Genomic DNA, 42,463 nt, shown 5'->3' with positions numbered 1-42,463 from the left:
CCATGAGACCGCCCCCGCACGATCGAAGTCCCGCTACACTCCCGCCACCCGGCGGAAAGACCTGGTCAGGCAGCGAAATCCTGCTGGAGTATTAGGGGCGCTTGGCGAGACCACCGGCACATCCCCTCTGACCTGGCGCTTCTCGGAGGAAGCGGGAGACTTCGGCGCCATCGACACGCATTCGACTGAGGAGGGGGCGACACGGGTCGGATGAAGCCGCACGCCCGGGGTATCCGCCTGGACATGCTTGCCCTAATCGCCTACCGCTCGTACCACGGCGCAACGACCGTGTGGGCCTTCGTCGTTGCCATTCTCATCGTGCTGGTGGCGGGTTGGTACATCCGGCATCGCAGGTAGGTGCGACACCCGCTTCAGGAGTTCGATCGCTCCCTGGCGCTGGTGGGGGGCCGGCCATGCTGGCCATGCCAGACCGCCTAGGGGTGCTGACGTCCGGAGCCGTGGATGTCAGACAACGGCGCGACCGCCTGCGCCCGCCGTTGGTCTGGTGGTTGCCTTGGCGATGGCTCTGGGGACCGTGTGCTCCGTGTCCACCCTCATAGGTTGAACAGGCTCTCCTGAAAGTTCTCGACAACGGGGCTTGACCCGGAATCTTGGACACGGGCTATGCGGCTTGGGCCAGGGTAGTTGATGTTGTGGCGAGTGCTGTTTCGTAGGCGATGGGACTGCGTTGTCCGAGGCTGGAGTGGCGGCGTCGGGTGTTGTAGCGGTGCAGCCAGCGGAACAGGTCGAGGCGGGCTTCGCGCTCGTCGGCCCAGGCACCGCGCCCCTGGAGGATCTCCCTCTTGCATGTGGCGTTGAAGGACTCGGCGAGCGCGTTGTCCGCCGAGCTGCCGACGGCGCTCATGCTCTGGATCACGCCCGCCTGGCGGCAGGCGTCGGCGAACGCCCCGCTCGTGTACTGGGCTCCGTGATCGGTGTGCATGACAGCGCCGGCGAGGCTGCCACGGCACCGCTCGGCGGCGGCCAGGGCGTCGATGACGAGGCCGGCACGCATGTGGTCAGCGATCGCCCACCCGGCCAGGCGCCGAGAGGCGAGATCGATCATCGTGGCCAGATACAGGAAGTTCCCGCCGGCCAGCGGGAGGTAGGTGATGTCGCCGACGTACTTCGTGTTCACCACCGCGGCAGTGAAGTCACGGCCGATGAGGTCGGCGGCCTTCACGGCGGCCGGGTCCGCGGTCGTGGTGCGGTGCCTCCTGCGCAGCCGCAGTCCGGCCAGGTTGGCCTGGCGCATGATGCGGGCGACCCTCTTGTGGTTGACCAACTCGCCTGCCTCACGCAGTTCGGCGGTGATCCTGGGGACGCCGTAGGTGCCGTCCGAGTCACGGTGAACCGTGCGTATTCGGGCGGCGAGCTGCGCGTCGGCTGCCTGGCGGGCTGTCCTCGCGGCCGCGGTCTTGCGCCAGTAATAGAAGCTGGAGCGGGCGATGTTGAGGATGGTGCACAGCCGCTTCACGCCGAAGCGGCGCTGGTGGTCTGCGACGAACTGGAAGCGGTTCACCAGCGCGTCTCCCCGGCGAAATACTTCGCTGCCTTGCGGAGGATCTCGCGCTCCTCCTCCAGCTCGCGGACCTTCTTGCGCAGGGCCGCGTTCTCCGCTTCCAACGCAGCCGGCGGCTCGGCGGGTATTTCCGCCCGGCGTCCCCGAGGCCGGCTTGCCCCGGCCGCCCGGACCCAGTTCCGCAGAGTCTCCGGATTGACACCCAGATCAGCGGCGACCGACCTGATCGTCGCTCCGGGCCGCGACTGATACAGCGCGACCGCGTCCGCCTTGAACTCGGCGGGGTAGTGCTTCATGACCACGAGATGTCCGTTCTCAGATCCTCAAGATCTAGTGTCTCGTGTGTCCAAGATCAGGGGTCAAGGCCCAACATCCCGTCGTGGGTAAAAGAGGCCCAGCAGAAAGGCCATGTTCGCGGCTGTGCGTTGGCGTTGTCACGCAGCTAGACACTCAGCGCTCCCCGAAGTCGGGTGTGAGCTTGTGACAAGATCGCGGGATGCTGCGACTCACCGATTTCATTGTCGACTGCCCGGACACGATGAAGCTGGCCGCTTTCTACTCCGAAGTGACGGGCCGTCCGATCAAGGAAGGCAGCTCCGAAGACTGGGCTGGCATCCAGTTCGGCGAGATCGAGCTGGCATTCATCCGGGTGGACGACTACCGCGCTCCGCAGTGGCCCGACAGCGAGCACCCCAAGCAGTTCCACCTCGACTTCGAAGTGGACGAGTTCGAGTCCGAGCATCGCCGCGTCCTCGACCTCGGCGCGACGCTGAGGCAGGACTTCGTCGGCCCCAACGGCTATGGCTGGCAGGTCTACACCGACCCGATCGGCCATCCCTTCTGCCTGTGCCGCAACAAGGGCGTCATCTGGACCGACCAGGGCCCGGTCTGGCCCAGGCGCGACTGATCGGCCACCCACTTCCTCACCCACCACTCTCCCCAGCTCCCATCCCATCCGCTGTGACCCGCACGCTTTCCAACTGTGGTGGTGGTCCTGGAGGGCGTTCATGAGAGATCAACTGGTGGGGCAAGCCCGATGAGCGGTCCCCGCTGAACGACCGTGAACGCGGCTGAACGAGACCGAAACTGAGACGTCTCGGTGGCCGTCGATACGGCTCCGGGCCTCGCTCTGGTGCTGCCGCCACGTGGGAGTATGGGCGTGGAGACCGTGGCGGACCTGCGAGTGGTGCTTGAGTCGTTGGCCAAGGAGGACGGTGTCTTCGGCCGAGCCGAGAGCGGGGATGCGGGCTCCGTCGAAGAGCACGTGTACCGCTTGGTCCTTGATGCCCAGAAAGCTTGGGCGCCCTATGCGATCGAGGGTTCTCGGGGGCCGACCCGCCCCGCTGACATCGCCGATGCCCTGACGGCCGTCGACGCGGCCTTCACGATGCGAACTACGGGCACGGTGGCCGGTGAGGTCGACCGGGTCAATAACCATGCACGAGGCGCTGCCGGACGTCTACCGGGAGATGGTGTCCCTCGGGGCGGGCTGCGGTCTCCGACAGGGTGAGATCTTCGGCCTGGCGGTCGAAGACGTCGACTTCCTCGGCGGCGTCGTCCGCGTCACTCGGCAGGTCAAGCTCATCCGTGGTGTTCAGGCGGTCTTCGGGCCACCCAAGGGCGGCAAGGGGCTGCTGACCTGGAGAGCGGTCAGAACAGCCACAACTGAGAGGGGGCGGCCGGGAGCTTCCGGCCGCCTCGGCGACCGAGGTCCTGTCGCCGAGCGCCCTTCCACAACCCTGGGACGGTCTGCAAGGGCGCTTGTGCTTGCCTACGGGTCAGCCCTTTTGAGGAAACGTTTCTCCTTCTGGAGTCGCGATCACGTCGCGTTCCCGCGTCGCGCTTCTCTCCGTTGCGTTCGGCGGCCCGACCAGGTACCGGGCACGCGCATCGACCCCGGACGGCACACCGCATGCCCTCAGGTGACGGACGACCCTCTGACGTGCACGAACGAGTTACTTCGCGTGACCATCGGCCCGGTCAGGCCGATGAACGGGTGGACGCAGGGTCCGATCAGACGTCGAACCTATGAGATGAGGGCCGAGGGTTGAGGAAGACGAGGGTGAGGCGCGGCGCGGTGGCGCGACTCGGGGCGGGGGCGCTGGTCGCGGGGGTCGCGTGCTGCGTGGCCGCCGGAAGCGCTCACGCCGACGAGACCAACACCGGGGCGCACAACGGGCCCAGGATCGGGCTGGTCAACACGGGACAGGTCGACGATCCGATGGAAGACGTGCTGGAGCACTTCCTGCTCGTCGGTGACGGGTACACCTGGGGCTGAGGAGCGGGGCGGCTGCGGGGGGCTCGCCAAGCCCCCCCCCGGCTACCCGAGGCATCCTCCGCATCCGGCGATTTCTCCGCGGTGGCATAGCGGCAGCGCCCCGCACGCGTCACAAGGTGCAGGAGAGGCGGGCGTCCGGTCCGTCCGACGGATGAGAAGGTGACGATGGATGCGGAAGCTCAGGCCGGCTTTCGGGGGTTCGTGGAGGGCAGGTCGTCCGCGCTGCTCAAGACCGCCGTGCTGCTGAGCGGCGGCGACCGGCACGCCGCCGAGGACCTGTTGCAGAACGCCCTGATCAAGGCCGCCGGCCGCTGGCAGCGGATCGACGAACCCGAGGCGTACGTACGGCAGATCCTGTACCGGCAGCAGATCAGCCGCTGGCGGCTGAAGTGGCGGCGGCGGGAGGTGAGCGTCCCCGAGCTCCCCGAGCCCGGCAGCGAGCCGGACGCCTCGGCCGCCGCCGAACTGCGGCTGCTCATGCGCGGCGCCCTCGCCCGGCTCACCCCGCGCCAGCGCACCGTGCTGGTGCTGCGCTACTTCGAGGACCTGCCCGAGGCCGACGTGGCCCGCATCCTCGGCTGTTCGGTCGGCACCGTACGGTCCACCACCCACCGCTCGCTGGCCCGCCTGCGCGCCCTCGCCCCCGAGCTGCGCGCCCTAGATTCCGGCGCGGCCACCGCCCGGCCGGCGCAGTCCCGCGACTTCTCCCCGATGGAGGTGCGTTAAGTGAACGTCGAGGAACTCGTGCGCCAGTCCCTTCGGGAGCAGGCCGGTCAACAGCCGCCCGTGGACGCCGGCTTCGCCGACCGGGTGCTCGCGGTCCGCCGGCGCCGCCGCACCCGGCGCATCGCCTCCGTCGCGGCGGCCACCGCGGCCGTCGTCGGCATCGCGGTCGCCGTGCCGCTGCTCGGCACCGGCAAGGACGACGCCCGTCCCGCGGTCGGCCTGCGGACCGACGGCGTCCAGGCCCATCCCGACCAGTCGCCGCCGCGCGACGTGGTCGGCGCCGGCGAGACCGTCCTGGCCGCCCACTACACGTCCGAACTGCGCGTCCGGTCCGAGAAGCGCGGCACCGTCGAGCGCACCTACTGGCTGCTCGACGCGAAGACCGGCACGTACAAGAGGGACACCCGCTGGTCGTTCGTCGCCGTCGCGCCCGGTCTGAAGACGGCCGCCGTGCTGGAGCGGGGACTGCCCGCCCACCGGATCGGCCTGCTCGACCTCGCGTCGGGCCGGGTCGAGCGCTGGATCCCGGTCCAGCACGGCGTCGGCGGCGTCGCGTTCGGCCACGACGGGGGCAAGCTCGTGGCGACCACGTACGGGCAGGACCCCGACCTGCGCACCAAGGAGAAGATGGACGGCCCCGACGGGCGGCCGGTGTGGCAGTGGAACTCCGCGTACGGCCGGTCGAGCCGGTCCGGCTTCTACGTCCTCGACGTGGCGCACGGCACGGGTCCCTGGAGCGCCGTCCCACCCGAGGCCGACATCAACGCCCGCCAGGACTTCGCGTTCAGCCGGGCCGGCGACCGCGTGTACGCGCAGTACATCGGGGGCCGTGACGGACTCCAGCGGTTCTACTCCCTCGACGGCGCCAGGACCGCCGCCCCGGCCGAGGAGAAGCACCTGCGCTCCGACGTCCCCGCGCGGCTCTCCCCGGACGGACGGCTCGCCGCCCTCGGGCTGTCCAAGGAGGTCGACGGCGACCCCGGCCGGAGCTACTCCTCGATCCTCGACCCCCGCACCGGCAAGGAGATCACCAAGGTGCGCGGCGCCGAACTGCTCGCCTGGGCCGACGGCAAGCGGCTCATCGCCTGGGAACGGGTGACCGGACTGGACGAGCCGTACCGGCCCCGGCTGGTCCTGGTCACCCTCGGCAGCGACAAGGTCGTCCCCCTCAGCGGGGTCCGCGAGCCGGACAAGGACATGCAGCGGCAGAACTGGGAACCGGTCTTCGCCCGCCGGTGAGCCCAGGCGCCCGGGCCCAGGGCTCAGCTCCCGCTCACGAGCTCCTCGTACGCCGCCAGCAGCCCTTCGGCCGCCTCCCGGCCGGCGGGGCGCAGCGGTGCGCGGACCGGGCCGCCGGGCAGACCGAGCGCGCCGAGCAGCGCCTTGGCGGTCACCGCTCCGGGCAGTCCGGCGCTCATCATCGACTCGATGAGCGGGATGGCGCGTTGCTGGAGGCGGGCGGACACGGGGGTGTCGCCCGCCTCGAACGCGTCCAGCACCGACCGGAGATGACGCGGGATCACATTGGCGACCGTACTGACGTAGCCGGCGCCGCCGACGGCCCGCAGCGCGAGGATGTGCTCGTCGCATCCCGCGTAGTACGCCAGGTCCGTGCGCGCGATGACCTTCTGGGCGGCCAGGAAGTCGTACGAGCAGTCCTTCACCGCCACGATCCGCGGGTGCCCGGCGAGCCGGAGCATCGTCTCCGGTTCGATACGGGTGCCGGTCCGGCCGGGGATGTCGTACAGGACGACCGGCAGTCCCGCCGCGTCGGCGACCTCCCGGAAGTGCGCCTCCACGGCGTCCTGCGGTGGCCTGCTGTAGTAGGGGGCGACCACCAGCAGGCCGTCGGCGCCCGCCTTCTCGGCGGCCAGGGCCAGTTCGACCGTGTGGCGGGTGTCGGCGGTCCCGACGCCCGCGACGATCGAGGCCCGGTCGCCCACGGCCTGCCGTACCGCCCGGACCAGAGCCGCCTTCTCCTCGTCGGACGTGGTCGGGGACTCCCCGGTCGTGCCGGACAGCACCAGGCCGTCACAGCCCTCGCCCACCAGCCGGTCGGCGAGACGCTGCGCGCCGTCGAGGTCGAGCGCGCCGTCCTGGGTGAACGGGGTGACCATGGCGCACAGCGCCCGGCCGAGGGGAGGGGCGGCGGCGGAAGTGTCGGGAGTCGTCATGGAGGTAGTCTCGGCACGCTCGATCGCGTAGCTCCACTTAAATTATCTACGAGGTATCGGTAAGCAGTACTGAGCGATGGTGGGGACCGGTCCGGCCGGCTCCGGCTGTTCCGGGTGCGCTTGACCTCAACTTCGCTTGAGGTCGAAAGGTGGGTCCTGCGGGTGACCACCCGCGATCACCACCGCCCCGGAGGCCGTCATGACCCACCGCACCGACACCCACCCCGATCTCGCCCGCCCCGATGCCGGCGCCGCCCTCTTCAGCACCTGGCGTGTGGGGACGCCCCTGCGGCAGAGGGAGGCCGTCGAGGCGATCGCCCGGACGTGGGAGCGGCGGCCCTGGCCCGCCGGAGGGCTGCTCGGCTACCACGTCTACACCGGGCACGACGCCTCCACCCTCCTGCACTACTCGCAGTGGCGGAGCCCGCGGGACTACGACGGTTTCGTCAAGGCCCACCGTCAGGAGCGGGTGGACGAGATCGACACCGCCGTTCCGGGCGTCGAGCGTCTCGGGCTCGGGCGGTTCCGGCGCTACCGCGGCCTCGCCCGGCCGGACGAGACACGGGTGCCCGGCTGTGTCGTGATCGTCGACATCGAGTTCGAGAGGCCGGACCCGGACCGGCAGCGCGCCTGGGTGGACGCCGTGGTCGACGCCCTGGAGAGCGAGCCGCGTCCGCATCCCGGTGGCATCTCCGCCCACTTCCACCTCTCCACCGACGGCACCAGGGTTCTCAACTACGCCGGATGGGAGAGCGCCCAGGCGCATCTCGACGCGCTCGCCGCCCCCGGCGACGGAATCGGCTCGGCGACGGACCAATGGAGGCGGGTGCAGACCTGGCCGGGGCTGAAGGGCACCACGGTCAGCCGGTACGACCACGCGATCGGGTTCGTTCCCGACCGAGGCTGACGGGGGAGCGTACGAGGGCACCCGGAACGGGGGCCACCGAAATGAGCCACGACCCACCGAAAACTTCATTCGCCTGGACAAGAAAAGTTTTCGGTGAGACGGTGGAAGCATGCTGGACGTCACCGTGATCGAGGACCCCCAGGCGGCAGCCGTGTCCCTGGACCCCGTCCGGGCCAGGCTGCTCGCCGAGCTGGCGGCCGGGCCGGCCTCGGCCGCCATGCTGGCCGGGAACGTCGGCCTGCCCCGGCAGAAGGTGAACTACCACCTCAAGACGCTGGAGCGGCACGGCCTGGTCGAACTGGCAGGAGAGCGCCGCAAGGGCAACGTCACCGAGCGGCTGATGCGCGCGACCGCCGCGTCGTACGTGATCTCCCCGCTCGCGCTGGCCTCCGTGCAGCCCGACCCGGACCGCTTCCGCGACCAGCTCTCCGCCCGCTGGCTGCTGGCGCTCGGCGCCCGGCTGGTCCGGGACGTCGGCTCGCTGATCACCGGGGCCGCCAAGGCCCGCAAGCGGCTGGCCACCTTCGCGCTGGACGGCGAGGTCCGCTTCGCCTCGGCGGCCGACCGGGCCGCGTTCATCGAGGAGCTGACCGCCGGGGTGAGCGCGCTGATCCGCAAGTACGACGCGCCCGGCGCCGAGGACGGCCGCGATCACCGGATCGTGGTGGCCGTCCATCCCACGCTCAAGCCCAAAGAGGCGGACGGGCCGACGCCCGCGCCCGCCCCGGAACCGAACCCGTAGGACCCAGGAGACCGTCATGGCCAAGGAATTCGAGATCGCCCGGGAGTTCGAGGTCGACGCCACGCCCGAGGAGGTGTGGGAGGCCGTGACCGCCGGCACCGGCGGCTGGCTCTGGCCGATGGAGGCGCCCGAGCCCCGTCAGGGCGGCAAGGGGCCCTTCGGCTCCGAGGTGACCGTCTGGGACCCGCCGCACCGCTACACCAGCCGCGTCGAGGACGTCGAAGGCATCTCCGAGCAGACCCTCAACCAGCTCGACTACACCGTCGAGCCGCGCGACGAGGGCCGCCGCGCCTGGGTGCGCTACGTGCACAGCGGGATCTTCGTCGACGACTGGGACAACCAGTACGACGGCGCGAGCCGCCACACCGACTTCTATCTGCACACCCTGCGCCAGTACCTCACGGTCTTCCGGGGCCGCCCGGTCACCGCCTTCGCCACGTTCGACGGGCCCGGGGCGGCCAAGGCGCCGGACGCCCTCGTCACCGTCGCCCGTGCGCTGGGCCTGGCCGACGACACGGCCGAGGGCGCCCCTGTGCGGGTCACCGGTCCCGGCGGGCGGGAGATCGAGGCCGTCGTCGACTACCGCAACCCCTACTTCCTCGGGCTGCGCACGGACGACGCGCTCCTGCGCTTCTTCGGCCGCAACCACTGGGGTCACGTCCTCGGCATGTCCGTGCACGACTTCGCGCCGGGCGCCGAAGCCGTCCAGGACGAGCAGACGTGGAAGGGCTGGCTGAACGGCGTGTTCAGCCAGCCCTGAGCCCATCGGAGGGTTACGGACGGAACCGCAGCACCTGCGGGTCGTGGTCGCTGATCTGGTCGTTGAACTCGGCGTTGATGTGCACGCTGTCGTACTCGAAGTCGCAGCCGCGCCGGATCGAGGGGCTGACCAGGATCTGGTCCAGCGTCTGGGCGTTGCCCTGGTAGACGTACGAGTAACGCTCGCTCCTGGGCAGCGACTTGATCGCCGACCACAGTTCGCCGTCACCCTCGAGGATCTTCGCGGTGCCGGAGAACTCGAAGTCGTTGATGTCGCCGAGGGCGATCACGTCCGCGTTGCCCTGCGTGTGCAGGACGTCCTCGACGAAGCCGTGGATCGCCGACGCCTGGGCGTGGCGCTGGACCTCGGAGCTGCGGGCCGGCGGCTGGTACTGCGAGGTCAGACCCTGGTCGCCGCCCTTGGAGTTGAGGTGGTTGGCGATCACGAAGACGGTCTTGCCCCGGAAGACGAACTCGCCGACCAGCGGCTTGCGGCTGTTGGCGAAGGCAGCGTTCGCCGGGTCGATCCGGCCGGGGGAGACCGTCAGGGCCGCCTTGCCGCGCACCTTCGTGACACCGACGGGCGTGGTCGCGTCGCCGCCCGCGCGGTCGGTGAAGGAGACCCGCTCCGGGTTGAACAGGAACGCCTGGCGGATGTTGCCGCCCGGCTCGCCGCCGTCGGCGCCGTTCACCGGGTCGATCGAACGCCAGTCGTAGCGGGGGCCGCCCGCGGCGACGATCGCGTCGGTCAGCTTCGCCAGCGTCTGCCCGGCGGAGACCGTCCCGTCGTTCGTCGCGCCGTTGTCGTCCTGGATCTCCTCCAGCGACACGATGTCGGGCGAGCGCAGGTTGTTCACGATCGCGGAGGCGTGCGCGGCGAACGTGGAGTCGGACGGGTCGAGGTTCTCCACGTTGTACGTGGCGACCGCGAGCTCGGTGCGCGCCTGCCGGCGCGTGGTCTCCCTGGCCGTGCCGGCGCTCTCGAGGGTGCCGAGCTGGTTGGCGACCAGGGTGTAGCCGCCGTACTGGTTGTAGTCCAGCGGGCCGGACGTCGTGCCCTTGAGGACGTCGCCGACGTTCGCGACGGGGAAGTCGGCGGTCGCGCCCAGGGACTGGATCTGCAGCCGGCCGCTGTTCTGGGCGTCGTAGGAGCCGTAGACGGTGGCGCCGCGGGAGGAGGCGTTCTCCTTCGGCTTCACCGTCACCCACAGCTCGGTGTACGGGTCGGTGGCGCCGACCACGCGGGTGTCGGCGACCTGGACGTTCTCGCCCTCCAGCGACTCGTAGAAGTCCAGGGCGTACTCGGCGGGCCTCAGGGGCAGGCCGTTGACCGAGCCGCTCGCGGCGGTGTCGCCGGCGGGGCTGTAGGCGGCCGGCACGGACGTCGCGTCGACGACCCGGGCGGCCGGGACCGCGTTGCCGCTGGAGACGACGGTCACCGTGGCACGGGTGATCTCGGTGACCGACTGGTTGCCGGAGGAGGCGCCGCCGGGGACGAACTCGGTGACCGTGCCCGCGACCAGGACCGCGTCGCCGACGGCGACCTTCGGGGTGGAGCTGGTGAAGACGAAGACGCCCTCACTGGTGGCCGGGTCGGCGTCCGGATTCGGGTCCTGCATCCAGAAACCCTTGGAGGAGCCGTAGCCGCGCACGCCGGTGACGATTCCGGCCACCTCGGTGACCTGCTTGCCGGCGTACGGCGATATGCGCGTGGAGCCCTGGATGTCATGGATGGCGGCGGTGTCCGCGTGCGCGGGCGACGGGAGGACGACTACCTGGGTGGCCGTCGTCACGGAACAGACGGCGGCGACGGTGAGCGCGGCGAGGCGCGCGGACTTCTTGCTCGGCAAGGGATCCCTCCGGGGACGTGCGTGGGCGCCGGGACGAGGGTGGTGCTGGCAACGCGGGAGGCGCGGTCGGTGGTGCGGCGACGCGCGTAGAAATCCAGTGAACAGATGTCCGCCAAGTTTCTACGCGCGTAATCTCGTTGCTGGTCATGCCACTTGTCAAGGTTTCGGCCATGTACGCCGCCCGGCGGTGAGATGAACCGGGCGGCATGGGTGGAAATCCGTCTAGGCTGAGCGGCTGAGCCGTGACGGGTACGGCCGCGCAAGCCCTAGGAGAACCAGCCGATGTCAGACAGCTCCTCCCTGCCGCCGGTACGGCTGCACCAAGAAGCGGAGCTGGCGCGGGACGCGCTGTCCACGCCGTTGCTCTCCCGCGCCGCCCGGCTGGCCCGCTGGGCCGGTCCTGACACCCGGGTCGACGCGGGCGGCGGACTCGTCGACGAGCAACTGCCCGCCGCCGCCGAGGTGCTCGGCCTCACCGGCGACGACGCGGCCGCCCACACGAGCGAGGCGTGGCGGGTGGCCGTCGACACCGGACTGGTCGACGTCGTCGACGAGGAGGCCGGCGCGGTCGCCGCCGGCGCCGACCTGGACCTGCTGACCCGCGGCACCCCGCAGGACGTCCTCGCGGTGTGGCTGGCCGCCCTGGAGACGGCGCTCGCCGACGCGAGCGTGCCCGACCTGGACGACCTGGTCGCGGCCATGGAGGCCGGGGGAGAGGTCGACCTGTCCTCCCTCGACTGGGACCCGGAGGCCGAGACGGAGTTCCTCGACGGGGTCCTCGGCAACCTGTACCTGCTCACGGTGAGCGAGAGCGGCCCGCGGGGCGGCTACGTGCCGCTGCCCGCCCTCGCCGCGTCCGTGATCGTCCCCAGCGACATGAGCGAACCCACCAACGACGTGCTGGAGCAGGTGTCCGACGCGATGATGCGCCTGGACGACCAATTCCGGCTGCTGGAACCGGCCGGACTGGTCACGTACCAGCCGGTCGACGAGGCCCTGCTCACGGACGCCGACGGCGCCGAGGAGCCGGCCGCCGGCGTCGACGACACCGACGTCTCGCGCTACGGCATGGTCCGGCTCACGCCGCTCGGGCTGTACGGCCTGCGCGCGCGGTTCCTGGAGGCCGGCTTCGACGCGCCCGCGGTCGGGGACCTCGCCGACAAGGGCGCCGAGGCGCTCCTCGACGGCACCGCCGGCTATCCGCAGACCGCCGCGCGCGCCGAGACCGAGCACTGGCTGGCCCGCCGTGAACCGCTGTCCGCGGCCCGGGAGTTGCTGTCCGCCGCCAAGGGCCTGGACGAGGGGGCGCCGCTGCGCCGGCTGCGCTGCCAGCAGGCGCTGTCGCTGGTGGGCGCCGAGGCGGAGCCCGCGCTGCGGGAGGTCCTCGACGACGCGGAACTGGGCGGGCTCGCCCGGGTGTGGCTGACCGAGGCGGGCTTCACCGACGTCCCGGCGCCCACCCAGGAGATGGTGTTCTGGCTGACCATCGACACCCTCGCCGCGCAACTGGCGGCCGAGGGCAACTCGGAGGAACTGCGGGCGCTGGTGGAGGGCCTGGCCGCCCAGCACAGCGGGTTCTTCGACAAGGTGTGGCGGGTCGGGCACCCGGCCGCGGCGGACGTGCTGGAGGCGATGGGCCGGCTGCACCCGGACAAGAAGGTGGCGAAGGAAGCCCGTAAAGCGGCGTTCAAGGCGCGCTCGCAGCACGGAGGCTGACGGGCCGTCATTCCCGCGCGAGCTCTTTCGCGGAGACCAAGGGGCCGGAAATAAATCGCTCGCCGCTTCCCGCGGTCACTCCCTACAGTGATGAACGTCCAGGTGCGAAGGCAGGACCTACTTCCACTGATAATGGGGCGGTCGCGGGTTCGAGTCCCGCCGCCGGCACAACGCGCCGGTGTAGCTCAGGGGTGAGAGCACCTTGTCGGTTCCGCCGACTTCGATCTCTGGACACCACAACTTCACGCATCTCCCGGTGCGCCGGCCGCGGTTACTTCTTCTCTCAAAAGAAATCACGACCGCGGCCACACTGATCTCGGGAGGCGCAGCTCATGGTGGGTGCCCGGTGCGCAGGCGGCGGATACTTCGGGGAACTGGTGGGGGACATCCCCCGTGCGGGTTCGAATCCCGTCATCGGCCCAGGGCCGGTGTGGCGGAACGGAAGACGCGCCAGTTGAAAAGGACCGCAGCCGAATTCGTCCTCGGGCACCCTCCTTCTGCCGCGCCTTCCTTTGCGAAGGCAGCAGAGAAAGAGGGGGAATTCCATCATGGCGCGATTCAACACCCGGGCCGCCAAGGCGCGGCCCACCTCGCGGGTGACGTCGACCGGCCGCGTCCTGCGCACCTACGAGGGCGGCCGCGGACACGAGCGTGACGCGCGCTCCGAGCTGTTCCTGCTCGCGGTCGGCAACTTCGTGTCGCAGCGCACCTTCTACGAGAGCGGCGCCGACCGCGACGACCGGTTCGCCGCGCTCGTGCGCGAGCTCGCCGTCGGCGACCCGGAGTGGACGGCCGGCCTGCTCGGCTGGCTGCGCACCGAGGGCAACCTCCGTACGGCCGCCCTCGTGGGCGCCGCCGAGTACGTGAAGGCGCGGCTCGACGCCGGCGCCAGCGAGGGCCCGGCGAACCGGCGGGTCGTCGACTCGGTGCTGCGACGCCCCGACGAGCCCGGCGAGCTGCTGGCCTACTGGACGGCGACATACGGCCGGAGCGTGCCCAAGCCCGTCAAGCGTGGCGTCGCCGACGCCGTACGGCGTCTGTACAGCGGGAAGTCGCTGCTGAAGTACGACACGGCGTCCAAGGGCTACCGCTTCGGCGACATCCTCAACCTGACCCACGCGGCGCCCGACCCGGCGAAGCCGTGGCAGGGCGAGCTGTTCCGGTACGCGCTCGACCGGCGGCACCACCCGGAGACGGCCGTGCCGCCGGTGTCGGCCGCCGTGCTCACCGCGCACCGCGCGCTCATGGCGGTGCCGGTCGAGGAGCGCCGCGCGGTCCTCACCTCCGAGGGCGGCGCCGAGCGGCTGGCGGCGGCCGGGATGACCTGGGAGGCCCTGGCGGGCTGGCTCCAGGGCCCCATGGACAAGGCGGCCTGGGAGGCCGTGATCCCGTCCATGGGCGTGATGGCGCTCGTGCGCAACCTGCGCAACTTCGACGAGGCCGGTGTCGGTGACGAGGTGGCGGCCCGGGTCGCCGCCCGGATCAGCGACCCGGCGGAGGTCGCGCGGTCGCGGCAGTTCCCGTTCCGCTACCTCGCCGCGTACCGGCACGCGCCCTCGCTGCGCTGGGCGTATCCGCTGGAGCAGGCGCTCGGTCACTCGCTGGCCAACGTGCCCGCCCTGCCGGGCCGGACGCTGATCCTCGTCGACCGCTCGGGCTCGATGTTCTGGTCGCGGCTGTCGGACCGCTCCGAGCTGAACCGGGCCGACGCGGCGGCGATCTTCGGCACCGCGCTGGCGCTGCGCGCCCGGAAGGCCGACCTGGTGGAGTTCGGCTCCACCAGCGCGCCGGTGCCCTTCCGCACGGGCGAGTCGGTGCTGAGGATCCTCGGCCGCTTCGGCGACCTGGGTGGCACCGACACCACCGCGGCCGTCCGCACCCACTACCGCGGGCACGACCGGGTGCTGATCGTCACCGACGAGCAGTACGCCCCCAGCCGCCACGGCGGACCGACCGAGCAGATCCCCGCCGAGGTGCCGGTCTACACCTGGAACCTCGCCGGCCACCGGGCGGGCCACGGCCCGTCGGGCACGGGGAACCGGCACACGTTCGGCGGTCTGTCGGACGCCGCGTTCCGGATGGTGCCGCTGCTGGAGAGCGCCCGGGACGCGGACTGGCCCTGGGCCGCCTGAGCCGGGCGCGAGGGGCAGGGCCACGGCCCGCACGTCCCGCAAGGGGGTGCGGGCCGCAACCCTTGTCCGGACGGGGAGCTGACATCTAACATTTCAGTTCATGGAGGCCATACGACCCGTCGGCCGGACCCTGCTGCGGGACCGGGCGTACGAGGCGATCCGGGACGCCATCGTGGCCGGGGAGATCGAGCCCGGCGCGGTGGTGCGCGACGCCGACCTCGCCGAGCGGCTCGGGCTGTCCCGGGCGCCGGTGCGCGAGGCGTTCTCCCGGCTCGTGGACGAGGGACTGCTGGAGAGCAAACCGCAGAGCTACACCCGGGTCACCCCGCTCGTGGCCTCCGACGTCCGCGACGCGGCCGCCGTCGTCGGCGCGATGCACGAACTGGTCACCCGGGTCGCCGTGCCCCGGCTGGCCGGCGCGGACGTGGACGCCATGCGCGCCGCCAACGAGCGGTTCGCCGCCGCCGTCGCGGACGGCGAGGTGGACCTCGCCCTGCGGGCCGACGACGTCCTGCACGACGTCCTGGTCCGGGTGAGCGGCAACCGCGCGGCCGCGGCGACCGTCGCCCGCTACACCCCGCTCCTCCGGCGCCTGGAGCGACGGCGGTTCGGGGAGGGCGGCACCTGCCGCTCGGCCGGGCTGCACGACCGGCTGATCGAGGCGTGCGCAGCCGGTGACGTGGACTCCGCGGTCCGCGTCACGGCGGAGATCTGGCGCACCCTCGCGGACCTGGCCGGCGGGGAGCCACCCGCCGGTTCCGGCTCCGGCTGACACCGAGGACGACCGACCCCCTTCCCCTGGAGGCGCCTCATGTCCCCGTCCCTCTCCTCCTACGAGCGGTACCCCCTCCTCTTCGGCCCGTCCCCCGTGCACCCGCTGGAGCGGCTGACCGCCCACCTCGGCGGCGCCTCGCTGTGGGCCAAGCGCGAGGACTGCAACTCCGGTATCGCCTACGGCGGCAACAAGACCCGCAAGCTGGAGTACCTGGTCGCCGACGCGCTCGCCCAGGGCTGCGACACGCTGGTCTCGATCGGCGGCGTGCAGTCCAACCACACCCGGCAGGTCGCGGCCGTGGCCGCCCGGGCCGGACTCACGTGCGTGCTGGTGCAGGAGAGCTGGGTCGACTGGCCCGACGCCGTCTACGACAAGGTCGGCAACATCCTCCTCAGCCGTCTCGCCGGTGCCGACGTACGCCTTGTGCGCGCCGGGTTCGGCATCGGCTTCAAGGAGAGCTGGGAGCAGGCCCTGCGGGAGGTGGAGGAGTCCGGCGGCAAGCCGTACGCCATCCCGGCCGGCGCCTCCGACCATCCACTGGGCGGGCTGGGTTTCGCCGGGTGGGCGTACGAGGTCGCCGAGCAGGAGCGGGAGTCGGGCGTCTTCTTCGATACGGTCGTCGTCTGCTCGGTGACCGGCTCCACGCAGGCCGGCATGGTCGCCGGGTTCGCGGCGCTGGAGGAGGCGGGCGGCCGTCCACGCCGGGTCATCGGTATCGACGCCTCCGCGAAGCCCGCCGAGACCCGTGAGCAGATCGCCCGGATCGCGGACCGCACCGGCCGGCTCATCGGCGTCGGACGGGAACTGACCCAGGCGGACGTCGAACTCGACGAGCGCTACCACGCGGGCACGTACGGCGTACCGGACGACGCCACCCTGGACGCCATGCGGCTGGCCGCGCGCACCGAGGGCATGGTCACCGACCCGGTCTACGAGGGGAAGTCGATGGCGGGCATGATCGACCTGGTCCGGCGCGGGGAGATCGGCCCGGACTCCACGGTTCTGTACGCCCACCTCGGCGGGCAGCCGGCGCTCAACGCGTACAGCGCGCTGTTCTAGACGGATCCGTCCCGGACGCCGTTCGCAACGGTGGGGCGCGGCCCCGGACGCGGGGGAGCGCCCCACCGCCGTATCTCCCGCTACAGCGCCTGGGCGGCGGGCTTCACCATGCCGCGGACGGTGCGGGACTTCACGAACTCGCCCAAGGCCGTCATCTCCCACTCGCCGGAGAACTGGCGGATGAGCTTCGCCATCATCACGCCGGTCTGCGGCGCGGCGTCGGTGAGGTCGAAACGGACCAGCTCCTCGCCGGTCAGGGCGTCGATCAGCCGGCAGTAGGCCTTGGCGACCTCGGTGAACTTCTGGCCGGAGAACGAGTTGACCGTGAAGACCAGACCGGTGACCTCCACGGGGAGGCGGCCGAGATCGACGGTGATGACCTCGTCGTCCCCCGCGCCCTCACCCGTGAGGTTGTCGCCGGAGTGGCGGATCGCGCCGTTCAGGATCTGGAGCTTGCCGAAGTAGCAGCTGTCGATGTGGTTGCGCTGGGGGCCGAAGGCGATGACGGAGGCGTCGAGGTCGATGTCCTTGCCGCGGTACGCCGGCTCCCAGCCGAGGCCCATCTTGACCTGCGTGAGGAGCGGCTGGCCGCCCTTCATCAGGGAGACGGTCTGGTTCTTCTGGAGGCTGACCCGGCCCTTGTCGAGGTTGATCTTCCCGCTGCCGGGCGCGGGCGGCGCGGGCGGCGTCGGAGGGGCCGGGGGAGCGGCCGGAGCGGTCACGGGCGGGGCCGGCGGGGTGACGGGCGGCTGGGTGGCGGCCGGCTGCGGCGGGGCGGCGGGGGCGGCCGGGGCCGGTTCCTCCACGGTGACGCCGAAGTCGGTGGCGATGCCTGCCAGGCCGTTCGCGTAGCCCTGGCCGACCGCGCGCGCCTTCCACTGCCCGTTGCGCAGGTAGATCTCCATGACCACCAGCGCGGTCTCGTCGCCGAGCTGCGGGGGAGTGAAGGTGGCCAGGACGCCTTGGTCGTCCGCGCCGCGGAGGGTGGCCGTGGGCTCGACGCCCCGGAAGGTCTGGCCGGCCGCGTCCGGGCTGGCCGTGACGACGATCTTCTCGATGCCGGGGGGCACGGCCGAGGTGTCGACCGTGATCGAGTCCGGGGAGGTGCCGCCACCGGAGCGGTAGGTCACGCCCGGGCCGGCCGGCTGGTTGTAGAAGATGAAGTCGTCGTCGGAGCGCACCTTGCCGTCGGCGGTGAGCAGCAGGCCCGATACGTCGAGCCGCACCGGGGCGGCGACGTCCACCGTCACGCGCGCGGTGGGGAGAGGGATGTTCGAGCCGGGGGTCATAGCTGTCATGCCGGGTCAACGAGCGAGGCTGTTTTACCGTTCCCTTACCCAGGGCCAATCGGTACTTCTTCTCGCCCCGCCGCCCTCGCCCGGCCCGGTCCCCCCTGGTTGCCGCCCCCGGATCCCCGCTTCGGCCTGGGACGGGCCTCGTCCTGGAGCGCCCGCCGGGCTGAGCCGGTCAGCCCTGGTTGCGGGGGTGGGCGCGCGCGGTGCGTTCGTTGCCGCGGCGGTAGTTGCCGGTCCAGCGGGCCATGACGAGCTGCGGGTCGGCGGCGGTGACCTCGCCGAGGAAGCGGGCGGCCCGGTCGCCGCGCAGGGTGGTGGCGCGGCGGGCGTGGTGGGTGATGTGGACGGTTCCGTCGGAGTGGGCCTCGTACGCGAAGCCGCTCGGTCTGGCCATGCCGGGGATGGTACGGGCGCGGGGGCCCGGACGCCCAAAGGGTTTCACCCCGGGAGCCCGCCCCCGCCGCACCCACCCGTCCGTTCGAGGAGCGGGACCCTACGGCACCACCACGATCTTCCGGCCCACGCCCGACGCGAACTGGTCCAGTGCCTGGGGGTACTGGTCCAGCGGGAGGCGGTCGCTGATGAAGACGTCCGGGTCGAGGACGCCGTTGGCGAAGAGTTCCGCCGCGCGTTCGTAGCTGTGCAGGACCGCCATGGAGCCCGTGATGGTGATCTCCTGGTTGTAGATCCGGTACGGGTCGATCTCCACCCGGGTCGCGTAGTCGGCGACCCCGAACTGCAGGAACGTCCCCGCCTTGGCGACCCGCCCGAGGCCGTCCTGGATCGCCGCCGCGTTGCCGGTCGCGTCGATGACCAGGTCCCAGCCCTGCGGGCGGTCCAGTTCGTCGGGGGTGGCCGCGGACGCCGAGACGCCGAGGCGGCGGGCGGTCTCCAGGCGCGTCGGGTTGAGGTCCACCATGTCGACGCTCGCCGCGCCGGTCCGCTTGGCCAGCTCCAGCATCATCAGGCCCATCGTCCCGGAGCCGTAGATCAGCACATGGGCGCCGAGGCGGGACTGGAGCACGTCGTAGCCGCGCACCGCGCAGGACAGCGGTTCGATGAGGGCCGCGTCCTGCGTGCGCACGTGCTCGGGCAGCCTCACGCAGTTCGCCACCGGCGCCACCGCGAACTGCGCGGCCCCGCCGGCCGTGGTGACGCCGATCGCCGCCCACCGCTCGCACAGGTTGTTGTGGCCGGTACGGCAGTAACGGCACTCGTAGCAGTACAGGGACGGGTCGACGGCGACCCGGTCGCCCACGGACACCTCGGTGACCTGGGAGCCGACCCCGACGACCTCGCCCGCGAACTCGTGCCCGGGCACGATCGGCAGCTTGGGCGCGAACTCGCCCTGGAGGATGTGCAGGTCGGTGCCGCACAGGCCGCACGCGGCGACCTCGACGACGACCTCGCGCGGGCCGGGCGTCGGGTCGGGGACCTCGGCGACGACGGCCTTGCCCACGGACTCGATGACGGCGGCCTTCATTTCACGGCTCCCAACGACAGGCCCTGGACCAGCTTGTCCTGGGCGGCGAACCCCGCGGCGAGCACCGGCAGGGAGATGACGAGCGACGCGGCGCACACCTTGGCCAGGAACAGGCCCTGGCTGGTGATGAAGCCGGTCAGGAAGACGGGCGCGGTCTCGGCGACGACGCCGGTCAGCACCCGGGCGAAGAGCAGTTCGTTCCAGCTGAAGATGAAGCAGATCAGGGCGGTCGCGGCGATGCCCGGCAGGGCGATGGGGGCCACCACCCGGGTGAGGATCGTCGGCAGCTTCGCCCCGTCCACCCGGGCCGCCTCGATCACCGCGACGGGGATCTCGGCGAGGAAGGACTGCATCATCCACACCGCGATCGGCAGGTTCATGGAGGTGTAGAGGATGACCAGCAGCCAGATGTTGTCGAGCATGCCGGTGTTCTTCGCGAACAGGTACAGCGGCAGCAGGCCCGCCACGGCCGGCAGCATCTTCGTCGACAGGAAGAAGAACAGGACGTCCGTCCACTTCCGCACCCGCCGGATCGACAGCGCGTAGGCCGCCGGAAGGGCGAGCGCCAGGACGAACAGCGTCGAGACGAGCGACGCCACCGCCGAGTTGATCAGCGCCGGCCAGGGGCTGGCGCCGCCGCCCGCGCCGAAGAACTCCCGGTAGCCGTCCAGGGTCAGGGACGCCGCGAAGGACGGCGGATTGGTCGCCGCGTCCTGCTCGGAGTGGAAGGACGTCAGCGCCATCCAGGCGATCGGCAGGAAGAACGCGATCCCGAGCAGCCAGGCCACCAGGCCGAGGCCCGTTCCCTTGCGGCGGCTGCGAAGTCGTACGGCCACGGCGCTCATGCGCGCGACACCTCCTCGCGGAACAGGGACGACACCACGCGCAGCGCGAAGGTGGCGATGATGATCGAGCCGATGACCACCAGGACGCCGGCGGCCGAGGCGAGGCCGTTCTCATGGGCCTGGTAGAAGCTCTGGTAGACGGTGTAGGGGAGGTTGGCGGTGCCCAGGCCGCCGGACGTGATCGTGAAGACCGCGTCGAAGTTCTGGACGATGTAGATCGAGCCGAGCAGGGCGCCGAGTTCGAGGTAGCGGCGCAGATGCGGCAGCGTGAGGTGGCGGAAGATCTGCCAGTCGCTCGCGCCGTCGACGCGGGCCGCCTCGATCTGCTCGTGGTCGCGGCTCTGCAGGCCGGCCAGCAGGATCAGCATCATGAACGGCGTCCACTGCCAGACCAGCGAGGCCTCCACCGCGAGCAGCGGGGTGCTGGAGATCCAGTCCGGCTGTGGGCCGCCCACATAGTGCAACAGCCCATTGAACAGACCGTATTCGGGGTTGTAGAGCACATGCTTCCAGAGCAGTGCGGCGGCGACGGGCACGACCAGGAACGGGGCGATCAGCAGGGTGCGGACCACGCCGCGGCCCTTGAACCTGCGGTCGAGCAGCAGGGCGAGCACCAGGCCGAGGACGAGGCTGGCCAGCACCACCGCGACGGTGAGGAGCACGGTCGTCCACACCGAGTGGCGCAGGTCGGCGTCGGTGAGGACCTCCTGGTAGTTCTCCAGGCCGGCGAAGTGCCGGGCGTCCGGGTAGAGGGAGTTCCAGTCGAAGAACGAGATGACCAGCGTCGCCACGAACGGCAGCTGGGTCACCACGATCATGAAGACCAGCGCGGGCAGCAACGGGGCCCTGGTCGCCCAGTTGCGCAGCCGGGCGGAGGGCGGACGGGTGGTGCGTACGGATGGCGTGGCCACGGGGGCCGTGGTGGTGGCTGTCATCGCCCCTCGTACTCCTCGGAGATCTTCTCGGCGAGCTGCTGGGACTTCCTCAGGGCCGACTCGACGGACTGGCGTCCGGCGATGGCCGCGCTGATCTCCTGGGAGACCTTGGTGCCGAGGTCGGTGAATTCGGGGATGCCGACGAACTGGATGCCGGGCGCGGGCCGCGGCTGCACACCGGGGTCCTTCGGACGGGCGCCCTCGATGGACTCCTTCGTCATCTCCTGGAAGGCGGCCGCCTCCGCGCGGTAGTCCGGGTTGGCGTAGGTGGAGGCACGCTTGCCCGCCGGGACGTTGGACCAGCCGAACTCGTCGCCCACCAGCTGCTCGTACCGCTTGCCCGAAGCCCAGGAGACGAACTTCCACGCCTTGTCGGGGTTGCGGGAGGCGTCCTGGATGCCCCACGCCCAGGTGTAGAGCCAGCCGGCGGACTCGGTCTTCTCCACGGGGGCCGGGGCGTAGCCGACCTTGCCCTTGACCGGGGACTTCGCCGCCTCCAGGGAGCCGGCCGCCGAGGTGGCGTCGTACCACATGGCGACCTTGCCCTGGGTCATGTTGTTCAGGCACTCGGCGAAGCCGGACTGGGCCGCGCCTGACTCGCCGTGCTCACGCACCAGGTCGACATAGAACTTCGTCGCCTTCTTCCACTCGGGGGAGTCCAGCCGCGCGTTCCAGTCCTTGTCGAACCAGGTGCCGCCGAAGGTGTTCACGACCGTCGTCAGCGGGGCCATGACCTCGCCCCAGCCCGGCAGCCCGCGCAGGCAGATGCCCTTCATGCCCGGTTCGGCGCCGTCCGTCTTCGCCGCGAACTCCGCCACCTGCTGCCAGGTGGGGTGCGCGGGCATCGTCAGGCCCGCCTTCTCGAAGACGTCCTTGCGGTACATCAGGAAGGACGACTCGCCGTAGAAGGGCTGGCCGTACAGCTTCCCGTCGTCGCCGGTGAGGGACTCGCGCATCGGTGCGAGGACGTCCTGCTCGTCGTAGCCGGGGTCCTGGGCGACGAAGGAGTCCATCTCCTTCAGCCAGCCGTTGCGGGCGTAGATGGGTATCTCGTAGTTGGAGAGCGTGGCCACGTCGTACTGGCCGGCCTGGTTGGCGAAGTCCTGGCTGATCTTGTCGCGGACGTCGTTCTCGGGGAGCACGGTGAAGTTGACCTTGATGCCGGTCTCCTGGGTGAAGCGCGGCGCGAGCTTCTGCAGCTCGGTCATCTGGGGGTTGTTGACCATCAGGACGTTGATGGCGTCGCCCCCGGAGCCGGCCCCGCCCGCTCCGGTCCAGCAGCCGGAGAGCAGCGGGGCGAGCAGCGTCCCTGCGGCGGCCGCGGCGAGCGTGGCTCGCGGTGGCCGTCGTCGGCTCTGGGTTCGCATGGATCGCTCCTGGACGTGAGGGACTTATGGGGAGATAAGGGGCGGCCGACGGTGTGGCGGCACCCCGTGGGGAGTGGGGGCCGCGTCAGACGCGGATGACCTGCGGCCCCATGAGCGCGTAGCGGTGGGCCTCGGTGGACGGGAGCAGGGTGCTCGTGACGATCGTCTCCAGTGCGCCGATGTCCGCGAACCGGCAGAAGCTGACCGCCCCGAACTTGGTGTGCACGCCCGCGAACACGGTGCGGCGCGCGGCGCGGATGGCCTGTGCCTTGACCTCGCTGACCGCCGGGTCCGGCGTGGTGAGGCCGTGTTCGCGGGAGATGCCGTTGGCGCCGATGTACGCCAGGTCGATGACGAAGCCGGCCAGCATCTTGGTGGTCCAGTGGTCGACCGTGGCGAGGGTGCCGGACCGGACCCGCCCGCCGAGCAGGAGCACGGAGGCGTGCTCGGACCCGGCGAGGGCGCCGGCGACCGGCAGGGACGCGGTGACCACGGTGAGCGGCCGGTCGGTGGGCAGGGCCTCGGCGATGAGCTGCGGGGTGAAGCCCTCGTCGACGAAGACCGTCTCGGCGTCCCCGAGCTGGTCGGCCGCGGCGGCCGCGATCCGGCGCTTCTCGGGCACGTGGCTGGTGGCGCGGAAGGCGAGCGTCGTCTCGAAGCCGGCGCTCTCCACGGGGTAGGCGCCGCCATGGGTGCGGCGGAGCAGCCCGTGGTCCTCCAGGACCCGCAGGTCCCGGCGTACGGTCTCCTTGGCCACGCCCAGCTCGACGGCGAGCGCGGTGACGTCCACGGAGCCGTCGCGCCGTGCGGCCAGCACGATCTCGCGCTGGCGGTCCTCGGCCGTTCTCGTGCTCATGCCGCTACGTGCCCTTCGCCGCTGATGGTCTGGCCCGTTCGCCACCGGAGGGGTCCGGCCGGTGCCCGTTCGGGCCCGGAGGCGTCCTTGGGGGAAAGTTCTACAGCGGGTGTGCGGGCCTGACCAGCTCTGTTGCGCGCCCGATGCTGCCCGTATGCGCCCGTTCACGGTGCGGGGTGCCCGTCTCGGACCTGCGAGGTTGTGCGCGGCGGCGTGGGATCGGGCGCGGCCGGTGCCCGAAAGCGGCGGCGGGCGGGCCCGTTCGGTGCCCGCCCGCCGTTTTCCGGCCACGCGTTCCGGTCAGTGCGGCCAGATCGGCGGGTCGCTGACGAAGTGGCCGCCCAGGTGGGCGTGCGCGATGTTCTCCGGGTCGAGCTCGCCCTGCTCGGTGATCAGTTTCTGCGCGTACGGCTCGGAGTCGTCCTGCGGCTCGTAGCCGAGGGCGCGGGCGCTGCCGAGGTCCCACCACAGGCGGGTGTTGGCGGAGGAGCCGTGGACGACGGTGTGTCCGACGTCCGGCGCGGTCAGGGCCGCGTGGAAGAGGCGCGCGCCGTCGGCGGGGCTCATCCACACCGACAGCATGCGCACGCTGGTGGGCTCGGGGAAGCAGGAGCCGATGCGCACGGACACCGTCTCCAGGCCGTGCTTGTCCCAGTAGAGCTGGGCCAGGTCCTCGCCGAAGCACTTGGACAGGCCGTAGAAGGTGTCCGGGCGGCGCGGGGTGTCGACGGGGATCAGGGGGTCGTCGCCCTGAGGGCGGGGGGTAAAGCCGACGGCGTGGTTGGAGGAGGCGAAGACGATCCGTCCGACGCCCTCCTCGCGGGCGGCCTCGTAGAGGTGGTAGGTGCCCTGGATGTTCGCCCGGAGGATCTTCTCGAAGGGGGCTTCCAGGGAGATGCCGGCGAGGTGGATCACCGCGTCGACGCCCCGCACGGCCTCGCGCAGCGCCTCCCGGTCGGCGAGGTCGGCGACGATCGCGTCGGGCTCGTCCTCGATGGGGCGCATGTCGAGCAGCCGCAGGTCGTAGCCGTACGCCGGGAGCAGGCCGCGCATCAGGGTGCCGAGGCCGCCGGCGGCGCCGGTGAGCAGAACGGTGCGGGGTGCGGGCATCCTCGGGGCTCCTGGGCTCGGCTCTGCGCGGTCGGGATCGGGCAGGGATGAGAGGCCGCATGCTTGGACCGTATTCACATGCATGGACAAGCTAAGGAGCGGTCAGCGATGGCGTCAAGTCTCCCGCGAGGTGGGCCGATTCGCCGCCGTTCCGCCCCGATGCGCGCTTGACCGGCCTCGATGGCGCTCCTTAGGCTGACGTCGTTCAAGAATATGGACGTGGATCAGAAACGTGAGCGCCTGTTCTAGGGAGAGCCCGTGACGTCAGCCCCTCTCGCCGTACGCCTGAGCCTTCCCGGCGGGCCGCTGTTCTTCCCCGTCACCGCCTACGGCCCCGACGGATCGCTCGACCTCGACACCTACCGCACGCATGTCCGGCGCGGCGTCGACGCCGGGGCCGCCGCCGTCTTCGCCTGCTGCGGGACCGGGGAGTTCCACGCGCTCACCCCCGAGGAGTTCCAGGCGTGCGTCCGGGCCGCCGTCGAGGCCACCGAGGGCCGGGTGCCGGTCGTCGCCGGAACCGGCTACGGCACCGCCCTCGCCGCGCGCTACGCGGGGCTCGCCGAGGACGCGGGCGCCGACGGGCTGCTCGCCATGCCGCCGTATCTCGTCGTCGCCGGGCAGGAGGGGCTGCTGCGGCACTATCGCGCGCTCGCCGCCGCGACCGCGCTCCCCGTCGTCGTCTACCAGCGCGACAACGCCGTGTTCACCCCGGACACGGTCGTCGAACTGGCCCGTACGGACGGGATCATCGGCCTCAAGGACGGCCTCGGCGACCTCGACCTCATGCAGCGGACCGTCAGCGCCGTCCGCTCCGAGGCGCCCGGTGACTTCCTCTACTTCAACGGCCTGCCGACCGCCGAGCAGACCCAGCTCGCCTACCGCGCGCTCGGCGTCACCCTCTACTCCTCCGCCGTGTTCTGCTTCGCCCCCGAGATCGCCCTCGCCTTCTACCGGGCCCTGCACGACGGCGACGAGGACACCGTGGGCCGCCTCCTGGACGGCTTCTACCGTCCGTTCGTGGAGCTGCGCGCCCAGGGGCCGGGATACGCCGTCGCCCTCGTCAAGGCCGGTGTACGGCTGCGGGGCCTGGACGTGGGGGAGGTGCGGCCCCCGCTGCACGAACCCGCCGAGGACCACGTCAAACAGCTCGCGCAGCTGATCGAGCGCGGCCACACCCTGCTGGACCCGGACGCGGAGGAGGCCCGGTGAGGGCGTCGGCGTTCGTCTACCCCTGGGACGTCAACGGGGACCCGGAGGCTGCAGGGCGGATCGCCGGGCTCGGCGTGCGGCAGGCGACCCTCGCCTCGGCCTACCACTCCACCCGTGCCCTCACCCCGCGCCACCCCCGCCACCGCGTCGTGACGGCGGACCACGCGGCCGTGCTCTACCCGGCCGCCGCCCGCTGGGAGGGCCGTGAGCTGCGCCCGTACCCGGCGGGCGACTGGGCGCCCGGCGACGCCTTCGGCGAGGCGGCCGCCGCGCTCGCGGACGCCGGTCTGGAGGTGCACACCTGGGTGGTGCTCGCGCACAACTCCCGGCTGGGCGCCGAGCATCCGGCCACCTCGGTCGTCAACGCCTACGGCGACCGCTACCCGTGGGCCCTATGCATCGCGCAGCCCGCCACACGCGCGTACCTCGTCGACCTCGCCGCCGAGGCCGCCGTACGGCCCGGGGCACGGGGCACCGAGCTGGAGTCGCTCGGCTGGTACGGGCTCCAGCATCTGCACGCCCACGACAAGACCGCCGGGGTCGCGCTCGGGGACGCCGGGCAGTACCTGATGTCCCTCTGCTTCTGCCCGGACTGCGCACAGGGTTACGAGGCACAGGGCGCCGACGCGGGCGCGCTGGCCGCCGCCGTGCGCGCCGCCCTCGAACCGCTGTGGCGCGGCACCGCCGCCGACGAGGGCTGGGCCGGCGTCGAGAAGACGCTCGGCGAGGAGTACGCGGCGGCCACGCGCGCGTGGCGGGACGCGACCGCCCGCACCCTCCAGGAGGCCGCGGTCGAGGCGGTCCGGCGAGCCGCCCCCACCGGCTTCCAGGTGCTGCTGCACGCCGACCCGGTCACCTACCACTGCGGCGCCAACGCCGGTGTCGACCCCGCGCACATCCTCTCCGTCGCGGACGGCGTCGTCGTGCCCTGCGCGGGCGGCCCGCGGCCGCTCACCCCGTTCGCGGAACAGGGCCGCGCCGGGGCGGTCCTCGCCGCCAACCTCCAGGTGGTCTCCGGGATGGGCGGCAGCCCCGGCACGCTCGCCGCGGACGCGGCCCGCGCGCGGGACCGGGGCGCCACCGAACTGCGGCTCTATCACGCCGGGTTGGCGTCGGACGACGACCTGTCGACGGTACGGGAGGGGCTCGCCGCGCTCTGACGCGGCAGGGCCGCCAGGAGCAGGTCCAGGCCGACCGGCAGCGGCTTGCGGCGGACCGTGTCGGTCAGGGCGCCGAGGACGGGGCCGGCGGCGGTGGGCGCCCACAGGGCGAGCAGGCGCAGGGTCGCGAGCCTGTCGGAGTCGGTGAGGTCTCCTACGCCGGCCACCAGCCACAGCGCCGACGTGCCGAAGCCGCGGACCACGACGGCGGACAGGTGGAGGCGGGCGTCGCGGTGACGCAGGACGCGGGGCGGGTGCCGTGGCCGGGGAACGGTGCGCTTCATGCCCGCCCCCTGTGCGGCTGAGGCGGGGCGGGGGCGGGGGCATCGGGCCACCGCCTTGGAGTGCGCCCCGGGTCAGCTCCCGTCGTCCCCCGCCGCGGCCGCGTCAGGTTTCGTATGGAGGACCTCGCGGGCCTGCTCGGCGGCGCGGACGAGGCTCTCGGCCACGAACTGCAGGAAGCGGCCGACGTTCTCCAGCCGGACGGCCGCCGGGGTGCCGGGACCGAGCACGTCCATCCCCTCACGGGCCAGCTCCACCTGCTCCTCCAGGGAGCGGGCACTGGCGATCATCGACTGGTACCAGAGGTCGTCGTCGATGACGTACCGCTCGCGCCGGCGTTCGTCGCGCTCCCGGCGCACCAGGGACTGGCTCTCCAGGAAGCTGATCGACTTCGAGACGGTCGCCGGGCTGATCTGCAGGCGCCCGGCGAGTTCGGCCGCCGTCATGCTGCCGGTGTCGCTGGTGAGGAGACAGACCATCACCCGCGACATCGACTTGGCCAGGCCCGACCCCATCATCACGGTGGTGAACCGCTCCTCGTACTCGGCGACGGCGTCCGCGTCCCGCCCGTACGGCAGCGGCCCGGACGCCGCGCCCGGCGACGAGGCCGACCTGCGCCGGTGCGCCCGGCGCTCCGCCGCGCGGTGGGCGAGGTCCGCGCGGTACTCGGTGGGGCCGCCGTTGCGCATGACCTCACGGGTGATCGTCGACGTCGGCCGGTCGAGGCTCCTCGCGATCTCCGCGTAGGCCAGCCCGTCCGCCAGCCCCATGGCGATCCGCTGACGTTCCTCCTGGGTGAGCCTGCCTCCCGGCATCGCGTCCTCCTCCTTCGTGCGCGCAGGACGTCAGCGTAGCGTTCAGGTCCATTTCATTGCAACGAACGGAACTTCTTCCGTTGCATTGCAGTCAGGGTCGTTGCAACGAAATCGGGTAACTGACCTGGGATTACTGAACTCTGACGCAACAAGCATGTTGCTCAGTCTGTGAATGCAACGTAGCGTTTCGAGAGTTAGAAACAGCAAGACACAACCTGAGGAGAACGCCATGCACACGTTCGACGCCCCCGCCCCGATCGCCCTCGTCGTCGACGTCCCCGCCGGCCGTCTCCAGCTCATCGCCGGTGACCGCGACGACGTCACCGTCGAGGTGCGGCCCGCCGACGCGGCCCGCGGCCGTGACGTCCAGGCCGCCGAGCGGATCGACGTCACCTGCGCCGACGGCGTCCTCAACGTCACCGCCGCCCCGCTGACCGGCGCCCGTGCCCTGCGCGACTCCGGCTCCGTCGAGGTGACCGTCCGGCTCCCCGCCGGCTCCCGCGTCGACGCCAAGGCCGCCCTCGCCGAACTCCGCGGCGTCGGACGTCTCGGCGACCTCGCCTTCGAGGGCGCCCAGGCCACCGTCACGGTCGACGAGGCCGACAGCGCCCGTCTCAGCGTCCAGGCCGGCGACATCACGGTCGGCCGGCTGCGCGGCGGCGCCGAGATCAGCACCCAGAAGGGCGACATCGACGTCACCGAGGCCGTCGGCGGCCAGGTCACCCTGCGCACCGGGCACGGCGCCGTCACCGTCGGCGCCGCCCGCGACGTCTCCGCCTCGCTCGACGCCGGCACCGCCTACGGCCGCGTCCACAACAGCCTGAGGAACACCGAGGGCGCCGGCGCCGCCCTCCAGATCCACGCCACCACCGGCTACGGCGACATCACCGCCCGCAGCCTCTGACGCCACACCCGGACCACACAGGGGGAACCCACTCATGACCGACGCGGCCATCACCGCGCACGACCTGCGCAAGTCCTACGGCGACACGACCGTCCTCGACGGCGTCGACCTGACCGTCCCCCAGGGATCGATCTTCTCCCTGCTCGGACCCAACGGTGCCGGGAAGACCACCGCCGTCAAGATCCTGTCCACCCTCATCCCGCCCGGACCCGGCAGCGGCCCGATCCGGGTCGGCGGCCACGACCTCGCCGCCGACCCCCAGGCCGTACGCGCCGCCATAGGCGTCACCGGGCAGTTCTCCGCCGTCGACGGCCTGATCACCGGCGAGGAGAACATGCTCCTCATGGCCGACCTGCACCACCTCTCCAAGGGGGAGGGCCGGCGGGCCGCCGCCGAACTGCTGGAGCGCTTCGACCTCACCGAGGCGGCCCGGAAGCCCGCGTCCACCTACTCCGGCGGCATGAAGCGGCGCCTGGACATCGCCATGACGCTGGTCGGCGACCCGAGGATCATCTTCCTCGACGAGCCGACCACCGGTCTCGACCCGCGCTCGCGGCACTCCATGTGGCAGATCATCCGCGAACTGGTCGCCGACGGTGTCACCGTCTTCCTCACCACCCAGTACCTGGAGGAGGCCGACGAACTCGCCGACCGCATCGCCGTGCTGAACGACGGCACGATCGCGGCCGAGGGGACCGCCGAGGAACTCAAGCGGCTGGTCCCCGGCGGACACGTCAGGCTCCGCTTCACCGACCCGGCCGCCTACCGGGGCGCCTGCGCCGCGCTGCGCGAGGTCCACCGGGACGACGAGGCCCTCGCGCTGCAGATCCCGAGCGGCGGCAGCCAGCGCGAACTGCACGCGCTCCTCGGCCGGCTCGACTCCCTCGGCATCGAGGCCGACGAGCTGACCGTGCACACCCCCGACCTCGACGACGTCTTCTTCGCCCTGACCGGCGACGCCGTCATCCCCGGACAACCCAAGGAGAACGCCCGATGAGCACCCTCTCCCTCGCCGTACGCGACTCCTCGACCATGCTGCGCCGCAACCTGCTGCACGCCCGGCGCTACCCGTCCCTCACGCTGAACCTGCTGCTCACGCCGGTCATGCTGTTGCTGCTCTTCGTCTACGTCTTCGGCGACACGATGAGCGCCGGCATCGGCGGCGGTGCCGCCGACCGCTCCGCGTACGTCGCGTACATCGTGCCCGGCATCCTGCTCATGACCATCGGCAGCACCACGGTCGGCACCGCGGTCTCCGTCTCCAACGACATGACCGAGGGCATCATCGCCCGCTTCCGCACCATGGCGATCCACCGCGGCTCCGTGATCGTCGGGCACGTCGTCGGCAGTGTGATCCAGTCGGTGGCCAGTGTGGTCGTCGTCGGCGCGGTGGGCGTGGCCATCGGCTTCCGCTCCACCGACGCCACCGTCCTGGAGTGGGTCGCCGCGTTCGGACTGCTCGTGCTCTTCGCCACCGCGCTGACCTGGATCGCGGTCGGCATGGGCCTGATCAGCCCGAACGCCGAGGCCGCCGGCAACAACGCGCTGCCGCTGATCCTGCTGCCGCTGCTGTCCAGCGCGTTCGTCCCCCTCGACGCGATGCCGGGCTGGTTCCGGCCGATCGCCGAGTACCAGCCGTTCACCCCGGCCATCGAGACCCTGCGGGGGCTGCTCCTCGGCACCGGCATCGGTCACCACGGCTGGCTGGCCGTGGCCTGGTGCCTGGGCCTCGCGGTCCTCGGCCACCGCTGGTCGACGGCCCGGTTCGACGCCGAACCGAAGTGACCACCGGGGCGGGCCGGAGCCCGGCGGGAATCCGCCGGAACCTGTCGGTTCTCCCCCTGGGGCGGGCCGGCACCCGGACCTAGCGTGGTGGCCTGTCCACGTGGTCCATGGGAAAAGGCACTTCGCATGCAGTACGTCGCACCGATCGGCGTCGGTCTCGTCTACGTCCTCCTGATGTCCCTCATCCGGGAGCCGCACCGGCGCCGCTTCAACGCCGTCATGGTGGCCGGCGCGGGAGCCGCCTATCTGAGCGGCGGCGGGCTGGGCGGCTGGGAGTTCGCGTTCACGGCGGTGGCCACCTGGGTCGCGTACCGGGGACTGGACTCCTGGACGTTCGTGGGCGTCGCCTGGCTGCTCCACACCGCGTGGGACGCCGTCCACCACCTCAAGGGCAACCCGATCATCCCCTTCGCCCACACCTCCTCGCTGGGCTGCGCGATCTGCGACCCGGTGATCGCCCTGTGGTGCTTCGCGGGCGGCAGGACCCCGCGCGAGCTGTGGGCGGGGCTGCGGGGAACGGGGGAGCGGGCCGGGGACCCGGCGCGGGCGGCCGCCCTCACGACGCGCTGACCCGGCGGGGCGGGCACCGATGAGTTCCGGCCCCGCGGCCGGTCCACCCTTCACACGATCGATCCGTGAGGAGCCGGCTCATGACGGACACCACTCTCGACCTCGGACCTCAGGCGCGCGCCGTCGCCCGTCTCGCCCTGGCCGTCCGGGACGACCAGCTCGCGGCACCGACGCCCTGCCCGGACCTCGCCGTCCGTCATCTGCTGGGCCACCTGCTCGGCCTGTCCGTCGCCTTCCGCGACGCCGGCCGCAAGGACCTGGGCGCCACGACGGACACCAGCCCGGAGTCCGCCGTGCCGGACATCGGGCCCGGCTGGCGCGAGGAACTGCCCAAGGTCCTCGACGAGCTCGCCGAGGTGTGGCGGGCCCCCGGCCCGTGGACCGGGACGACCCGCGCGGGAGGCATCGACATGCCCGGCGCCGTCGCGGGCGCGGTCGCCGTGGACGAACTGGTGATCCACGGCTGGGACCTGGCCCGCGCCACCGGGCAGCCGTACGACCCCGACCCCGCCGCGGTGCGGGCCTCCTACGAGTTCCTGCGGGCCGCCGCCGACGAGAACGGCCAGGGCGGGGACGGCATCTTCGGTCCCGTCGTCCCGGTGCCGGACGAGGCGCCCCTGCTGGACCGGGCGGTGGGCCTGAGCGGGCGGAACCCCGGCTGGAGCCCGGCCCCGTAGGGGAACGGGGGGCCCGCCCCCGGTCCGGCCCGCCGAGGTGCGGGCCGACCGCCGCGCGTTCCACCACTGCCGCTTCCTCGGCCACCAGAACACCCTGCACGCCGGCTTCCGCGCCCTCGACGCCCTCGCCGTCGGTACTTCGCGCACGGCCACGCCGAGGGCAAGGTCGACTTCGTCCTCGGGCGGGCCACCGCCGTCTTCGGGAACGGCCCCTCCCGCACCCTGACCAGGACGGACCTCGCGGGCGTCCCGTGCGGTTTCGTGTTCGTCCCGTCGACGGCCCGCGCCACCCCGTACGACTTCCCCGTGACCCGCGGCCGGATCAGCGGGGAGGCGCCGCGCGGCTTCTACAGGGTCGCCCCACCCTGGGCGCCCGGGCTCCGACCCGACCGCTCGGCGCCCCGACGAAGAGCGAACGCCCCGCCGGTCGTCACCGGCGGGGCGTTCGGCGCTGCCGGCCGAGGGGGGCTCAGGCCGGCAGGTCCCGGGGCGTGTGGGGGGCGCTCCATGAAGTCAGATGACGGGAACCGGAGTTCGGTTGCCTCGACGGCCGCGGACGCGCGGGAGGTCTTCCGCCGATGCCCTTCCGTAACACGGCGAAAACCTGAAACCCCCACGGCGGGGGAACAATCCAGCCAGCATTCGCACAGTGATCCTTCGGGCGACGAGGAGTGACGCCATGTCAGAAGCGCAGAAGGTGGACGACCGGGCCAGAGCCCCCGAACCGGGCGTGAGCAGCCTCGACCGTTTCTTCCGGATATCCGAGCGCGGGTCCACCCTGCCCCGGGAGATACGCGGCGGCTTCGCCACCTTCTTCACGATGGCCTACATCCTTGTCCTGAACCCCATCATCCTGGGCAGTGCCAAGGACAAGTTCGGCCACCAGCTCGACCCCGTCCAGCTCACCACCGCCACCGCCCTGGTCGCCGCGGTCATGACCGTCATCATGGGCGTCGGCGGCAACCTGCCCCTCGCGCTCGCCGCCGGTCTCGGCCTCAACGCCGTCGTCGCCTTCCAGATCGCACCGCTCATGTCGTGGGACGACGCGATGGGGCTGATCGTGCTGGAGGGCCTGCTGATCTGCGGGCTCGTCGTCACCGGGCTGCGCGAGGCCGTCATGCACGCCATCCCGCAGCCGCTCAAGCAGGCGATCAGCGTCGGGATCGGCCTGTTCATCGCGTTCATCGGCTTCGTCGACGCCGGCTTCGTCAGCCGTATCCCGGACGCCGCGAACACCACCGTGCCGGTCCAGCTCGGTGGCACCGGCTCCCTCGGGGGCTGGCCGATCCTGGTGTTCTGCGTCGGCGTCCTGCTGACGATCGCCCTGCTCGCCCGCAAGGTGAAGGGCGCCATCCTGATCAGCATCGTCACCATGACGGTCGTCGCGATGATCATCGACTCCCTGGCCGACGTCAAGAGCTGGGGCCTGACCACCCCCGCGTGGCCCGACCAGGTGGTGGACACCCCCGACTTCGGCCTCCTCGGCCACTTCAGCCTGTTCGGCGCCTTCGGGGAGACCACCGCCCTCACCGTGGTCCTGCTGATCTTCACGCTGATCCTGTCGGACTTCTTCGACACCATGGGCACGGTCGTCGGCGTCAGCGCGGAGGCCGGCCTCCTCGACGAGCAGGGCAAGGTGCCGAACCTCGGGCGGGTGCTGCTCATCGACGGTGCCGCGGCGGCCGCGGGCGGCGCGGCGTCGGCCTCCTCCGCCACCTCCTACATCGAGTCGGCGGCCGGCGTGGGGGAGGGGGCCCGCACGGGCTTCGCCAACCTGGTCACCGGCGGCCTCTTCGCGCTCGCGCTGTTCCTCACCCCGCTGCTCACCATCGTCCCGCTCCAGGCCGCCGCCCCCGCCCTGGTCGCCGTGGGCTTCCTGATGATGACGCAGGTCAAGAACATCGAGTGGGACACGTACGAGATCGCCATCCCGGCGTTCCTGACCATCGCTGTCATGCCCTTCACGTACTCGATCACCAACGGCATCGGCGCGGGGTTCGTCGCCTACGTCCTGATCAAGATCGTGCTCGGCCGGGCCAAGGAGGTGCACTGGCTGCTGTGGGGCACCTCGGCGCTGTTCCTGGTGTACTTCGCCATCGACCCGATCGAGCAGCTCCTCGGCGTACGGTGACGGCGCCCAACACGCCCTAGCCGCGCAGGGCCGCCTCCATCACCTTCCGGGCCACGGGGGCGGCCAGGCCGTTGCCGCTGACCTCGGAGCGGGCCGCGTCCGACTGCTCCACCAGCACCGCCACGGCGACCTCCTTGCCGTCGGCCTTCGCGTAGGACGTGAACCAGGCGTACGGCGTCTTGCTGTTCTTCTCGCCGTGCTGGGCGGTGCCCGTCTTGCCGCCGACGGTCGCGCCCGCGATGCGCGCGTTGGTGCCGGTGCCGTCCTCGACGACCGTGCGCATCGCCGACTGCAGCTGTTCGGCGGTGCGGGAGCTGACGATCTCCTCGCTCCCCGCGCGGTCGTCGTAGTCCTCCAGGACGTCGCCGCCACCGTCGGTGATCTGCGCCACCATGTGCGGTGAGACCAGCGTGCCGCCGTTGGCGATGGCGGCCGACACCATGGCCATCTGCAGCGGCGTCGCGGTGACGTCGAACTGCCCGATGCCGGACAGCGCGGTCTGTGCCTCGTCCATGTCCGTCGGGTACACGCTCTCGTACGCCCGCACGGGCACGTCCCGCTCGTCGTCGTTGAAGCCGAACTTCTCGGCCATCGCGCGGACCTTGTCCTGGCCCAGATCGACGGCGAGGCTCGCGAAGACGTTGTTGCACGAGTACTGCAGGGCGACGCGGATGGAGGCGTCCTCGCAGGGCGCCGAGGGGTTCTCGTTCGTCAGCTTGCTGTTCGACTGCGCCAGCGGGTACGGGTCCGGGCTGTCCGTCGGGTCGTCCACCGACTTGTACAGGCCGTCCTCCAGTGCCGCCGCGGCGACGACCAGCTTGAACGTCGAGCCGGGCGGCAGCGGCTGGCGCAGCGCGCGGTTCGTCATGGGCTTGTCCGGGTCGCCGGTCAACCGCTTCCAGGCGTCCGCGTCACCGGTGGTGATCTTCGACGGGTCGTACGACGGGGTGGAGGCGACCGCCAGGATCCGGCCCGAGGACGGGTCGATCGCGACGGCCGCACCCTTCTTGTCGCCGAGCGCGTCGTAGGCGGCCTTCTGCACGGCGGGGTCGATCGTGGTGACGACGTTGCCCGGGTCGGACCGCTTGTTGGTCACCGTGTCCAGCACGCCCTTGAGACGGCTGTCGGTGCCGTCGAGCAGGTCGCGGTAGACGCCCTCCAGCTGGGTGGCCCCGAACGCCTGCGAGCTGTAGCCGGTCACGGCCGCGTACAGCGCGCCGTCCCGGTACGTCCGCTTGTACGCCAGGTCACCGCCCGTCGTCGGGGCCGAGCCGGTGACCGGCTTGCCGCCCACGATGATGTCGCCGAGCGGCGCGCTGTACAGCGCGATCGTGTTCCGCCGGTTGTCCTTGTCGTCCGCGAGGGCACGGCCGTCGTAGAACTGCACCCAGGTCGCCCTGACCAGCAGGGCGAGCACCAGGAGCAGTGTGAAGACGGAGGCCCGCCTGATCGTCTTGTTCATCCCACTTCCAGAGACGAACGAATCGGGCGCGATCGTTCCATGCGTCCCGTTTTCTCATCGGACGTTCATGGAGCGGGCTCCGGCGGGCGGGTGCGTCAGTCCTCCAGGTGCAGGACGAGCTCGTCGATCTCCGTGCCCCGCGCGGGCGCGAAGCCGCGCGCCTTCGCCGTCACCCGGAAACCGCACTTGAGCAGCACCCGCAGCGAGCCCTCGTTGTCCGCGGCCGCGCGTGCGAACAGCGGGCGCTCGGGCACCTCCTCGAGCAGCCGGCGCAAGGCCGCCGTCGCGATGCCCCGGCCCCAGTACGCGCGGTCGACCCAGTACGTCACCTCCCGCTCACCGGGCTCCCCGTACACGGCGGCGCTGCCCACCACGTCCCCGTCGGCCAGGATCGTGCGCGGGACGTCGGAGGAGGCCAGGACGCGCCGCCAGTGGGCGTCGAACGCGGCCCGGTCGGCCGGGTCCTCGGGGGTGAAGGCCGCCATGTGCAGGGCCTCCGGATCGTTCAGCTGGCGGTAGAAGACCGGCAGGTCGCTGTGGTGCACCGTGCGCAGTTCGACGTCCATGACGTCAGAGCCTACGGGTGGCCAGGGTCAGTCTGTCCCGCGCGTCGAACAGCGCGTCCTTCACCATCTGCTCGTGCGCGGGCGTCAGCCGCGCCACCGGGACCGAGCAGCTGATCGCGTCCCGGGCCGGTGTGCGGTAGGGGATGGCGACGCCGAAGCAGCGCAGCCCCAGCGTGTTCTCCTCGCGGTCGACGGCGAAGCCCTGCTCGCGGACCTGGTGCAGCTCCTCGATGAGCTTCTCCCGGTCGGTGATGGTGTTCTCCGTCAGCGCGGGCAGCGTCTCCGGGAGCATCTTGCGGACCTGCTCGTCGGAGTACGTGCTCAGCAGCGCCTTGCCGAGCGAGGTCGAGTGCGCGGGCAGACGGCGCCCGACCCGAGTGAAGGGCCGCAGGTAGTGCTGGGACTGGCGGGTGGCCAGGTACACCACGTTGGTGCCGTCGAGGCGGGCCAGGTGGATGGTCTCCGTCGTGTCGTCGGAGAGCCGGTCCAGGGTGGGCCGGGCCGCCGCGACCACCTCGTCGCCGTCGATGTAGGAGGTGCCGACGAGCAGGGCGCGGACGCCGATGCCGTACCGGGTGCCCGTCGCGTCGGTCTCCACCCAGCCCAGCTCGACCAGGGTGCGCAGCAGCATGTAGAGGCTGGACTTGGGATAGCCGACGGCCTCCTGGACCGCCGCGAGGGAGTGCATGCCGGGGCGCCCGGCGAAGTACTCCAGCAGTTCGACCGTCCGTACCGCGGACTTGACCTGTGCCCCGCCGCCCGTCTCGCCAGCCGTCATCGCCCTTGACCCCTTTGTTCGACGAGGATCTGCGGATAGGGTCTCCGCAGCACATTCATCATCAGAGACAACGTTCAGTATATCGAACGAGCCTGGTGGATGGCCGTGCAGTTTCCGAAGTGCGGCAATACAGGTGGAGGGACCCGCGGTGGCAGCAGCACCAGTCTGGAGTGTCGACCCCCGAACCGGGAAGCAGCGTGAACAGGTCGCGGTCGAGGCCACGGCCGAGGAGGTGGACACCGCGGTCCGCGCCGCGCACGAGGCGCGCGCCTCCCTCGCCGACCGCACCGTCCGCGCCGCCTTCCTGCGCACCGCCGCCGACCGGCTCCAGGCCGCCGGGGACCAGCTCGTCGAGGCCGCCGACGCCGAGACCGCGCTCGGCCCCGTCCGGCTCACCGGCGAACTCACCCGCACCTGCTACCAGCTGAGGGCCTTCGCCGACATCGTCGACGAGGGCGCCTTCCTCGGCGTCGTCATCGACCACCCCGACGACACCGCCACCCCGCCCGTGCCGGACCTGCGCCGCTACAAGGTCCCGCTCGGCGTCGTCGCCGTCTACTCGGCGTCCAACTTCCCCTTCGCCTTCTCCGTCGCGGGCGGCGACACCGCGAGCGCCCTCGCCGCGGGCTGCCCGGTCGTCGTCAAGGCCCACCCCGACCACCCCGCGCTCTCCGAGCTGGTCGCCCATGTGCTGCGCACGGCCGCCGCCGAGCACGGCGTCCCGGCCGGCGCCGTCGGCCTGGTGCACGGCTTCGAGGCCGGTCTCGAACTCATCCGGCACCCGCTGGTCGCCGCGGCCGGCTTCACCGGGTCGGTGCGCGGCGGCCGGGCGCTGTTCGACGCGGCGGCCGCCCGCCCGGTCCCGATCCCCTTCCACGGCGAACTGGGCTCGCTGAACCCGGTGCTCGTCACCGAGGCGGCCGCGGCCGAGCGCGGCGAGGCCATCGGCACCGGGCTCGCGGGCTCGATGACGCTGGGCGTCGGGCAGTTCTGCGTGAAGCCGGGCCTCGTCCTGGTGCCGTCCGGCGCGGCCGGCGACGGCCTGGTCAAGTCGCTGACCGACGCCGTCAGCGACTCCGAGGCGGGCGTCCTGCTCGACCACCGGATGCGTGACAACTTCCTCGCCGGCGTGGCCGAGCGCAAGGGACTGCCCGAGGTGGACTCGCCGGTGACCCCGGGCGCGGGCGGCGAGCACACCGTCAGCGCCGGGTTCCTCACGGTCTCCGCGAGCGCGCTGGCCGAGGAGGGCGCCCACGACGTGCTCCTGGAGGAGTGCTTCGGGCCGGTGACGGTGGTCGTCCGCTACGACGACGAGGCCGAGGCCACCCGGGTGCTGTCCCGGCTGCCGGGCAACCTGACGGCGACCGTCCACCTGTCCGCCGAGGAGGCCGCGGGTCAGGGACGCGGGGCCGGCATCCTGGCGGAGCTGACGCCGCTGGCCGGACGCGTCCTCGTCAACGGATGGCCGACGGGTGTGGCCGTCGCCCCGGCCCAGCACCACGGCGGGCCCTACCCGGCGACGACCTCGACCTCCACCTCGGTCGGCGGCACGGCCATCGAGCGCTGGCTGCGGCCCGTCGTGTACCAGGGGGCGCCCGAGGCGCTGCTGCCCCCGGAGCTGCGGGACGACAACCCGCTCGGGCTGCCCCGCCGCCTCAACGGCGCCCTGGAGGTCTGACGGCGCCGGGGCGGGCGTTCCGCCACCGCGCCTGGAAGAATCCGGTCATGGACCTGGAGATACCCGAACTGCCGTTCCCGCTGCGCACCTACGGCCCGGACGGCCACTGGGCCTACGAGGACGGCATCCTCTCCGGCTGGGCCGGCCCGCGGCAGGACCGCTTCGTGCCGCCCACCGGGGAAGCCCTGGACGCCGCCTCCGACGCACCGCGGCTGCTGGGCGCGCCCGAGGGCGACTTCCAGCTGATCGCCCGGGTCACCGTCGGGTTCGCCGGCGCCTTCGACGCCGGGGTGCTCTACGTCCACGTGGGCGAGCGGGCCTGGGCCAAGCTGTGCCTGGAGTACTCCCCGGACGTCCCGACCGTCTGCACGGTCGTCACCCGCGGCCACTCCGACGACGCCAACTCCTTCACCGTGGACGGGAGTTCGGTGTGGCTGCGGGTGAGCCGCACCGGCCGTGCCTTCGCCTTCCACGCCTCCCGCGACGGCGAACGCTGGACCTTCGTCCGCCTCTTCACGCTCGGCGACGAGAAGGGGACCGGAGCCGCCCTGGTCGGGTTCATGGCCCAGTCGCCGCTGGGGGAGGGCTGCGTGGTGACCTACGACCACCTCGCCTTCCGGCCCGACTGGCCCAAGGACCTGCGCGACGGGAGCTGACCGGCGCGCCGGCCGCCCGGAACCGGGGGGCGCGCGGCCACGTCCTCCGAGGCATGATCCATGACCGAGTCCCGGCGGGCCGCGTGATCCGCCCCGCCCTGCCCGCCGAGCTGGCCGACGTCGTCGCGCTGCACGCCCGCGCCCGCGCGACCTACTACCCGGACGGGCTCCCGCAGGACGGCACCGACTGGTCCGCGTCCTGGCGCACCGCCGTCGAGCGGCCCGACGGGCGGGTGCTGTGCGTCGTCGAGCGGGGCCGCCTCATCGGCCTGGCCTCGTTCCGCACCCCCGAGGGCGCACCCGCCGACCTGGTCAAGCTGTACCAGTTCCACGTCGACCCCGATCACTGGCGCCGGGGCGTCGGCACCGCCCTGCACCGGGCCTGCGTCGAGGAGTGGACGGCCGACCGCCGGCGCACGGCCGTCCTCGACGTGCACATGGACAACCGGCGCGCCCAGGACTTCTACGCCCGCCAGGGCTGGCAGCCCGACCCGGACAACCCGCCCGCCGACGGCGACCACCACCGGTACCTGCGCTTCGCCGTCCCCGGCGCCTGACCCGCACGGGGGAATGAAACCGGCTGCTTGAACGTTCATCGACCCGGCGGAGGGAGTCTCCGCACCCGAACGAGCCGAAGAGAGCCACACACCATGCGCGTCGAGATCTGGAGCGACATCGCCTGTCCGTGGTGCTACGTGGGCAAGGCCCGCTTCGAGAAGGCGCTCGCCGCCTTCCCGCACCGCGACCAGGTCGAGGTCGTCCACCGTTCCTTCGAACTGGACCCCGGGCGCGCCAAGGGCGACATCCAGTCCGTGATCACCATGCTGACCAAGAAGTACGGCATGAGCGCCGCCCAGGCACGGGCCGGCGAGGAGAACCTGGGCGCGCAGGCCGCCGCGGAGGGGCTCGCCTACCGCACCGAGGGCCGTGACCACGGCGGCACCTTCGACATGCACCGCCTGCTGCACCTCGCCAAGCGGCACGGCCGCCAGGACGAGCTCGTCCAGATCCTGTACCGGGCGAACTTCGCCGAGGAGCGGTCCGTCTTCGCCGAGGGCGACGAGCGCCTGGTGGAGCTGGCCGTCGAGGCCGGACTCGACGCCGACGAGGTACGCCGGGTCCTCGCCGACCCGGCCGCCTACGCCGACGACGTCCGCGCCGACGAGCGCGAGGCCGCCCAGCTCGGCGCCACCGGTGTCCCGTTCTTCGTGCTCGACCGCACCTACGGCGTCTCGGGCGCCCAGCCCGCCGAGGTCTTCACGCAGGCGCTGACCCAGGCGTGGGGCGACCGTTCGCCGCTGACGCTCCTCGACACGGGTGACGCGGACGCGTGCGGCCCCGACGGGTGCGCGGTCCCGCAGGGCTGACGAAACCGCAGGTCAGCCGCGATACATAAGCGTTGCTTAGACGAATGACGTAAGAAATCGCAATGGACCCGCACGGTTCAGAGGGCTCAGAGTTGGGTCATGGAGACCTTCGAGAGCCTCGTCCGCGCAGAGTTCGCCCCGAAGAACGTCTATCTGAACACCGCCAGCAACGGCCTGCTCCCGGCCCGCACCGTCGCCGCCCTCGACCGGGCCGCGCGGATGCGGGCCGACGGCGTCGCGCTGGGCTCGCTGTACGAGGACGTCGAGGCGGTCCGGGCCTCCTTCGCCCGGCTGGCCGGGGTCCCCGTCGAGCGGGTCGCGCTCGGCGGGTCCGTGGCCGAGTACGGTGCGCTGATCGCCGCCTCCCTGCCCGAGGGCGCCGAAGTCCTCACCGCGGAGGGCGACTTCGCCTCCCTGGTGAACCCCTTCCACATGCGCGGCGACCTCAAGGTGCGCTCCGTCCCGCTGGAGCGCCTCGCCGAGTCCGTCCGTCCGGACACCGCGCTCGTCGCGGTCAGCTCCGCGCAGTCCGCCGACGGGCGGCTCGCCGACCTGTCCGCGGTGCGCCGCGCCGCCCGGGCCCATGGGGCCCGCACCTATGTCGACGCCTCCCAGTCGGTGGGCTGGCTGCCCCTGGAGGCCGCCGAGGACGACTTCACGGCCGCCGTCGCCTTCAAGTGGGTGCTCGGCCCGCACGGCATCGCGTTCTTCGTCGCCCCCGAGGACTTCGGCGGGCTGACGCCGCTGCTCGCCGGCTGGATCGCCGGGGAGGTGCCGTGGGAGAGCTGCTACGGCCCGGTGCGGGAACTCGCCGGGTCCGCACGGCGGTTCGACATCAGCCCGGCCCTGTTCGGCTTCGCCGGGCTGCGCGCCTCCCTGGAACTGGTCGAGCGGCTGGGCGTGCCCGCCATCCAGGCCCACGACCTCGCGCTGGCCGACCGCTTCCGCGCGGGCCTGGCCCGCCTCGGGCACAGCCCGGTGCCCGCCCCGGGCTCCGCCATCGTGTCCGTGCCCGGACTCGGCTCCCGGCAGGCCGAGTTGAGCCGCGCGGGCATCGAGGTCTCCGACCGCGCGGGCAACCTGCGGGCCGCCTTCCACCTCTACAACACCGCCGCCGACGTCGACCGGCTGCTGGACGCCCTGTCCGGCTGAGCCCCGCGCACACGGCGACGCGGCCCGCCCCCGTACGAGAAGTACGGGCGGGCCGCGTCGCCGTGCGCGCGAGAGGTCACCTCACCGGGGTGAAGTCCCTCGCGCCGACGAACTCCGGCCGCCGGACCGGAGCCGCGAAGGGGTCCACGGCGGCGTTCTCGACGCTGTTGAACACGATGAACACGTTGCTGCGCGGGAACGGCGTGATGTTGTCGCCGGAGCCGTGCATGCAGTTGCAGTCGAACCAGGTCGCCGAACCGGCCTTGCCCGTGAAGAGCTTGATGCCGTACTCCGACGCCATCGTCGTCAGCGCCTCGTCGGACGGCGTGCCCGCGTCCTGCATCTGGAGCGACTTCTTGTAGTTGTCCTTCGGCGTCTCTCCCGCACACCCGAGGAAGGTCTTGTGGGAGCCGGGCATGATCATCAGCCCGCCGTTGGTGTCGTGGTTCTCCGTCAGCGCGATCGAGACCGAGATGGTGCGCATGTTCGGCAGGCCGTCCTCGGCGTGCCAGGTCTCGAAGTCCGAGTGCCAGTAGAAGCCGCTGGCGCCGAAGCCGGGCTTGACGTTGATCCGCGACTGGTGGACGTAGACGTCCGAGCCGAGGATCTGCCGGGCCCGGCCGACGACCCGCTCGTCGCGCACGAGGTTCGCGAACACCTCGCTGATCTTGTGCACCTCGAAGACGGACCGGATCTCCTTGGACTTCGGCTCCACGATGGAGCGCTCGTCCGCGCGG

Annotated in this window: 41 protein-coding genes and 1 pseudogene (1 of these 42 cut by a window edge); 25 read left to right on the top strand and 17 right to left on the bottom strand. The window is 71.8% G+C overall.

The window, feature by feature from the left end; all coding sequences use genetic code 11:
• Positions 1-622: 622 nt before the first annotated feature.
• A protein-coding gene (locus ACFRAC_RS28050) for an IS3 family transposase (RefSeq protein ID WP_382932595.1) occupies positions 623-1,824 on the bottom strand; the annotation gives its coding sequence in 2 pieces (ribosomal slippage) (positions 623-1,539 and positions 1,539-1,824; 1,203 coding nt in all).
• A 194-nt stretch (positions 1,825-2,018) separates the two neighbouring features.
• Between ACFRAC_RS28050 and ACFRAC_RS28045 the strand changes: the two genes are divergently transcribed.
• From ACFRAC_RS28045 to ACFRAC_RS28025, 5 genes are all read left to right on the top strand, one after another.
• Positions 2,019-2,429, top strand: coding sequence for a VOC family protein (locus ACFRAC_RS28045; protein ID WP_382932587.1), 411 nt, complete (start codon positions 2,019-2,021; stop codon positions 2,427-2,429).
• Positions 2,430-2,958: 529 nt separating this feature from the next.
• A complete protein-coding gene (locus ACFRAC_RS28040; RefSeq protein WP_382932583.1) occupies positions 2,959-3,573 on the top strand; it encodes a hypothetical protein in 615 nt (204 codons plus the stop codon).
• Positions 3,570-3,800 carry a hypothetical protein gene (locus ACFRAC_RS28035; protein ID WP_382932579.1) on the top strand — a complete coding sequence of 77 codons (231 nt, stop codon included), beginning with the start codon at positions 3,570-3,572 and terminating at the stop codon, positions 3,798-3,800. Before ACFRAC_RS28040 ends, ACFRAC_RS28035 begins: the two co-directional genes overlap by 4 nt.
• Positions 3,801-3,965: 165 nt before the next feature.
• Complete coding sequence (locus ACFRAC_RS28030) at positions 3,966-4,526, top strand: SigE family RNA polymerase sigma factor (protein ID WP_382932576.1); 561 nt, start codon at positions 3,966-3,968, stop codon at positions 4,524-4,526.
• On the top strand, positions 4,527-5,765 hold the full coding sequence (locus ACFRAC_RS28025) for a WD40 repeat domain-containing protein (protein WP_382932570.1): 1,239 nt from the start codon (positions 4,527-4,529) through the stop codon (positions 5,763-5,765).
• A gap of 23 nt (positions 5,766-5,788) precedes the next feature.
• On the opposite strand, the gene dapA is transcribed toward ACFRAC_RS28025, so the two are convergent.
• The gene (gene dapA / locus ACFRAC_RS28020; RefSeq protein WP_382932566.1) at positions 5,789-6,700 is read right to left on the bottom strand and encodes a 4-hydroxy-tetrahydrodipicolinate synthase; all 912 of its coding nucleotides are present in this window, start codon (positions 6,698-6,700) and stop codon (positions 5,789-5,791) included.
• A gap of 199 nt (positions 6,701-6,899) precedes the next feature.
• Between dapA and ACFRAC_RS28015 the strand changes: the two genes are divergently transcribed.
• The 3 genes from ACFRAC_RS28015 (at position 6,900) to ACFRAC_RS28005 (ending at position 9,109) form a co-directional block, all read left to right on the top strand.
• Positions 6,900-7,607 (top strand): antibiotic biosynthesis monooxygenase, encoded by a 708-nt coding sequence (locus ACFRAC_RS28015; RefSeq protein ID WP_382932561.1) that lies wholly within the window; start codon positions 6,900-6,902, stop codon positions 7,605-7,607.
• Between the two features lie 109 nt (positions 7,608-7,716).
• Positions 7,717-8,349 carry an ArsR/SmtB family transcription factor gene (locus ACFRAC_RS28010; protein WP_382932555.1) on the top strand — a complete coding sequence of 211 codons (633 nt, stop codon included), beginning with the start codon at positions 7,717-7,719 and terminating at the stop codon, positions 8,347-8,349.
• Between the two features lie 16 nt (positions 8,350-8,365).
• Positions 8,366-9,109: an SRPBCC domain-containing protein gene (locus tag ACFRAC_RS28005; protein WP_382932551.1), complete on the top strand. Its 744-nt coding sequence runs from the start codon at positions 8,366-8,368 to the stop codon at positions 9,107-9,109.
• A 13-nt stretch (positions 9,110-9,122) separates the two neighbouring features.
• Here the strand turns inward: ACFRAC_RS28005 and ACFRAC_RS28000 are convergent, their stop codons facing one another.
• Positions 9,123-10,958 (bottom strand): endonuclease/exonuclease/phosphatase family protein, encoded by a 1,836-nt coding sequence (locus ACFRAC_RS28000; RefSeq protein ID WP_382932547.1) that lies wholly within the window; start codon positions 10,956-10,958, stop codon positions 9,123-9,125.
• A 282-nt stretch (positions 10,959-11,240) separates the two neighbouring features.
• On the opposite strand from ACFRAC_RS28000, the gene ACFRAC_RS27995 reads away from it, so the two are divergent.
• From ACFRAC_RS27995 to ACFRAC_RS27980, 4 genes are all read left to right on the top strand, one after another.
• Positions 11,241-12,674 carry a hypothetical protein gene (locus tag ACFRAC_RS27995; RefSeq protein WP_382932539.1) on the top strand — a complete coding sequence of 478 codons (1,434 nt, stop codon included), beginning with the start codon at positions 11,241-11,243 and terminating at the stop codon, positions 12,672-12,674.
• A gap of 548 nt (positions 12,675-13,222) precedes the next feature.
• Positions 13,223-14,806 carry a TROVE domain-containing protein gene (locus tag ACFRAC_RS27990; protein WP_382932534.1) on the top strand — a complete coding sequence of 528 codons (1,584 nt, stop codon included), beginning with the start codon at positions 13,223-13,225 and terminating at the stop codon, positions 14,804-14,806.
• A 100-nt stretch (positions 14,807-14,906) separates the two neighbouring features.
• Complete coding sequence (locus ACFRAC_RS27985; protein WP_382932530.1) at positions 14,907-15,578, top strand: GntR family transcriptional regulator; 672 nt, start codon at positions 14,907-14,909, stop codon at positions 15,576-15,578.
• A 39-nt stretch (positions 15,579-15,617) separates the two neighbouring features.
• A complete protein-coding gene (locus ACFRAC_RS27980) occupies positions 15,618-16,640 on the top strand; it encodes a 1-aminocyclopropane-1-carboxylate deaminase (protein ID WP_382932517.1) in 1,023 nt (340 codons plus the stop codon).
• Positions 16,641-16,720: 80 nt separating this feature from the next.
• On the opposite strand, the gene ACFRAC_RS27975 is transcribed toward ACFRAC_RS27980, so the two are convergent.
• The 8 genes from ACFRAC_RS27975 to ACFRAC_RS27940 form a co-directional block, all read right to left on the bottom strand.
• Complete coding sequence (locus tag ACFRAC_RS27975; RefSeq protein ID WP_382932605.1) at positions 16,721-17,929, bottom strand: TerD family protein; 1,209 nt, start codon at positions 17,927-17,929, stop codon at positions 16,721-16,723.
• A gap of 178 nt (positions 17,930-18,107) precedes the next feature.
• A complete protein-coding gene (locus ACFRAC_RS27970; RefSeq protein WP_382932509.1) occupies positions 18,108-18,329 on the bottom strand; it encodes a hypothetical protein in 222 nt (73 codons plus the stop codon).
• Positions 18,330-18,428: 99 nt separating this feature from the next.
• Positions 18,429-19,418, bottom strand: coding sequence for a zinc-dependent alcohol dehydrogenase family protein (locus ACFRAC_RS27965; protein ID WP_382932507.1), 990 nt, complete (start codon positions 19,416-19,418; stop codon positions 18,429-18,431).
• Positions 19,415-20,263 (bottom strand): carbohydrate ABC transporter permease, encoded by an 849-nt coding sequence (locus ACFRAC_RS27960; RefSeq protein WP_361343267.1) that lies wholly within the window; start codon positions 20,261-20,263, stop codon positions 19,415-19,417. The genes ACFRAC_RS27965 and ACFRAC_RS27960 overlap by 4 nt, the downstream gene beginning before the upstream one ends.
• The gene (locus ACFRAC_RS27955; RefSeq protein ID WP_382932499.1) at positions 20,260-21,198 is read right to left on the bottom strand and encodes a carbohydrate ABC transporter permease; all 939 of its coding nucleotides are present in this window, start codon (positions 21,196-21,198) and stop codon (positions 20,260-20,262) included. The genes ACFRAC_RS27960 and ACFRAC_RS27955 overlap by 4 nt, the downstream gene beginning before the upstream one ends.
• Positions 21,195-22,565: an ABC transporter substrate-binding protein gene (locus ACFRAC_RS27950; RefSeq protein WP_382932488.1), complete on the bottom strand. Its 1,371-nt coding sequence runs from the start codon at positions 22,563-22,565 to the stop codon at positions 21,195-21,197. Before ACFRAC_RS27950 ends, ACFRAC_RS27955 begins: the two co-directional genes overlap by 4 nt.
• A gap of 85 nt (positions 22,566-22,650) precedes the next feature.
• Positions 22,651-23,421 carry a DeoR/GlpR family DNA-binding transcription regulator gene (locus ACFRAC_RS27945; protein ID WP_382932477.1) on the bottom strand — a complete coding sequence of 257 codons (771 nt, stop codon included), beginning with the start codon at positions 23,419-23,421 and terminating at the stop codon, positions 22,651-22,653.
• A 300-nt stretch (positions 23,422-23,721) separates the two neighbouring features.
• On the bottom strand, positions 23,722-24,531 hold the full coding sequence (locus tag ACFRAC_RS27940) for an NAD-dependent epimerase/dehydratase family protein (RefSeq protein WP_382932472.1): 810 nt from the start codon (positions 24,529-24,531) through the stop codon (positions 23,722-23,724).
• 258 nt (positions 24,532-24,789) lie between these two features.
• Between ACFRAC_RS27940 and ACFRAC_RS27935 the strand changes: the two genes are divergently transcribed.
• The gene (locus ACFRAC_RS27935) at positions 24,790-25,743 is read left to right on the top strand and encodes a 5-dehydro-4-deoxyglucarate dehydratase (protein ID WP_382932460.1); all 954 of its coding nucleotides are present in this window, start codon (positions 24,790-24,792) and stop codon (positions 25,741-25,743) included.
• Complete coding sequence (locus ACFRAC_RS27930) at positions 25,740-26,903, top strand: hypothetical protein (RefSeq protein ID WP_382932456.1); 1,164 nt, start codon at positions 25,740-25,742, stop codon at positions 26,901-26,903. Before ACFRAC_RS27935 ends, ACFRAC_RS27930 begins: the two co-directional genes overlap by 4 nt.
• Before the next feature lie 5 nt (positions 26,904-26,908).
• On the opposite strand, the pseudogene ACFRAC_RS27925 reads toward ACFRAC_RS27930, so the two are convergent.
• Together ACFRAC_RS27925 and ACFRAC_RS27920 are read right to left on the bottom strand one after the other, a co-directional pair.
• Positions 26,909-27,187 (bottom strand): annotated as a pseudogene (locus ACFRAC_RS27925) (MFS transporter); the annotation flags it as partial.
• A 72-nt stretch (positions 27,188-27,259) separates the two neighbouring features.
• Positions 27,260-28,000, bottom strand: a complete 741-nt coding sequence (locus tag ACFRAC_RS27920; RefSeq protein ID WP_382932451.1) for a helix-turn-helix domain-containing protein — start codon at positions 27,998-28,000, stop codon at positions 27,260-27,262.
• Between the two features lie 229 nt (positions 28,001-28,229).
• On the opposite strand from ACFRAC_RS27920, the gene ACFRAC_RS27915 reads away from it, so the two are divergent.
• From ACFRAC_RS27915 to ACFRAC_RS27890, 6 genes are all read left to right on the top strand, one after another.
• Positions 28,230-28,904, top strand: coding sequence for a DUF4097 family beta strand repeat-containing protein (locus tag ACFRAC_RS27915; RefSeq protein ID WP_382932448.1), 675 nt, complete (start codon positions 28,230-28,232; stop codon positions 28,902-28,904).
• Positions 28,905-28,938: 34 nt separating this feature from the next.
• Positions 28,939-29,901 (top strand): ATP-binding cassette domain-containing protein, encoded by a 963-nt coding sequence (locus ACFRAC_RS27910; protein WP_382932443.1) that lies wholly within the window; start codon positions 28,939-28,941, stop codon positions 29,899-29,901.
• Positions 29,898-30,689, top strand: coding sequence for an ABC transporter permease (locus ACFRAC_RS27905; protein ID WP_382932428.1), 792 nt, complete (start codon positions 29,898-29,900; stop codon positions 30,687-30,689). The genes ACFRAC_RS27910 and ACFRAC_RS27905 overlap by 4 nt, the downstream gene beginning before the upstream one ends.
• Before the next feature lie 126 nt (positions 30,690-30,815).
• Entirely contained in the window at positions 30,816-31,259 is a 444-nt protein-coding gene (locus ACFRAC_RS27900; RefSeq protein WP_382932414.1) for a DUF6010 family protein, read from the top strand.
• An 80-nt stretch (positions 31,260-31,339) separates the two neighbouring features.
• Positions 31,340-31,936, top strand: a complete 597-nt coding sequence (locus ACFRAC_RS27895; RefSeq protein ID WP_382932406.1) for a TIGR03086 family metal-binding protein — start codon at positions 31,340-31,342, stop codon at positions 31,934-31,936.
• A 679-nt stretch (positions 31,937-32,615) separates the two neighbouring features.
• A complete protein-coding gene (locus tag ACFRAC_RS27890; protein ID WP_382932401.1) occupies positions 32,616-34,067 on the top strand; it encodes an NCS2 family permease in 1,452 nt (483 codons plus the stop codon).
• Positions 34,068-34,083: 16 nt separating this feature from the next.
• Here the strand turns inward: ACFRAC_RS27890 and ACFRAC_RS27885 are convergent, their stop codons facing one another.
• The 3 genes from ACFRAC_RS27885 to ACFRAC_RS27875 all read right to left on the bottom strand — a co-directional run bounded on the left by ACFRAC_RS27885 (position 34,084) and on the right by ACFRAC_RS27875 (position 36,873).
• Positions 34,084-35,529, bottom strand: coding sequence for a peptidoglycan D,D-transpeptidase FtsI family protein (locus ACFRAC_RS27885; RefSeq protein WP_382932396.1), 1,446 nt, complete (start codon positions 35,527-35,529; stop codon positions 34,084-34,086).
• A 95-nt stretch (positions 35,530-35,624) separates the two neighbouring features.
• Complete coding sequence (locus tag ACFRAC_RS27880) at positions 35,625-36,095, bottom strand: GNAT family N-acetyltransferase (protein WP_382932387.1); 471 nt, start codon at positions 36,093-36,095, stop codon at positions 35,625-35,627.
• A gap of 4 nt (positions 36,096-36,099) precedes the next feature.
• Positions 36,100-36,873: an IclR family transcriptional regulator gene (locus ACFRAC_RS27875; protein ID WP_382932376.1), complete on the bottom strand. Its 774-nt coding sequence runs from the start codon at positions 36,871-36,873 to the stop codon at positions 36,100-36,102.
• 148 nt (positions 36,874-37,021) lie between these two features.
• Here ACFRAC_RS27875 and ACFRAC_RS27870 point away from each other — a divergent pair, with 148 nt between their 5' ends.
• The 5 genes from ACFRAC_RS27870 (at position 37,022) to ACFRAC_RS27850 (ending at position 41,726) form a co-directional block, all read left to right on the top strand.
• Positions 37,022-38,551, top strand: coding sequence for an aldehyde dehydrogenase (NADP(+)) (locus ACFRAC_RS27870; protein ID WP_382932368.1), 1,530 nt, complete (start codon positions 37,022-37,024; stop codon positions 38,549-38,551).
• Between the two features lie 47 nt (positions 38,552-38,598).
• The gene (locus ACFRAC_RS27865) at positions 38,599-39,207 is read left to right on the top strand and encodes a DUF1349 domain-containing protein (RefSeq protein WP_382932362.1); all 609 of its coding nucleotides are present in this window, start codon (positions 38,599-38,601) and stop codon (positions 39,205-39,207) included.
• A 53-nt stretch (positions 39,208-39,260) separates the two neighbouring features.
• A complete protein-coding gene (locus ACFRAC_RS27860; protein ID WP_382932356.1) occupies positions 39,261-39,764 on the top strand; it encodes a GNAT family N-acetyltransferase in 504 nt (167 codons plus the stop codon).
• 93 nt (positions 39,765-39,857) lie between these two features.
• A complete protein-coding gene (locus ACFRAC_RS27855; RefSeq protein ID WP_382932346.1) occupies positions 39,858-40,574 on the top strand; it encodes a DsbA family oxidoreductase in 717 nt (238 codons plus the stop codon).
• A 99-nt stretch (positions 40,575-40,673) separates the two neighbouring features.
• Complete coding sequence (locus ACFRAC_RS27850) at positions 40,674-41,726, top strand: aminotransferase class V-fold PLP-dependent enzyme (protein ID WP_382932343.1); 1,053 nt, start codon at positions 40,674-40,676, stop codon at positions 41,724-41,726.
• A 76-nt stretch (positions 41,727-41,802) separates the two neighbouring features.
• On the opposite strand, the gene thpD is transcribed toward ACFRAC_RS27850, so the two are convergent.
• Positions 41,803-42,463, bottom strand: partial view of an ectoine hydroxylase gene (gene thpD / locus ACFRAC_RS27845; protein WP_382932337.1) — the 3' portion only. It continues 236 nt past the right edge of the window; only the last 661 of its 897 coding nucleotides appear in the window; the start codon falls outside the window, past its right edge; the stop codon is at positions 41,803-41,805.

It is taken from the genome of Streptomyces sp. NPDC056628, assembly GCF_042792555.1.
Taxonomy (GTDB): Bacteria; Actinomycetota; Actinomycetes; order Streptomycetales; family Streptomycetaceae; genus Streptomyces.
Note: the sequence above shows the minus strand (reverse complement) of the source record. Positions and strands in the feature narration are given on the sequence as shown.

Bases quoted from the DNA above. Each gene is read 5' to 3' on its own strand.
- ACFRAC_RS27910 (WP_382932443.1), top strand. From the start codon at position 28,939: ATGACCGACGCGGCCATCACCGCGCACGACCTGCGCAAGTCCTACGGC.
- ACFRAC_RS27860 (WP_382932356.1), top strand. From the start codon at position 39,261: ATGATCCATGACCGAGTCCCGGCGGGCCGCGTGATCCGCCCCGCCCTG.
- ACFRAC_RS27895 (WP_382932406.1), top strand. From the start codon at position 31,340: ATGACGGACACCACTCTCGACCTCGGACCTCAGGCGCGCGCCGTCGCC.
- ACFRAC_RS27875 (WP_382932376.1), bottom strand. From the start codon at position 36,873: ATGACGGCTGGCGAGACGGGCGGCGGGGCACAGGTCAAGTCCGCGGTA.
- ACFRAC_RS28010 (WP_382932555.1), top strand. From the start codon at position 7,717: ATGCTGGACGTCACCGTGATCGAGGACCCCCAGGCGGCAGCCGTGTCC.
- ACFRAC_RS27920 (WP_382932451.1), bottom strand. From the start codon at position 28,000: ATGCCGGGAGGCAGGCTCACCCAGGAGGAACGTCAGCGGATCGCCATG.
- ACFRAC_RS27950 (WP_382932488.1), bottom strand. From the start codon at position 22,565: ATGCGAACCCAGAGCCGACGACGGCCACCGCGAGCCACGCTCGCCGCG.
- ACFRAC_RS27900 (WP_382932414.1), top strand. From the start codon at position 30,816: ATGCAGTACGTCGCACCGATCGGCGTCGGTCTCGTCTACGTCCTCCTG.
- ACFRAC_RS28015 (WP_382932561.1), top strand. From the start codon at position 6,900: ATGACCCACCGCACCGACACCCACCCCGATCTCGCCCGCCCCGATGCC.
- ACFRAC_RS27975 (WP_382932605.1), bottom strand. From the start codon at position 17,929: ATGACCCCCGGCTCGAACATCCCTCTCCCCACCGCGCGCGTGACGGTG.
- ACFRAC_RS27915 (WP_382932448.1), top strand. From the start codon at position 28,230: ATGCACACGTTCGACGCCCCCGCCCCGATCGCCCTCGTCGTCGACGTC.
- ACFRAC_RS27885 (WP_382932396.1), bottom strand. From the start codon at position 35,529: ATGAACAAGACGATCAGGCGGGCCTCCGTCTTCACACTGCTCCTGGTG.
- ACFRAC_RS27880 (WP_382932387.1), bottom strand. From the start codon at position 36,095: ATGGACGTCGAACTGCGCACGGTGCACCACAGCGACCTGCCGGTCTTC.
- ACFRAC_RS27980 (WP_382932517.1), top strand. From the start codon at position 15,618: ATGTCCCCGTCCCTCTCCTCCTACGAGCGGTACCCCCTCCTCTTCGGC.
- ACFRAC_RS27970 (WP_382932509.1), bottom strand. From the start codon at position 18,329: ATGGCCAGACCGAGCGGCTTCGCGTACGAGGCCCACTCCGACGGAACC.
- ACFRAC_RS27955 (WP_382932499.1), bottom strand. From the start codon at position 21,198: ATGACAGCCACCACCACGGCCCCCGTGGCCACGCCATCCGTACGCACC.
- ACFRAC_RS27990 (WP_382932534.1), top strand. From the start codon at position 13,223: ATGGCGCGATTCAACACCCGGGCCGCCAAGGCGCGGCCCACCTCGCGG.
- ACFRAC_RS27850 (WP_382932343.1), top strand. From the start codon at position 40,674: ATGGAGACCTTCGAGAGCCTCGTCCGCGCAGAGTTCGCCCCGAAGAAC.
- ACFRAC_RS28045 (WP_382932587.1), top strand. From the start codon at position 2,019: ATGCTGCGACTCACCGATTTCATTGTCGACTGCCCGGACACGATGAAG.
- ACFRAC_RS27940 (WP_382932472.1), bottom strand. From the start codon at position 24,531: ATGCCCGCACCCCGCACCGTTCTGCTCACCGGCGCCGCCGGCGGCCTC.
- ACFRAC_RS27890 (WP_382932401.1), top strand. From the start codon at position 32,616: ATGTCAGAAGCGCAGAAGGTGGACGACCGGGCCAGAGCCCCCGAACCG.
- ACFRAC_RS27995 (WP_382932539.1), top strand. From the start codon at position 11,241: ATGTCAGACAGCTCCTCCCTGCCGCCGGTACGGCTGCACCAAGAAGCG.
- ACFRAC_RS27985 (WP_382932530.1), top strand. From the start codon at position 14,907: ATGGAGGCCATACGACCCGTCGGCCGGACCCTGCTGCGGGACCGGGCG.
- dapA (WP_382932566.1), bottom strand. From the start codon at position 6,700: ATGACGACTCCCGACACTTCCGCCGCCGCCCCTCCCCTCGGCCGGGCG.
- ACFRAC_RS27945 (WP_382932477.1), bottom strand. From the start codon at position 23,421: ATGAGCACGAGAACGGCCGAGGACCGCCAGCGCGAGATCGTGCTGGCC.
- ACFRAC_RS28040 (WP_382932583.1), top strand. From the start codon at position 2,959: ATGCACGAGGCGCTGCCGGACGTCTACCGGGAGATGGTGTCCCTCGGG.
- ACFRAC_RS27960 (WP_361343267.1), bottom strand. From the start codon at position 20,263: ATGAGCGCCGTGGCCGTACGACTTCGCAGCCGCCGCAAGGGAACGGGC.
- ACFRAC_RS27905 (WP_382932428.1), top strand. From the start codon at position 29,898: ATGAGCACCCTCTCCCTCGCCGTACGCGACTCCTCGACCATGCTGCGC.
- ACFRAC_RS28005 (WP_382932551.1), top strand. From the start codon at position 8,366: ATGGCCAAGGAATTCGAGATCGCCCGGGAGTTCGAGGTCGACGCCACG.
- ACFRAC_RS28030 (WP_382932576.1), top strand. From the start codon at position 3,966: ATGGATGCGGAAGCTCAGGCCGGCTTTCGGGGGTTCGTGGAGGGCAGG.
- ACFRAC_RS27965 (WP_382932507.1), bottom strand. From the start codon at position 19,418: ATGAAGGCCGCCGTCATCGAGTCCGTGGGCAAGGCCGTCGTCGCCGAG.
- ACFRAC_RS27865 (WP_382932362.1), top strand. From the start codon at position 38,599: ATGGACCTGGAGATACCCGAACTGCCGTTCCCGCTGCGCACCTACGGC.
- ACFRAC_RS27855 (WP_382932346.1), top strand. From the start codon at position 39,858: ATGCGCGTCGAGATCTGGAGCGACATCGCCTGTCCGTGGTGCTACGTG.